Origin of the sequence: Pseudomonas soli (genome assembly GCF_021283165.2) — a bacterium.
Classification (GTDB): Bacteria; Pseudomonadota; Gammaproteobacteria; order Pseudomonadales; family Pseudomonadaceae; genus Aquipseudomonas; species Aquipseudomonas soli.
Genome location: NZ_CP128543.1, coordinates 1,747,373 through 1,805,043, shown reverse-complemented (window position 1 = coordinate 1,805,043; position 57,671 = coordinate 1,747,373). Strand labels below are relative to the sequence as shown.

The 57,671-nt window shown below is 60.4% G+C and carries 47 protein-coding genes and 3 pseudogenes (1 of these 50 cut by a window edge); 12 read left to right on the top strand and 38 right to left on the bottom strand.

What is annotated here, in order from left to right:
- Positions 1–76: 76 nt before the first annotated feature.
- Positions 77–379, bottom strand: coding sequence for a hypothetical protein (locus LU688_RS08405; RefSeq protein ID WP_143067531.1), 303 nt, complete (start codon positions 377–379; stop codon positions 77–79).
- 279 nt (positions 380–658) lie between these two features.
- Here LU688_RS08405 and LU688_RS08400 point away from each other — a divergent pair, with 279 nt between their 5' ends.
- The gene (locus tag LU688_RS08400) at positions 659–1,426 is read left to right on the top strand and encodes a metallophosphoesterase (RefSeq protein WP_232888242.1); all 768 of its coding nucleotides are present in this window, start codon (positions 659–661) and stop codon (positions 1,424–1,426) included.
- Between the two features lie 15 nt (positions 1,427–1,441).
- Here the strand turns inward: LU688_RS08400 and LU688_RS08395 are convergent, their stop codons facing one another.
- The 21 genes and pseudogenes from LU688_RS08395 to LU688_RS08300 all read right to left on the bottom strand — a co-directional run bounded on the left by LU688_RS08395 (position 1,442) and on the right by LU688_RS08300 (position 23,025).
- On the bottom strand, positions 1,442–3,436 hold the full coding sequence (locus tag LU688_RS08395) for a polysaccharide biosynthesis protein (RefSeq protein ID WP_094010699.1): 1,995 nt from the start codon (positions 3,434–3,436) through the stop codon (positions 1,442–1,444).
- A 54-nt stretch (positions 3,437–3,490) separates the two neighbouring features.
- Positions 3,491–4,513 (bottom strand): MraY family glycosyltransferase, encoded by a 1,023-nt coding sequence (locus LU688_RS08390; RefSeq protein WP_094010700.1) that lies wholly within the window; start codon positions 4,511–4,513, stop codon positions 3,491–3,493.
- Positions 4,513–5,478: a UDP-glucose 4-epimerase family protein gene (locus tag LU688_RS08385; RefSeq protein ID WP_094010701.1), complete on the bottom strand. Its 966-nt coding sequence runs from the start codon at positions 5,476–5,478 to the stop codon at positions 4,513–4,515. Before LU688_RS08385 ends, LU688_RS08390 begins: the two co-directional genes overlap by 1 nt.
- Positions 5,475–6,728 carry a glycosyltransferase family 4 protein gene (locus LU688_RS08380; RefSeq protein ID WP_160291226.1) on the bottom strand — a complete coding sequence of 418 codons (1,254 nt, stop codon included), beginning with the start codon at positions 6,726–6,728 and terminating at the stop codon, positions 5,475–5,477. The genes LU688_RS08385 and LU688_RS08380 overlap by 4 nt, the downstream gene beginning before the upstream one ends.
- Before the next feature lie 8 nt (positions 6,729–6,736).
- Positions 6,737–7,867, bottom strand: a complete 1,131-nt coding sequence (wecB, locus tag LU688_RS08375) for a non-hydrolyzing UDP-N-acetylglucosamine 2-epimerase (RefSeq protein ID WP_160291227.1) — start codon at positions 7,865–7,867, stop codon at positions 6,737–6,739.
- Positions 7,868–7,886: 19 nt separating this feature from the next.
- The gene (gene wbjC, locus LU688_RS08370) at positions 7,887–9,005 is read right to left on the bottom strand and encodes a UDP-2-acetamido-2,6-beta-L-arabino-hexul-4-ose reductase (RefSeq protein WP_094010704.1); all 1,119 of its coding nucleotides are present in this window, start codon (positions 9,003–9,005) and stop codon (positions 7,887–7,889) included.
- Positions 9,006–9,009: 4 nt separating this feature from the next.
- Complete coding sequence (locus tag LU688_RS08365) at positions 9,010–10,044, bottom strand: polysaccharide biosynthesis protein (RefSeq protein ID WP_094010705.1); 1,035 nt, start codon at positions 10,042–10,044, stop codon at positions 9,010–9,012.
- A gap of 52 nt (positions 10,045–10,096) precedes the next feature.
- A pseudogene (locus tag LU688_RS27915) lies at positions 10,097–10,261 on the bottom strand (DapH/DapD/GlmU-related protein); the annotation flags it as partial.
- Positions 10,262–10,345: 84 nt separating this feature from the next.
- Positions 10,346–10,549: pseudogene (locus tag LU688_RS27910) on the bottom strand (acyltransferase); the annotation flags it as partial.
- Positions 10,546–11,973: a hypothetical protein gene (locus LU688_RS08355; RefSeq protein ID WP_094010707.1), complete on the bottom strand. Its 1,428-nt coding sequence runs from the start codon at positions 11,971–11,973 to the stop codon at positions 10,546–10,548. The pseudogene LU688_RS27910 and the gene LU688_RS08355, both read right to left, overlap by 4 nt.
- Positions 11,974–12,055: 82 nt before the next feature.
- Positions 12,056–13,288 (bottom strand): lipopolysaccharide biosynthesis protein, encoded by a 1,233-nt coding sequence (locus LU688_RS08350; protein ID WP_094010708.1) that lies wholly within the window; start codon positions 13,286–13,288, stop codon positions 12,056–12,058.
- Positions 13,289–13,440: 152 nt separating this feature from the next.
- Positions 13,441–14,154, bottom strand: coding sequence for an acylneuraminate cytidylyltransferase family protein (locus LU688_RS08345; RefSeq protein ID WP_094010709.1), 714 nt, complete (start codon positions 14,152–14,154; stop codon positions 13,441–13,443).
- The gene (gene hisH / locus LU688_RS08340; RefSeq protein ID WP_094010710.1) at positions 14,154–14,801 is read right to left on the bottom strand and encodes an imidazole glycerol phosphate synthase subunit HisH; all 648 of its coding nucleotides are present in this window, start codon (positions 14,799–14,801) and stop codon (positions 14,154–14,156) included. The genes LU688_RS08345 and hisH overlap by 1 nt, the downstream gene beginning before the upstream one ends.
- Entirely contained in the window at positions 14,794–15,552 is a 759-nt protein-coding gene (gene hisF, locus LU688_RS08335; RefSeq protein ID WP_094010711.1) for an imidazole glycerol phosphate synthase subunit HisF, read from the bottom strand. The genes hisH and hisF overlap by 8 nt, the downstream gene beginning before the upstream one ends.
- Positions 15,552–16,865 (bottom strand): N-acetyl sugar amidotransferase, encoded by a 1,314-nt coding sequence (locus LU688_RS08330; RefSeq protein WP_094010712.1) that lies wholly within the window; start codon positions 16,863–16,865, stop codon positions 15,552–15,554. The genes hisF and LU688_RS08330 overlap by 1 nt, the downstream gene beginning before the upstream one ends.
- A gap of 26 nt (positions 16,866–16,891) precedes the next feature.
- Positions 16,892–17,947, bottom strand: a complete 1,056-nt coding sequence (locus LU688_RS08325; protein ID WP_094010713.1) for a nucleotidyltransferase family protein — start codon at positions 17,945–17,947, stop codon at positions 16,892–16,894.
- A gap of 14 nt (positions 17,948–17,961) precedes the next feature.
- Complete coding sequence (locus tag LU688_RS08320; protein ID WP_232888241.1) at positions 17,962–18,639, bottom strand: acetyltransferase; 678 nt, start codon at positions 18,637–18,639, stop codon at positions 17,962–17,964.
- Positions 18,636–19,721 (bottom strand): N-acetylneuraminate synthase, encoded by a 1,086-nt coding sequence (neuB, locus tag LU688_RS08315; RefSeq protein WP_094010715.1) that lies wholly within the window; start codon positions 19,719–19,721, stop codon positions 18,636–18,638. Before neuB ends, LU688_RS08320 begins: the two co-directional genes overlap by 4 nt.
- 3 nt (positions 19,722–19,724) lie before the next feature.
- The gene (neuC, locus tag LU688_RS08310; RefSeq protein WP_094010716.1) at positions 19,725–20,879 is read right to left on the bottom strand and encodes a UDP-N-acetylglucosamine 2-epimerase; all 1,155 of its coding nucleotides are present in this window, start codon (positions 20,877–20,879) and stop codon (positions 19,725–19,727) included.
- On the bottom strand, positions 20,876–22,036 hold the full coding sequence (locus tag LU688_RS08305; protein ID WP_094010717.1) for a LegC family aminotransferase: 1,161 nt from the start codon (positions 22,034–22,036) through the stop codon (positions 20,876–20,878). The genes neuC and LU688_RS08305 overlap by 4 nt, the downstream gene beginning before the upstream one ends.
- A gap of 8 nt (positions 22,037–22,044) precedes the next feature.
- The gene (locus LU688_RS08300; protein WP_094010760.1) at positions 22,045–23,025 is read right to left on the bottom strand and encodes an NAD-dependent 4,6-dehydratase LegB; all 981 of its coding nucleotides are present in this window, start codon (positions 23,023–23,025) and stop codon (positions 22,045–22,047) included.
- A gap of 737 nt (positions 23,026–23,762) precedes the next feature.
- On the opposite strand from LU688_RS08300, the gene LU688_RS08295 reads away from it, so the two are divergent.
- From LU688_RS08295 to LU688_RS08265, 7 genes are all read left to right on the top strand, one after another.
- On the top strand, positions 23,763–24,857 hold the full coding sequence (locus tag LU688_RS08295; RefSeq protein WP_094010718.1) for a nucleotidyltransferase family protein: 1,095 nt from the start codon (positions 23,763–23,765) through the stop codon (positions 24,855–24,857).
- Positions 24,858–24,914: 57 nt separating this feature from the next.
- Entirely contained in the window at positions 24,915–25,409 is a 495-nt protein-coding gene (locus tag LU688_RS08290; protein WP_143067532.1) for a hypothetical protein, read from the top strand.
- 127 nt (positions 25,410–25,536) lie between these two features.
- Entirely contained in the window at positions 25,537–27,096 is a 1,560-nt protein-coding gene (locus LU688_RS08285; protein WP_094010720.1) for a CDP-glycerol glycerophosphotransferase family protein, read from the top strand.
- Positions 27,093–27,944: an ABC transporter permease gene (locus LU688_RS08280; RefSeq protein WP_094010721.1), complete on the top strand. Its 852-nt coding sequence runs from the start codon at positions 27,093–27,095 to the stop codon at positions 27,942–27,944. The genes LU688_RS08285 and LU688_RS08280 overlap by 4 nt, the downstream gene beginning before the upstream one ends.
- The gene (locus LU688_RS08275; protein ID WP_094010722.1) at positions 27,941–29,335 is read left to right on the top strand and encodes an ABC transporter ATP-binding protein; all 1,395 of its coding nucleotides are present in this window, start codon (positions 27,941–27,943) and stop codon (positions 29,333–29,335) included. Before LU688_RS08280 ends, LU688_RS08275 begins: the two co-directional genes overlap by 4 nt.
- A complete protein-coding gene (locus LU688_RS08270) occupies positions 29,290–30,519 on the top strand; it encodes a hypothetical protein (protein ID WP_143067533.1) in 1,230 nt (409 codons plus the stop codon). Before LU688_RS08275 ends, LU688_RS08270 begins: the two co-directional genes overlap by 46 nt.
- A complete protein-coding gene (locus tag LU688_RS08265; RefSeq protein ID WP_094010724.1) occupies positions 30,516–32,204 on the top strand; it encodes a right-handed parallel beta-helix repeat-containing protein in 1,689 nt (562 codons plus the stop codon). Before LU688_RS08270 ends, LU688_RS08265 begins: the two co-directional genes overlap by 4 nt.
- Before the next feature lie 52 nt (positions 32,205–32,256).
- Here LU688_RS08265 and LU688_RS08260 read toward each other — a convergent pair whose 3' ends face one another.
- The 11 genes and pseudogenes from LU688_RS08260 to mtnA form a co-directional block, all read right to left on the bottom strand.
- On the bottom strand, positions 32,257–33,234 hold the full coding sequence (locus LU688_RS08260) for a glycosyltransferase family 2 protein (RefSeq protein ID WP_201754966.1): 978 nt from the start codon (positions 33,232–33,234) through the stop codon (positions 32,257–32,259).
- A 526-nt stretch (positions 33,235–33,760) separates the two neighbouring features.
- Positions 33,761–34,003, bottom strand: a complete 243-nt coding sequence (locus LU688_RS08255) for a lipopolysaccharide assembly protein LapA domain-containing protein (protein ID WP_094010726.1) — start codon at positions 34,001–34,003, stop codon at positions 33,761–33,763.
- Between the two features lie 35 nt (positions 34,004–34,038).
- Positions 34,039–34,317, bottom strand: a complete 279-nt coding sequence (ihfB, locus tag LU688_RS08250) for an integration host factor subunit beta (protein ID WP_094010727.1) — start codon at positions 34,315–34,317, stop codon at positions 34,039–34,041.
- A 316-nt stretch (positions 34,318–34,633) separates the two neighbouring features.
- Positions 34,634–35,851, bottom strand: a pseudogene (locus LU688_RS08245) (IS3 family transposase).
- Between the two features lie 110 nt (positions 35,852–35,961).
- A complete protein-coding gene (rpsA, locus tag LU688_RS08240; RefSeq protein WP_023630827.1) occupies positions 35,962–37,638 on the bottom strand; it encodes a 30S ribosomal protein S1 in 1,677 nt (558 codons plus the stop codon).
- Between the two features lie 123 nt (positions 37,639–37,761).
- On the bottom strand, positions 37,762–38,448 hold the full coding sequence (gene cmk / locus LU688_RS08235) for a (d)CMP kinase (RefSeq protein ID WP_023630826.1): 687 nt from the start codon (positions 38,446–38,448) through the stop codon (positions 37,762–37,764).
- Positions 38,445–40,685: a bifunctional prephenate dehydrogenase/3-phosphoshikimate 1-carboxyvinyltransferase gene (locus tag LU688_RS08230; RefSeq protein ID WP_232888240.1), complete on the bottom strand. Its 2,241-nt coding sequence runs from the start codon at positions 40,683–40,685 to the stop codon at positions 38,445–38,447. The genes cmk and LU688_RS08230 overlap by 4 nt, the downstream gene beginning before the upstream one ends.
- Before the next feature lie 95 nt (positions 40,686–40,780).
- Entirely contained in the window at positions 40,781–41,875 is a 1,095-nt protein-coding gene (pheA, locus tag LU688_RS08225; protein WP_094010729.1) for a prephenate dehydratase, read from the bottom strand.
- Positions 41,875–42,960 carry a 3-phosphoserine/phosphohydroxythreonine transaminase gene (gene serC, locus LU688_RS08220; protein ID WP_232888239.1) on the bottom strand — a complete coding sequence of 362 codons (1,086 nt, stop codon included), beginning with the start codon at positions 42,958–42,960 and terminating at the stop codon, positions 41,875–41,877. Before serC ends, pheA begins: the two co-directional genes overlap by 1 nt.
- Positions 42,961–43,117: 157 nt before the next feature.
- Positions 43,118–45,880, bottom strand: coding sequence for a DNA gyrase subunit A (gyrA, locus tag LU688_RS08215; RefSeq protein WP_094010730.1), 2,763 nt, complete (start codon positions 45,878–45,880; stop codon positions 43,118–43,120).
- Positions 45,881–46,128: 248 nt separating this feature from the next.
- Positions 46,129–47,205, bottom strand: a complete 1,077-nt coding sequence (gene mtnA, locus LU688_RS08210; protein WP_094010731.1) for an S-methyl-5-thioribose-1-phosphate isomerase — start codon at positions 47,203–47,205, stop codon at positions 46,129–46,131.
- 111 nt (positions 47,206–47,316) lie between these two features.
- On the opposite strand from mtnA, the gene LU688_RS08205 reads away from it, so the two are divergent.
- The 4 genes from LU688_RS08205 to LU688_RS08190 all read left to right on the top strand — a co-directional run bounded on the left by LU688_RS08205 (position 47,317) and on the right by LU688_RS08190 (position 50,935).
- On the top strand, positions 47,317–48,642 hold the full coding sequence (locus LU688_RS08205; RefSeq protein ID WP_038705631.1) for a TRZ/ATZ family hydrolase: 1,326 nt from the start codon (positions 47,317–47,319) through the stop codon (positions 48,640–48,642).
- A gap of 64 nt (positions 48,643–48,706) precedes the next feature.
- On the top strand, positions 48,707–49,405 hold the full coding sequence (gene ubiG / locus LU688_RS08200; protein ID WP_094010732.1) for a bifunctional 2-polyprenyl-6-hydroxyphenol methylase/3-demethylubiquinol 3-O-methyltransferase UbiG: 699 nt from the start codon (positions 48,707–48,709) through the stop codon (positions 49,403–49,405).
- A gap of 2 nt (positions 49,406–49,407) precedes the next feature.
- Positions 49,408–50,079, top strand: a complete 672-nt coding sequence (gene mupP, locus LU688_RS08195) for an N-acetylmuramic acid 6-phosphate phosphatase MupP (RefSeq protein ID WP_023630596.1) — start codon at positions 49,408–49,410, stop codon at positions 50,077–50,079.
- A gap of 115 nt (positions 50,080–50,194) precedes the next feature.
- Positions 50,195–50,935, top strand: a complete 741-nt coding sequence (locus LU688_RS08190; RefSeq protein WP_094010733.1) for a YciK family oxidoreductase — start codon at positions 50,195–50,197, stop codon at positions 50,933–50,935.
- A 79-nt stretch (positions 50,936–51,014) separates the two neighbouring features.
- Here the strand turns inward: LU688_RS08190 and LU688_RS08185 are convergent, their stop codons facing one another.
- From LU688_RS08185 to trhO, 5 genes are all read right to left on the bottom strand, one after another.
- Positions 51,015–51,800 carry an iron-containing redox enzyme family protein gene (locus LU688_RS08185; protein WP_023630598.1) on the bottom strand — a complete coding sequence of 262 codons (786 nt, stop codon included), beginning with the start codon at positions 51,798–51,800 and terminating at the stop codon, positions 51,015–51,017.
- 38 nt (positions 51,801–51,838) lie between these two features.
- On the bottom strand, positions 51,839–54,295 hold the full coding sequence (locus LU688_RS08180) for an EAL domain-containing protein (RefSeq protein WP_038705630.1): 2,457 nt from the start codon (positions 54,293–54,295) through the stop codon (positions 51,839–51,841).
- A 159-nt stretch (positions 54,296–54,454) separates the two neighbouring features.
- Complete coding sequence (locus LU688_RS08175) at positions 54,455–56,287, bottom strand: ABC transporter ATP-binding protein (protein WP_094010734.1); 1,833 nt, start codon at positions 56,285–56,287, stop codon at positions 54,455–54,457.
- Positions 56,280–56,912: a DsbA family protein gene (locus LU688_RS08170; protein ID WP_094010735.1), complete on the bottom strand. Its 633-nt coding sequence runs from the start codon at positions 56,910–56,912 to the stop codon at positions 56,280–56,282. Before LU688_RS08170 ends, LU688_RS08175 begins: the two co-directional genes overlap by 8 nt.
- Before the next feature lie 3 nt (positions 56,913–56,915).
- On the bottom strand, positions 56,916–57,671 hold the 3' portion of the coding sequence (trhO, locus tag LU688_RS08165) for an oxygen-dependent tRNA uridine(34) hydroxylase TrhO (protein ID WP_023631440.1). It continues 177 nt past the right edge of the window; the window shows 756 of its 933 coding nt (coding positions 178–933); the start codon falls outside the window, past its right edge; it ends in the stop codon at positions 56,916–56,918.

Below are 57,671 nucleotides of genomic sequence, written 5' to 3'. Positions count from 1 at the left end.
GATCCGGGGAGAACACCAACAAAAAACCCGACTTTCGCCGGGCTTCATGATGTTACAGCAAGTGTGGAATCAGGCGCTAGATCGCGAATTCCTGCATCGAACTGGCTACCGCACTGATGATATGCAGCAGTGCGTAGAGGCCGAACAACGCCGCGACAGCCATGGGCCATTCCATGCCGAGGCCGAAATAGGCGCCAGCAACGGCGACGAAGCAGTTGAAAATGTGCTTGCGCACGATGAAGAAATACAGGGCTCCCACCGGAACCGCCAACAACCAGGAAACGTCCCAGTAACTGGCAGCACCACCAACGATGCAGAAGAATTGGGTCAGCACCAATGTAGCGAGCACAGGGAGACGAGCGAATCTCACCTTGCTCATGAATTCGAAACCGTTCAAAACAACTGCCCCCATCCCCAGATGCACAAAATGTGCGCATGAAGTTACCCGACCGAGTGGCCGACCCCGGCAGGCAAGTACTTGAAGCACAGCATGATGGCACGGAGACTAGCAGATAGCCATAACAGTGGCATGAAAAAGCTTACAAATAGCCATCACGCTACACAAGACGTGTCTACCATCATGTGGCAGGTGCGATGTACCCATGATTTGTGTTAAAAGCTAAATCTTTATCCCTCTGACGCTCCCTGCGCCGCATCCATGTCCAATACCCCTTCCACGGCCTTCACGCTCGCCCCTGAACAGCCCGTTCCCGCTCCAACAGTGCTGCGCCTGCCTGCCAACCTGAACGGCAGGGACTTTGTCGTGGGCGACGTGCACGGGCATTTCGAGATACTTGGGGCCTTGCTTGAAAAGGTCGGATTCAATCCGGAAGTGGACCGAGTGCTGTGTACCGGCGACTTGGTGGATCGCGGTCCCTACTCCGATGCCGTGATCGATTGGCTGGCACAGAGCTGGTTATTTTCAGTGCGCGGTAACCATGAGCAGATGGTGCTGGATCACTTTGCCGGCACCGGGGATGCGCCACGTCATAGCCGCAACGGTGGCGACTGGTTCTATCGGCTGCCGGACGCTCGACAACGCCTGATTCATCAAGCCATCCAGCGCATGCCGGTTGCCCTGGAAATCGCCCTGCCGGGCGGGCAGCGTATCGGCGTGATCCACGCCGAATCACCGTACTGGGAAGAGAACATGAGCTGGGACGACGCCATGGCGCTATTGGAAACCCCCCAGCAACAAGGCCATGACCATGCGCTTAAACAGGCCGTCTACGCCAGGGGTCGCATAAATGGCATGCAGGATAAGCCCGTTGCTGGTGTTAAAACGCTGTACGTTGGCCACTCTACCGTAGCCGCGGTGTCTCGTCTGGGGAATGTCGTCTATGTCGATACGGGCTGCTCGTTCGCAGACGGGCACCTCACTGCAGTGGAACTGCCAGGTCAGAACATCCACGATACCCGGTCATGAGCTGGCGACGCGCTGTCACGACTCGGAATGATGATGTAGATAGATCCAGTCGACGATTCCGCCTTCCGGCATGTACCCGCTGACAGAACCTCGCAGCATGTCCCGTACCTGATCGTAATCATCTTCACCCAGGGCTCGCAGCAAGCTCGCCAGGAAAGTCTTGAGCGAGTCCCAGGCCAAGTGGTCCTCATTGGCCGCCAGGATCATCGGATGCAGGGTGTCTGCCACGTTGTCGCCGATCAGCAGTTCTTCGTACAATTTCTCGCCGTGGCGCAATCCGGTGAATTCAATGGCGATGTCACCGCCGGGATTATCGGCCGAGCGCACGCTTAGCCCGGACAGGTGGATCATCTTTTCCGCCAGTTCGGCAATCTTGACCGGCTCCCCCATATCCAGCACGAATACATCGCCGCCCTGCCCCATCGATCCCGCCTGAATCACCAACTGGGCAGCCTCGGGGATAGTCATGAAGTAGCGGGTGATATTGGGGTGGGTAACGGTGAGCGGCCCGCCAGCCTTGATCTGCTTGTGGAACAAGGGGATCACCGAGCCCGAGGACCCCAGCACGTTACCGAAGCGCACCATCGTGAAACGGGTCTTGTTGACCCTCGCGACGTTGTCCGGATCGTCGAAGAGGACCGGAGCAATCTCCTTGCTCAAGGCTTGCAGGATCATTTCCGCCAGGCGCTTGCTGCTACCCATGACATTGGTCGGTCGGACCGCCTTGTCCGTCGATACCAGCACGAAATTCGCAACCTGTGCGCTCAACGCCGCCTGGGCGGTGGCCAGCGTACCGATCACGTTGTTGTAGAGACCTTCGGCAATGTTGTGCTCGACCATGGGTACGTGCTTGTACGCGGCGGCATGGTAGACGGTGTCGATCTTCCAGCGGCTCATCAGGTGATGCATCTGTGCCTGGTTGCGTACCGAGCCGAGAACAGGCAGAAGCTGCGTACGCGGGGAGCTCAATGGCAGTTGCCGCTCCAGCTCCGACAGGATGCTGTAGAGATTGAACTCGCTGTGTTCGAACAGCAGCAGCAGCTCCGGCTTGAGCGCGAGAATCTGGCGGGACAGTTCCGATCCGATGGAGCCACCCGCACCGGTGATCATGACCCGCTGCCCGGTCACGCAGCGCTCGAGCAGCTCACTCTGGGCCGGTACCGAGTCACGTCCGAGCAGGTCGGCGATATCCACTTCCTGCAGGTCGTCCACTTTGACCCGACCACTGGCCAAGTCCATGAACCCCGGAATACTGCGCACATGCACCGCCAGGCTCTCGAGGTAGCCGAGGATTTCCCGGCGCCTTGAGCGGCTGGCGGAAGGAATGGCCAAGAGTACTTCCTCAGCACCCGTGAGGCCGATCATCCGGCGAATATGGCTTGGCTTGTACACTGGCAGGCCAGAGATCACCCGATTGGCGATACCCGGGTCATCGTCGATGAACGCCACGGGTACCATCACCCGACTCATTCGCAAGGCGGCGACCAGCTGGTTGCCCGCTGCGCCAGCGCCGTAGATGGCAACCTTGGGCAGGTCACTGGTGCGGGTCACGAATGGCATGGACAAACCCGCACCCGCCCAGTCGCCGAGGAAGTACTGGCGCACCGCGAGCCGCAACCCACCAACCATGACCAGCATCAACCACCAGTAATTGAAGATAATGGAACGGGGCACCAGTGTTTGATGATTGCTATACCAGTAGATCACGACGCCAAGCATCAAGGATGCCAGGCTGACCGCCTTGAAGATCGAAACCAGCGCATCGTTTCCGAGGAAACGCGTCACGGCGCGGTACATGCCGAACCAGGCAAAGATCGGCAGTGCCAGCGCGGGAGCGCAGACGAAAAGCCAGGCGTGATCGAATACCGGGCTCACGCCCACTTCGATTCCCAAGCGGACCACGAACGCCATCAATAGCGCGAACCAGACCAGGATCAAATCGGCGAAGACCTGCAAACCGCGCTTCTGCCTATGGGACAGGCTCAACAGCCATGACCTGAAGTTATCCATGATTTTCCTATACAGCAGATAGTTACCTGACAGAGGCATTGCCTCGATCACCGGCTATGCTCCGTTGCGCTCCAAGGCTCCTGCGCGGTAACGCACCGCCAGCACCAGCAGGGGCGCATACCCTATCAACAAGCCGACAACGCCATCCACGAGCCCGGCCACCACGCTCAAGGCCACGGGCAGCAGCCAGAACACGTTCAACGCCGCCACCGCCAGGGTCACGGGCAGATGCCGGCCATTCCGTCGCGAAGCGAACTGATAGGCATGACTGCGATGAGCCTCGTAGACCTTGTCCCCCCGCGCCAGCCGACGCAGGAGAGTGAAGGTGGCGTCGACGATGAATGTCCCCAGCAGGATCAGCCAGCCCCAGAACAGTACGGGCGACGCCCAGGCCGCCTGGATCGAGAAGATACCGAGGATGATGCCAAGGAAGCCACTCCCGGCATCTCCCATGAAGATCCGTGCCGGCGGGAAATTCCACACAAGGAACCCGGCGGTGGCTGCAGCCAGCATCAACGGCAGCACCATCAGCCCGGCGTGGCCCGCCACCGCATATAGCAGGCTGGCACCAAGGCAGGCCGTGATCGCCTCGACGCTGGCGATGCCGTCGATGCCATCCATGAAGTTGTACAGATTGAGAAGCCATACCAGATAGACTGCGGCCAGTAGCGCTCCCAACCAGCCAAGATCGACCTGCATGCCCCAGAACTGCAGCGGTGCCATGCCCCCCAGGCAGATCAGGGACCATGCGGCGGCGGCAAAATGGGACAGCAGGCGCCAGCGGGCAGCGATGTGCCCATGATCGTCCATGAAGCCGACGATGGCGATCAGCCCGCCTGCCCCCGCACAGGCAAGCAGGGTCGCGGTATCGGCGAAACCAGCGATCGCCAGCGAGAGCAAGGACACCAGGAAGGCCAGCACGATGGCTACGCCACCGCCTCTAGGCGTGGGGACCGAATGCGAACTTCGCGCATTGGGAATATCCATGATGCTCTTTTCCAGGGCATAGCGACGCAATACGCCGGTCATGCCAAAGGAGAGAATCAATACAATAGGACCAAACCAGAAAACGCTCATCAACGAGAACCATCCTGAAGCTGTCGCGCGGTGACCTTTAATGCCTCATCGACCGCAAGAGGGGGCGTCCAGTCGAGCAGATCGAGGGTCTTGTCGATATCGACCTGCAACGAACCACACAGGCGCTCGGCCACGCCGCGCTTACCCAGCAGTGAAGCACCCAGGCGCAGGCACGCGACGGGGACCGGCAATAACCGCGAGGGCTTGCCCAAGGCAGCAGCCATGCGCCGCAACAGCGCAGAAGTGGAAAGATCCTCTCCATCGCTCACCAGGAATACCTCGCCAGCAGCAGCAGGGTGCAACCGGCAGGTGGCGATGAGATCGACCAAGTTGTCCAGCGCCACCAGACTGCGACGGTTGTCGATCAGGCCCAGGGGCAGGGGCAGCCCTCTATTCACCCAGCGCATCATGGCACGGAAGTTGGCCTTGACCCCCGGGCCATAGACCAGCACCGGCCGGATGATCACGATCTCTAGACCACTCTCGCGCCCCAATGCAAGCAGGGCCTGCTCTGCCTCCAGCTTGGAGATGCCATAGGGATCCCGGGGGGCCGGCACATCATCCGCACAATAGGGCCCGCGGTTGCTGGTACTTTCGCCATTGACCTTGATCGAACTGATGAAAATGAAGCGCTTGACCCCCGCCGCGACGGCTGCATGCGCCAGCGCCAGCGTGCCGTCGACGTTGACACGGCGGAACGCGGCCAGCGGATCCGCCTCGCGATCATTCATCACGTGCACCCGGGCCGCGGCATGTATAAGCACCTCACGCCCGGCGAGCCCGGCCTGCCAGTCACTGTCGTCCGTCAGGCTGGCGAAGACGAAGCGGTCAGCCCGCGGGTCCGTTACGGTGCCCCCGTCGCGCACGGCAGCCGTCACCGCAACGCCATCATCAAGCAGGCGGCGCAGCAATGCCTGGCCGACGAAGCCGCTGGCTCCGGTCAAAAAAACCGTTCCGGCCGTCATTGCGTGCGCCTGCGCAGCGTGGCAACCCGGAACAACTCCTCCAGACGGGAAAGCAGCGCCGGCTTGGAGTAATTGGCCTGGTAGTAGTCCTTACCTGCCATGCCCATCGCTTGCCGTTGCTCAGTCGAGCTTTGCGCCAGGGTCCGGGTGATCTCGGCCAGTCCCCGCCAGTCGCCGGACGCACAGGCCAGGCCCGCGCCGGACTCGTTGATCACTCGAGCCGCTTCGCCATTGATCATTGCCAGCACCGGTCGCCCGGATGCGAGATAGGCCTGGACCTTGCCTGGAATGGTCTTTTCGAAAACGCTGTTAGTCTTCAGCGAAACCAGTAGTGCATCAGCACACGCGAACAGCCCGGGCATGGCTTCCAGCGGGTGACGGCCAAGCAGATGGACGTTATTCAACGAACGCAGTTTCACCTGTTCGGCGAGCCAGCCACTGACCCTACCGTCACCCACGATCACCCAGCGCACGGAAACCTGTCCACGGAGCATCTCCACGGCATCGAGGATCGCCGGAAAATCTTGCGCTTCGCCCAGATTGCCGGCGAACACCACGGTGAAGGTGGAAGGATCGCTGTCGATCAGTGCCTTGGTGTCAGGCAGCGCGTTGGAAAACTCGTCTTCCGCCCAACTGGGGAAATACACCAGGCGCTCGCTGGCGATGCTGCGGGTGCAATTCTCCCTGACACTTTCGAAAAAGCCGTGGGACTGCAGCAGCAGGTAGTCGGCTCGGTTGTAGATCCAGGACACCAACTTGCCCACGACACCCAGCACCTTCGGGTTGCGCACCACATTCACGGCACGCAGGGTTTCCGGCCACAGGTCCAGGATCCAGATGAACACCGGCGTCTTCTTCAAGCGGCCGATGACGATGGCCGGTATCGCGGCCATGATCGGGGAAACCGCGAAGACGAAGATCGCATCGAACTCACGCCCGCGCACCTTCCAGGAACCGATGACGGAGGCGCTGGTAAAGAACGACAGGTAATTCAGGAATAGGCGGAAACCCCGCTTGCCACGGGAAATCATTGGCACGCGAATGATTTTCGCGCCGGCATAGCGCCGGAATTTTTCTGGCTCCCGGGCGTAAGCTCCGAAGACCTTACCTTCCGGGTAGTTCGGCAGGCCGGTGAGAACGGTGACGTCGTGCCCCTTCGCGGAAAAATCGCTGACCAGATCATTGATCCGCATGTTTTCGGGCCAGAAGTACTGGGTTACCACCAGAATACGCAACTTGTTGTCATCCATGGCGCGACTCAATACCGCTTCCATACGACCCGGTTCACATAGTCGGTATAGCTATGTAGGATCCGGACTACTTTTTCGGAAACATTCGGCATGCTGTAATCCGCGACCAGACGTAGGTCACGTTGCTCGCCGCGGGCCTGGCCAGCTAGGATCTCCAGCCCCTGGAGCACCCGCTCCAGCTCGACGCCCACCATCATGACCACCGCTTCCTCCATGCCCTCCGGACGCTCGTGCGCCTCGCGAAGGTTCAGTGCGGGGAAGTTCAGGATGGAGGCTTCCTCGCTGATGGTGCCACTGTCGGACAAAACCGCGTAAGCCTCGAGTTGCAGCTTGTTGTAGTCCTTGAAGCCCAGCGGCTTGAGCAGCCTCACATTGGGATGGAACTCGACCGCCAGGGCATCGATGCGTTTCTGTGTGCGCGGGTGAGTGGACACCACGATCGGCATGGCATAGCGCTCGGCGACGCCATTGAGCATGGCGACCAGCTTGAGGAAGTTCTGCTCGGAGTCGATGTTCTCTTCGCGATGGACGCTGACCACCATGAAACCGCCAGCGCTCAAGCCCAGGCGCTCGAGAACGTCCGAGGCGGCGATGCCTTCGCGATAGTGCCCGAGCACCTCGAACATCGGACTGCCGGTCTTGATTATACGGTCCGCAGGCAGCCCCTCGGCCAGCAGGTAATCCCTGGCGATGGCGCTGTAAGTGAGGTTGATGTCTGCGGTGTGGTCGACAATGCGCCGGTTGATTTCCTCGGGAACACGCATGTCGAAGCAACGATTCCCCGCCTCCATGTGGAAACTCGGGATCTTGCGGCGCTTGGCCGGGATGACGGCCATGCAACTGTTGGTGTCACCGAGGATCAGCAAGGCTTCCGGACGCACGACCTCGAGGACCTTGTCCACGGCGATGATCACGTTGCCGATGGTTTCGACGCCATTGTTGCCGGCTGCATTCAGGAAGTGGTCCGGCTTGCGGATGCCCAGGTCCTGAAAGAAGATTTCATTCAGCTCGTAATCGTAGTTCTGCCCAGTATGCACCAGGACATGGTCGCAGTGACGGTCCAGGGCGTGGATGACGCGCGACAGGCGGATGATCTCCGGGCGAGTGCCGACGACCGTAACCACTTTCAACTTTTTCATGACTATCTCTTAGCCCCTCTCATTCGCCGGAGGAGCGTACGGGCATGGCGTAGGTATCGGGATTCTGGCGGTCGAACACTTCGTTGGCCCACAGCATCACGATCAATTCGTCGTCACCGATGTTGGTCACATCATGGGTCCAGCCGGGAACCGTCTCGACGATCACGGGCTTTTCCCCATCGGTATGTAATTCATAGGTTTCGCCACTCTGTATGTGGCGGAAGCCGAAGCGGGCGCTGCCGCGGATCACCAGGAACTTTTCGGTCTTGGTGTGATGGTAGTGCCCGCCCCGGGTGACCCCGGGCTTCGCGGTGAAATAGGCGAACTGGCCTGAGTCCCGGGTTTTGAGCATCTCCACGAAGGTTCCACGCGGGTCGGAATAACCTGGCAGCTCGTAGCTGAAGGCTTGCGCGGGCAAGTAGCTGAGATAAGTGGAGTGAAGCGCGCGCGCCAGGCCCGTGCCCACCGCCTCCGTGGTCAGGGTCGAGCGGCTGTCGCGGAAGGCCTCCAGCAGTTCCGCCACCTGACCTACGGTGGTGGAGTACACAGGCTTGACCTCATCTGCCAGGTCGTCAGGCAACACGCCATCCATCAGGCCGATGAAGTGCCTGACCACATCGTCGATGTAGACCAGGTTCACCACGGCGTTCACATCATGGATCTGAATGGGCAGGCCATTGGCAATGTTGTGGCAAAAAGTGGCGACCATCGAGTTGTAGTTCGGGCGCGCCCACTTGCCGAAGACGTTGGGCAGACGGAATACATGTACTGCCCCGCCCTGACGGGCTGCCAGGTCGGCGAGGGCCTGCTCGGCCGAACGCTTGCTGCGGCCATAGGGATTGTCGGCAAGCGCCTGGATCGACGAGCTGTAGACAACCGGAATACGCCTGCCCGAGGCCAGGATCGCGTCACACAGTCGCGAGGTGAAGTCGGCATTGCCCGTGGCGAACTCGGCGGTGTCGTCCGGCCGGTTGACGCCGGCCAGATGGAAAATGAAGTCAGCCGCTGCAACCTGGGCCAACAACGCCTGCGGCACGCACCGGTCGTGACAGATCATATGGACGTCGTTGCGTGCGTGCAGGTGGCTTTGTAGGTTGCGGCCGATGAACCCATTGCCGCCGGTGATCAACACGTTCAAGCGATCACTCCTCGGGCGAAGCGTGTTCACCACGCTGGATCGCACGAATGAACTCCAGTTTCATCAACAGCGCCTCCATGCCGGCGACGTCGAGGCGCTGGGTATTGTGTGAGTTGTAATCTTCCGCCTGGCTGATACGCTCCTCGCCATGTTCGACGAACTTGCTGTAGTTCAGGTCGCGCAGGTCCGGAGGAATACGGTAATAACCGCCACGGTCCTCGGCACACGCCATCTCCTCGCGACTGAGCAATGCCTCGAACAGCTTCTCGCCGTGGCGGGTACCGATGACATTGATCGGGTGGTCGGGTTTGCCGAGTAGTCCGGTCAGGGCCTTGGCCAGGGTATGGACCGTCGCCGCAGGCGCCTTCTGCACGAACAGGTCGCCATTGCTGCCGTGCTCGAACGCATAGAGCACCAGGTCGACGGCGTCGGACAAGGTCATCATGAAACGGGTCATGCCCGGATCGGTAATGGAAAGCGGCAGGCCCTGGCGAAGTTGTTCGACGAACAATGGGATGACCGAGCCACGGGACGCCATGACGTTGCCATAGCGGGTTCCGCAAATGACCGTGCCCGCTTCTTCGAGGCCACGGGACTTGGCAACCATGACCTTTTCCATCATGGCCTTGGAGATACCCATGGCATTGATCGGATAGACCGCCTTGTCGGTACTCAGGCAGACCACGCGACGAACACCGTTCTGGATCGCGGCCTCGAGCACGTTCTCGGTACCGATGATGTTGGTCTTGACCGCCTCCATGGGATGGAACTCGCAGGAGGGGACCTGTTTCAACGCCGCCGCGTGAAAGATGTAGTCAACTCCACGGGTCGCGCCAAGAACACTCTGGTAGTCGCGAACATCACCGATATAAAACTTTAACTTGCTGCTGGAATAACGCTTGCGCAAATCATCCTGTTTTTTTTCATCACGGCTGAAAATACGGATTTCCGCAATATCGGTATGCAAGAAACGCTTGAGAACGGCATTGCCAAACGAGCCGGTTCCTCCCGTAATCAGAAGTTTCTTCGACTTAAACACCTTGAGTCTTCCTCACCAACATCGCTGAATGCAGGGTTTGCCCAGCTTGGTCAAAACGCCATTTTATGTGCCGAGCAGGGTTGCCAGCAACAACGGAAAAATTTTCTACATCACGAGTGACCACCGATCCGGCCGCAACGATCGCGCCATCGCCGATCGTCACACCATTGAGAATGATCGCCCCATGCCCGATCCACACGTCGCGCCCGATCACCGTTTGCTTCCAGGCTTCGCGACCGCCATCACGCATTGTCACGCCGGGGGTGGCGTAGGCGTGGTCGCCACCGACGATGGCGACATTATTGGCCAGCATGGTGAAACTGCCGATCACGATATCGCCATCGAGATAACTGCGGGCGCCGATATAACACCAGTCGCCAATACTCACCCGCCGAGGGAGGACAAAAAGTCCCCGCCCCAGGCGTACATGCTTGCCCACACGTCTGAATCGATAAAACAGCGCTAACTGGAAGCAGGTCAGCAGGCGCACCAGAAGTCGTCTCATGACTGCGACACCCCTCTTCGCTCATGGCATTTGGCGGCGTCATACCACCTGGCAGGGTCGAACAAGGGCTGGACTCGGGATTCGAGGTCTTCGAGCCTGAAACGCTCCAGATCACTACCAAAGTAGATTTCCGGGAAGAAAGACCGCTCATCGCAGACCAGTACCGGGCCGTAGCCCTGGACGTCATACCAGGCCGTCGAATTGACCGTGACGAAAATCGGCCGATATCCCGCGAGCATCTCCCAGGTCCTGGCCAGTGTCGCCCGCCCCGGACGCTCGACCTGCTCGTCCTTGCTGTTGGGGTGCACCTTGACGAACAACGGCACCGCACAATCCACGCTCAGTCGTTCCAGGCTTTCGCGGATGCTGTTCAGCGCCTGCGCTTCGGCCAGGCAATGAAAATCGGCGAAGTTCTGGTCGATCAGGACGATGGAGGGGGGAAGCTCACGCACTTCATCAACAGTTCCCAGGCCCAGCCGTGTGTTCTTGCCCGCACGGACCTGAGGATGCAGCGAGGGGTAGCGCAGGCGATAGAAGTCCGCCTGGGCAAAGTTCACACCGCGAAACTCGCTGTAGGCAACATAAGGAGCATACAACCCGACGCCATGGGCAGTATTGACCACGCTCACGCCTTGGGCGAGCAGTGTCTCGTACAGCGCCACAGCGGCGATCTCGAACTCGTCGCTGGTATATACCCGTTCGACGCCCTGGGCCAGCAACTCGTTGGCATATCGCTGGTAGGCTTGAACCTCGGCGGCGACCACCAGGCGCGCCGAGGGCTGCCGCGAAAGCAGCATGCGCAGCACCTTCGGCGCGCCATAGGGCAACCCGGACAAGGTTACATCCAGCCCCCGTCGCCGACAGTCGCGCAAGAAACGCCACTGACGCAGGACGCCATAAGGGAACGGGTAGAGTCGCACCCGGGAGTCGGTCATCTCCTGCCCGTACATCGACGCGGTAACGTCGACCCAGCCGCGAACCATCGACGCCGAGACGCCGGAAGCCCTGTCGAAGAGCCGGAACAGTCTGTGCAGGACAGCCTTGAACACGATGAACAGCACAGTTGCACGAGTGATGTAGCTCGCTCGCCAAGGCCCCTGGGACACACGCTCTTGAGACTGCTGGGGAACGAAAGCCTGCAATACTTCGATGCCATCCTCATGGACGGCAACACGCTTGCAAGTGTCCGCTTCCGTCTGCAGGAAGTACGCGAGCGCCGCGAGGTTCCTGACGCGCGAGGACTTCAATGCGTAAAGGTTGACCAGCGCCTTGTGCTCGATCGGCGACAGCGCTTCGCGCGCCGCCATGAATTCGCAAACGGCGTAGAAATGCTCGACCTGGAAGATACTCAGCGAATAACGTGAGCGCAGCTCATCAAGCGAAAAGCGCCGGCCGTCCTTTAGGAGGACGTACTCCATGCTCATGGTTTTACCTCTCGACTGCCCTACGCTGCTGCCCGGGCTCATGGCAGGTGGCAATCCCGGGAATGAATGGAAGCGCCCCTTGTCAGACTCGTGTCCTTGCCATTTCGGTCAGGAGCGTCAATCCGAACAACAGGCCAAAGGACAGGGAAACGATCCAGGCCGAAGCGATCGCACCATGGACCGGAAGCAGCGTGACGTTCAGGAGCACGCTGGTAACCGCCACTCCCAGCGTAATCAGCGCCAGTCGACCGGTGCTGCCATGGAACAACGTGAAACAACTCACGATGCGATACATGCCATTGAAAAACATGGCCAGGAACAGCCAGGGCGCATACAGGATGGCCTGCTGGTATGAATGACGGGCGATGATATCGGCAAAGACCCTGAATGACAAATAACCCACCCCGCAAAGCACTGCCAATCCCATGGCGTAGAGCGCCACCAACCGGCCGATCTGCGGCCTTAGCCGGTCATCTTGACGCCCCAGCGCGGCATACAGCCAAGGCGTGAAGGCCTGGACGAAACCACTGGATGCAATGTTGATCACCTGGGCCACCTGGAATGCCAGGGCGTAGTAGCCTGCGACGGCAACGCCACTGAACGCGGTGATAAGGAACCGATCCAGCATTGCCATGCCCCAGCCGGCCAACTGGTACGGGACCAACGGCAAGCCGTAGGCAAGCGAACGACGCAGATAATCCTTGTCGATGCGGCAGGTCAGGTACCCCTTGCGACGCAGAATCAACAACGACAGCAAGCCGCTGCCGCAGAACACCAGCGCCTGGCCGGTCACGGCGCTCTGCCAGCCCATGTCAACCCAATGGATCAGACCGATCGGTACCCCTAGTTGCGCCACGCAGAACACTAGGAAGAACCTGGCATAGTCGAGCGCGGCATCCTCCGACTGCCAGGTGATCAGGAGAAACTGCTGCAGTGCCTGGCCGAGCGCCCCCAGCAAAGCAACCACCAGCAACCCGGGTGACTCCAGCCAGGCGTAAAGCGCCAGCCCCGCACCGGCGGCCAACAGAATCAGCGCACAACCGACGAGCACCACCACCCAGACGATCGTCGACAGGAATACGGGACGCAAATGCGACGGTGCGGTGAAGAAGTCTCGCTGGAAAGATGCAGTGAGCCCAAGCCCGAGCACCTGAGTGGCGAGGGCGACCATCGCGATGAAGAGCGTCAGAACACCAAGTGACTCACCGGCGAGGATGTAGGCGCAATACAACACCAGAAGCAACTGCGCTCCCGAGCCCACGCCATTGGCCGCCGCATAGATGATCGCCTTGCCCCCTACCCCTCTCAAACTCATATATCGTGCTCACCTGGCATATCGCCCAACTGCTGGATGTAGGCATGCCCCGTCACTCCTGAGCGCCTTTTTTCCGCATAAAAATGCCAGCGGCCACCTCTCACAACGCTAGAGGCAGCCCACTGGCTTGCTGTCATCGCAAATCAGATCACTCAGTCAATTTCACCGCCTTCAGGTAGGGACCGCCGCTCCAGCGCATTGAGCGCCATGTCCCAGTCGTCGGGCGTATCGATATCCAGGGATTCGAACGCATCCGTGATCACCATTGGCACGACTCCGGGCATCACGAAACGCCTGGTCTCACGCAGTAGCGCCGGCGAGATCAGGTAGATCGAACCATCCAGCGTGTAGGCCGGCGGCAGATCCTGCGAACGCCGAGTGAGGAAATCCCAACCTAGGAACGGCTCCAGCGAGTCGCCGCTCAGGCGGAAACACCATGCAGGATGGGCGGCGGCGGCGCATACACTGACCACCGGCCGCGAGGGCTGGGCCTGGAACAGTTCCAGCGCCTTGCGGATCGACTGTCGTGTGCGAAACGGCGATGTTGGCTGTAACAGCATCACACCATCCACTTCACCATGCACCGTCTCGTAGCTGTCCAAGGCATGCAATACCACGTCCACACTGCTGGCCGTGTCGGTGGCCAGTTGCTCGGGGCGCAAGCCCGGAACGCTGGCACCATGGATGCGAGCGACCTCGGCGATCGCCTCATCGTCGGTCGAGACCACGATATCCAGCAAGACATCGCTGGCACGCGCCTCCTCGATCGTCCAGGCAATCAGCGGCCTGCCGCCCAGCACCTTGATGTTCTTGCCCGGCAGGCGCTTGGATCCCCCCCTGGCCGGAACCACAGCAAGAATCTTCATCACAATGCAACGAACCTACGCAGGATCGACAGGCCGGCCTCGCCACTTTTCTCTGGGTGGAATTGCGCCCCCCAGATATTGTCCCGCTGGATGACGGCGGAAATGGCGATATCGCCGTAGCGGCAATCGGCAACACGGTGCTGGGCCGCGTCCGGCACCACCATGTAAGAGTGCACGAAGTACATGGCACTGCGTCCGGGCACGAGGCCTTCGAGCAAGCTACCGGCCCACGACTCGCGCTCGGCGCCAAGGCACAGTTCAGACCAACCGATGTGCGGCACCTTGAGGCTTGCACCCGTGCCATCCTGATTTGGAATGGCCTGCACCCGCCCCGGAATCAACCCAAGCCCCTTGCTTTGGCCAAACTCGTCGCTGCTGTCAAGCAGCAACTGCATGCCCAGACAGATGCCGAACAGCGGCTTGCCACTGGCGGCGTAGTCCCTGATCGCACAATCCATGCCCCGCGCGGCCAGCGCCTGCATGGCGTCACGGAAGGCACCAACGCCCGGAAGCAGTAACTTGTCGACGCCGCTCAGTTCTTCAGGGTCCGAGACCAGCCTGACTTCTGCGCCACAGTGCTCCAGCGCGCGCTGCACGCTGAACAGATTACCCCTGCCGTAATCAACTACCGTTACCACTTCACTCATAGACTCGCACCCGAATTCCCGCCGCCGAAACGTCCTCGCGCACCTGCGCGATGCTAGACCGTTTGTAGTGCAGCAAGTCAGCCATGGCGATGGCATCCGCGCCGCTGTGAATCGCATCGACCGCGTGCTGGGAACTGCCCATGCCACCGCTAGCGATGACCGGGATACCGACCGACGCGCTCACCGCCTTTACCAGGTCGAGGTCATAGCCCTTGCGGGTGCCTTCCTGGTCGACCGAGGTCAGCAGAATCTCGCCAGCCCCCAACGAAGCGGCTTCCTGAGCCCATTCGATCACATCGCGCCCGGTGAACTCCCGGCCGTTATCGGTGAAGACTTCCCATCCGCCAGGCTTGCGCTTGGCTTCGATGGAAAGAACCATGCACTGGCTGCCAAAGGCGTTGGCGATTTCACTGATCAGTTCCGGACGGCGCGCGGCAGCGGTATTGACCGCCACCTTGTCGGCGCCACGGCGCAGCAGTTCGCGCACGTCATCCACGGAACGCACGCCACCCCCGACTGTCATCGGCACAAAGACGTTGCGGGCGGTCTGCTCGACTAAGTCGCCCAGGCTGTTGCGACCATACAGGCTCGCAACACAATCCATGTAGATCAGCTCGTCGATACCCTGCTCGTAGTAACGCTGGGCGTGCTCGCCAGGAGAGCCGATGATACGCAGGCCCTCCAGGTGAATGCCCTTGATCAGGTTTTTGCCCTTGACATCCAGGCGGGCAATGAGTCGAACGTTGCTCATCAACGGGTTCCCTGTGGGTTCCAAGGGGTGTAGCGCAGCTTCCACTCACCATCGACGACGTGCCACAGGTGCGGCGAACGGAAGCGGTCGCAGGTTTCCAGGAACTCTTCGCGAGTCATGCTGATGTAGTCCAGGAACTCTTTCTCATAACGCGACGGATACTCGCCCTCGTAACGCTGCATCAGCGCGACGGCTTCTTCCTTGTCGATATGGTGGTTACGGATTTCCTGAGCCGAATCCATCATTGTGCGGCCGACGCCGAACTTGATCCAGCGAGTGAAGTAGAAGAACCCGTCGACCTTGTCATCAAGGCTGTTGTATTTGGAATAGGTACCTTCGGTACGTACCGGGTTGGCCTCGAAACCGGTGTTTTCCACCGCGTAGTAGTAAGCCTCCTGCGGAACCCACTTCTTGTAGTAACCGAGGTACTTGAAGTCGATGCCCTTGCGCTCGAGAACATCAGGCGGCATCGGAAGGTAGCCAGCCAGGTCGACCAGCGGCACGCCTTCATCCATGTAAGCGCCGATTTCCTTGCCCCCCAGCAGCACGTCGCGAACGTCGCGACCGCCCAGGTAGTCGAGGGTGAAACCTTCGCTCTCGGCAGCCTGACTGGCAGATGCATAGCTGGAAGTCTTGTGGGAGATCTTCTCGCCATACTCGCCCGGCATTTCCCCGTAGAAGATCAGCGGGATGTTGAATTGCGCGGCCATCTTCGCGACGAAGGTTTTCTGACCAAGGATGAACGGCTGGAATGGGTGGAGCAGGTTGATCGTCGCGTTGCGGGTGAGCAGGCGGTGGATCTTGCCGTTCGGGGTATACAGGAAGTTGTCGAAACCACCGACGTGCAACCAATTCTGGAAGTTCTTCCAGCCGATGTCGGTATACAGGTGCGGCGACCAGGTTACGGTCAGCGGGTTCATGCCGTACTTGTACTTGAGCAAGTGTGACTGCATGGCGCTGTCCTTGCCACCACTGCCACCGACGATGCAGTCATAGGTGCCATCGTTCTTGCGATAACGGTTGCACAGCTCGACCAGTTCGCGCTCCCGCTCGTCCCAGTCGATCTCGGCTTCGTTGCGCTTGAGTTCGTTAAAATTACATGCGTGACAAACACCATGCTCGTCGAAGCTCATCGTGGTCTTCTTCGAATCCTTGCCATGCGCATACTCGTTGCTCGACATGGGCTGCTGATTCGACATGTTGCACTTGACGCAGAATTTTACGTCACGTGGCAGGCCGTAGAAGACTTCCAGTTCTTCTGTGGGCTTGGCGAATCTCGACAGATCTACCGATGCGCTAGGGGTAATTTTCAAAACAAGTCTCCATCCAGAGTTCGAAGTCAAACAAGATACTTACTACGGGCCAGGTGCAGGTCGTCGGGGCGACCGACATCCAGCCAGGGCTCATGCATAGGAAAAGCGATTGTGCTTTCACCCCTTTGTTGCAAACGCTCGAACAGTGTCGGCATGTCGCACTGCCCCCCCACCTCGAACACATCCAGCGATCGAGGATCGAGTACATAGATGCCGGCGTTTACGTGGGTCTTGTGAACGGGCTTCTCTTCGAAGCCCACGATATTGATGCCATCCGTACGAATGACGCCAAACGGATTCTGCCACTCGTACAGGCGCACAGCCATAGTCGCCATGGCCTCATGTCGCAAGTGGAAATCAAGCAATTCGCCATATCGGATGTCGCTGAGCACATCGCCATTGGTGACGACGAAGGGAACATCCGGCCGAGGATCGATCAGGCTGATGGCACCTGCGGTGCCAAGCGGGGAGTCCTCGCGCAGGTAGGTGATATTGACGCCCAGCTTGCTGCCATCACCGAAATACTCTTCGATCATGTGACCGAGGTAGTGGATTGACAAGATGAATTTGGAAAAGCCATCCAGCTTCGCCCGCTCGATGATCAACTCCAGGATGGGTTTGCCCCCTACCGGCAACAGCGGCTTGGGACACTCCTCGGTGTAGGGACGCAAGCGCTTGCCCAGGCCCCCGGCCATGACCACCATGGCATTGGGGCGTTCGCTGGGCGCCAGGATTTCGTCCCATAGGTGCAGGCCGATCACCTTGCGCTCGGTATCCACGACCGGTAACTGGTGAATCTTGTTGGCCCGCATCAAATGGAGCACCACCTCACGGGACATTTCCGGTGGCACGACCAACGGATTCAGGGACATCACCTGCTCCACCGGACTGTTCATGTCGAGCCCGCGCAACAAGCCTCGACGAACGTCGCCATCAGTGACACTACCCTGCAACGAACCATCCGGCCCAACTACCATGACGATCTGCAAACCCAGTGCATCCAGGTTTCCAATGACTTGCTGGAGGGTTGCACCCAGCGGGAGCAGTGCCTTGCGCCAAACTTTCTGATCCAGTGGTTTCATAGTTCGCTCGTCCATCAAAGGAATCGGGATGGCTGAATTCGTGCTGGCGAGCCGATGATCAGATGCCCGCCAGGCAAGTCCCTGACGACGGTCGCACCCGCTCCGACCACCGCCTTTTCACCAAGCATCAGGCCCTGCACAACCGTTGCACCGGCACCGACGAATGCGCCGGAAGCCACGTTGACCCCCCCACATAGCACGGCCCCCGGAGCCACATGTACACACATGCCGATAATGCAGTCATGATCGACACTGGCTCGGCTGTTGATCACCGAATTGGCACCAATCTCGACACCAGGCTGCACAACCGCACCGGCCATTATCTGGACACCTTCATCCAGTTTCACGTCGGGCGCCACCCATGCAGACGGATGGACAAGCGCGGGAAAACGAAAACCTCGCGCCCTCAACGCATGGAAGATATCGGCACGACGCGACGAACCTACCACCTGGCCCACGCCATTGACCAGACCGACCGTCGCGGGATCCAGGTGATCGAGCGCTTCGTCTCCACCCAATACCGGGATGCCCTGCCAGTCCGCGACCTTGCCCGCCAACTGCGGGTCGGACACGCCGAGGACCTCGAGACCCAGCGAGCGAAGTAGCGCCAGCAGCACCTTGCCATGACCGCCCGCGCCCAGGAGGACAATAGGCAGCGGCTGGCTCACTGACGTCATTGGCTGGTCACTCATTCCAGGACTTCACCTGCCTGATAGGCACGGTTCGCACAGGTGCCGACCCGCTCCCAGAGCGTTGTCGCAGCCAGGCCACGACCGGTCCGGGCGGTCCCGAGGTCCTGCCTTTCGAGGCGTTCGCCAGCGGCGACATCACGCAGCACGATGACTTGCTGGCGTGCCGCGGTACGGGTATCCCACTCACTGAGCTGCGGCGCCTTGGCAGCCAGCCCGAGCGCCTGTTGCAGGGCACGGATCTGCTCGACCATCTGGCGCAATTCGTCCGGCTCCAGCGAAGCCTTGTGGTCCGGCCCCGGCATATTACGGTCCAGGGTGAAGTGCTTCTCGATGACCCGGGCCCCGCGAGCCACTGCTGCCAGCGGAATCAGCAGGCCTTCGGTATGGTCCGAATAACCCACCTCGAGACCAAAGGCATTGCGCAGGGTATCCATTGCCCGAAGGTTGACCTCCTCCATGGGCGTCGGATATTGCGAGGTGCAATGCAGCAGGGTGACATGCCCCTGCAACCGCGCCCTTGCAGCAGCATCGCCCCAGCAACGCCAGACCTCGGCCATGCTGGCCGGCTCCTGCACGTCGGCGAGCGCATGCGCGACGATCGCCAGGCCCTGCTCAACTTCGCTGAGCGTTGCCATGCCAGTCGACAGCACCAGTGGCTTGCCGGTCCTGGCGAAACGCCAGAGCAGCGGGCCATTGGTCAACTCACCTGACGGCACCTTGAAAAAGGGCATGCCAAGGTCGCAAAGGAAATCGAGGCTATCGACATCGAACGCGGTGCTGATGAACTGGATGCCGCGCGCCTTGGCGTGGTCCTGCAAGTCCTTGTGCCAGGCACGTGGAAGCTCGAGCTTCTGCAGCATCGCCAGCTGGCTCTCGGACGCATCGGTGGTATTTTTCTGGTAGCCCGCCTTCGGCGCTGTCGCCGAAGCCAGCTTGCGCGCATCGAAAGTCTGAAACTTGACGGCGTCGGCGCCGGCCTGGGCGGCCTTGTCTACCAGCTCGAAGGCCAGCTCGCGCTCACCGTTATGGTTGACGCCCGCTTCCGCAATGATGAAAACCGAATCCTGATGTTCTCGATTCATGTATCAGTCCAGATCGTAAAATGATTTGTGCCCGGACAGGTCGCAGGTCTCGAGGACACGAGCAATCGATGCAGCAGCATCGCCCTGTCCGTAGGGGTTCACGACATCCCGACAAACGTCGGCGAACGCCGGACTCAAGACCTTCTCGATTGCCTGGGTGATGCCCTGCCTGGTCGGCTCGCAATCGAGCACCGACTCCGCACTCAGCCGCCCCGCCTGGCGAGCACCGATGTTGACTGTCGGCACACCGAATGCAGGCACCTCGATGATGCCACTTGAGGAGTTGCCGATCACCGCTGCCGCCCGGGGCACCACGCTCAGGTAGCGTCGAAAGCCCAGCGACGGAATGGCCAGCACCCGCTGCGGGTGCGCCGCGGCATAAGCCTCCAGCCGGGGGATAATCGCCCTACCGCCGTTGTCGGCATTCGGGTAGGTGATGACCACGGCATGCTCGGGAAACGCATCGAGCGCCTGCAGCAAGGCCTCGAAGCTCGCTTCGGGATCTTCCTCCAACAGAGTCACCGGGTGATAGGTAACCATGAAGAAGGGCCTGGACAGATCGAACGAAAGGCTTTGCTGCAACTCTACCAGGCTCATCCGCTCGGTTCGCTTGAGATGATCGAGGCCGACCGCCCCCACGTTGAACACGCGGGATGGGTGCTCGCCCATCTGGATGACCCGTCGGCGATACGGCTCGGCCGCCACGAAGTGCAGGTAGGCCATCTTGCTGATCGCATGGCGGATGGCATCGTCGTAGGCACCTTCGCTCAGCTCCCCGCCATGCAGGTGAACCAGGGGAATGCGCATGACCAACGCCACCTGTGCGATGCTCAAGGCTTCGAAGCGGTCGCCCAGCACCACCAGCAGGTCCGGGCGCAGGCGATCCAGTGCATCGGCGAAACCCAGGGTGCCAAGCCCCATGGATTTCGCCGTACCTACATCGGTGTTGGAGGATAACAGCATCTCCACCTTGGCATCGATAGAGATACCATCGGCTTCGATCTGTCGCCATGTTTCACCGAACTCAGGAGAAAAATGCATGCAACCCGCAATGAGCTGGAGCTCCAGATCATCGCTGGCCTGGATCTCCCGAATCAGCCAGTAAAGCAATCCGTACTCGGCGCGAGTACCGGTAAATATCGCGACCCGACGCTTCATGCCGTCTCCTGGACGGGTACGCTGCTGGGCAGATTGACGACACGCGCCTCGAGCCACTCGGCGTTTGCCAGGTCGCCTCGCGGGCACCCGGTATAGGCTGGCAGGCGATTCATCAGAGCCCAGATCGGCCGGGTCATGACACCCGCCTCATTGGTCCCCTTCAACAGCGCATCACGCTGTGCGAGATCTTGGCAGACCACGGCATTCAGCCAGTAGTTGGAACGGCAACCCTCAGGCTCCACGACGAACTGCAGACCGGCCTCGTTGCCCTCCAGCTCGGCACGGTAAGCCTCCGCCAGAACCCGCTTGGCGGCGAGGAAACCATCCAACTGCTCGAGCTGGGCACACCCCAGGGCCGCATTGATGTTGGGCAAGCGATAGTTGTAGCCAACCTCGTCATGCACGTACTCATAAGGATGCGCACGCTTGGCCGTGGTGGTCAGGTGCTTGGCCCGACTCCCCATCGTCTCGTCGCGGGCGAGGATCATTCCGCCGCCGCCCGTGGTGATGACCTTGTTGCCGTTGAAGCTCAAGGTACCCAGCTCGCCGAAGGTGCCGGTATGCTGACCCCGGTAGTAGCTGCCCAGCGATTCCGCGGCATCCTCGACCAGCACCAGCCCCCACCTCTCGCACACTCGAACAAGGTCAACCAGCGCTACCGGGTGACCAAAGGTATGCATCGGCAGACAAGCCCGGATGATGCGACCGTCCTCGCGCAGGCGGCACAGACCGTCGTCACCGCGCTCCGCCACCTGCTCCAGCCATGCATCGAGCGCACGGGGGGACAGGCCCAGGGTCTCACGATCAACGTCGACGAACGCCGGTGTGGCACCACAGTAGGCGATGGCGTTGCAGGTGGCGACGAAGGTCAACGACTGAGTCACGACCAACTCGCCTGGCTTCACACCCGCCAGCAGTAGCGCAACGTGCAGCGCCGCAGTGCCGTTCACTGTGGCGACCGCACGGGAACACCCGGTATAGGCCTGCATGTCACGCTCAAAGCGATCGACGAAGGCGCCGACACTGGACACGAACGTCGACTCGATGGTGTCGACCACATACTGACGCTCATTGCCCGTGAACAGCGGCGCATGCAGAGGAATGAATTCGTCCGTGCGGTATTGCGCGCGAATGAATTTTACAAGTGAGTCGATCATTCGCGACCTCAAACGTTGTAGATAGCAGCTTTGTACTTGGCCAGGTTTTGCGGCTGAGTGAACCATTCGATGGTCTTTTGCAGACCGTCGCGAATGGAATACTCCGGCTTGAAGCCGGTCAGCGAGTTAATCTTGCTGTTGTCGCACCACAGGCGGAATACTTCGGATTTTTCCGGACGCACGCGCTGCTCATCGAAGAGGAACTCGACATCGCTGTTCATGAGTTCGCGGATCATCTTCAAGGTGTCGCCAACCGAGATCTCGAAGTTGGAACCGATATTCACCACTTCGCCAACCGCCTTGTCGCAACCTGCCAGTTCGAGGAAGCCGCGACAGGTATCCGCCACATAATTGAAGTCACGGGTCGGCGAGACATCGCCCAGTTTGATCTGGCGCTGACCGGAGGCGATCTGACTGATAATGGTCGGGATTACCGCGCGCGCAGACTGGCGTGGCCCGTAGGTGTTGAACGGACGGGCAGTGGTCAGCGGGAGGTCGAAGGCATTGAAGAAGCTCATTGCCATCGCATCGGCACCGATCTTCGAGGCGCTGTACGGAGACTGAGGCTGCAACGGGTGCTTTTCGTCGATCGGAACATATTGCGCGGTGCCATAGACTTCGCTAGTGGAAGTATGAATGACACGCTGGACGTTATTATCCAAGGCTGCCTGACAGATATTCAGGGTACCTTTTACATTGGTATCCACATAGCTATCAGGAGCAACGTAGGAATAGGGAATGGCAATCAGCGCAGCAAGGTGGAAGACCGTATCAACGCCCTTGGTAATGTGCTTGCAGTAATGCGGATCGCGCACATCTCCGTTAAGCACCTCGATATCGCTGAGGCAGTCCACATCCTCCAGCCAACCCCAATAGTTGAACGAGTTATATTGGGAAAGCGCCTTGACCTTATAACCTTGACGTACCAGCAACTCCGTCAGATGAGAACCAATGAAGCCATCGGCTCCTGTCACCAAAACCGTATTCATCTTCAACCCTTTAATTCGTTGCCAACGGGACCCGAGACACGGGCCACAGACCTTTGCGTTGGGAAGCCACGATGCCATGCCCCACCATTGCCACAATACTCGGCGAGCTCACAGAATCGCGACTGCAAGGCGCTAGCGAGCCGCTAGCCGCCTCGTCTCCGGACGGTACGGTGCTCCATGGTTGTCGGCCTTCGCCGAATCCACTCCTGCTACAGCGCCGGCATATGGGCAGGCAGCAATCGCCGACGGATCATAGCATGCCTCGTGCGCGAATGAGACTACACATTTCCTCGCCCCCATAATCGGCAACCTTGTCACGAAGTAGGTAGCGCACGGGTAGCCGACAATTCAATGCAGCATTCCTTTCCGACCAAAGGCAAAGGATATTTCCTACACCCCTAAAGCACAAAGCCTACAGAAATTCTCGACTAGAAACGATAATGCTCACCCCTGCAGGGACGATGACGCAAAACACATTGCACACGCAGGACAATCAAGATCACCCGATCAGCGCAACATCGACAAGATGGCAATTAGTCATCATCAGTCACGGCAAACGACCGACCCCGGACCTCTGGCGGACGCCTTGGGTATAGATCCTCCCGAGAAAATGATGGACAATCGCCGACCGCTTTCAGGCGCTTCAACCCGACACCCGCCGGCAAGTACTTTTTTCGGCCGTTACCCAGCAACGGACAGAATAACGCCCAGGCTCCGCTCAGATAGGAAATCACTTAATGACAAAGTGGACCAATACCATTGTTGCCTCCAACCATTCCCTTCGCGATGCAATTAGCCGGATCGACGCGGGCGGGTTGCAGATGGCGCTAGTGCTCGATGAGGAGCGGCGGCTGCTCGGCACCCTGAGCGATGGTGATGTGCGTCGGGCCATCTTGCAGAATGTCGATCTGGATACGCCTGTGCGCAACGTGGTCAACCAGTCCCCTGTCACCGCACACGTCTCCGCCTCACGCGCCGAGCAACTCGGCCTGATGCGACGCAAGACATTGAACCATCTGCCGCTACTGGATGACGAAAAGCGCGTGGTGGGGATGTCCACTCTCAATGACCTGGCCGGCATCACCGAGCGCCCCAACTGGGTCGTACTCATGGCAGGAGGGCTGGGTCAACGCCTGCGACCATTGACGGAAAACTGCCCGAAGCCGATGTTGACCATCGCCGGAAAACCGATTCTCGAATGCATTCTTGAAAATTTCATAGAACAAGGATTTAGACGGTTTTATATTTCGGTCAATTATTTGGCCGACATGGTCCGCGATCATTTCGGCGATGGCAGCAAATGGGGTGTACAAATTCGTTATCTTGCCGAAACCAAGCGCCTGGGCACTGCCGGAGCCCTGTCCCTGCTCCCGGAAAAGCCCGTGGATCCAGTGCTGGTGATGAACGGCGACCTGCTGACCCGCGCACGATTCGACTCGCTCCTCGAATACCACATCGAACATGATGCGCAAGCAACTATGACCGTTCGTGAGTATGACTTCCAGGTACCCTACGGCGTGGTGAAGATGAACGGCTCGAGCATCGCCGCACTGGATGAGAAGCCGGTGCACAGTTTCTATGTGAACGCGGGTATTTACGTCATCGCGCCAGGCGCGGTGGAACAGATTCCAAGCGACACCTATTACGACATGCCCAGCCTTTTCGAACACCTGATCGAGAAAGAGCATTCCACCGCAGCGTTCCCGCTGCGTGAATACTGGCTCGATATAGGACGACTGGAAGAGTTCGAACGTGCACAGCATGAGTGGCCTTCCCAGGGGCATCTCAACAAGCCGCACTTCACTCCCGCCGGCGCCCTGGAGTCGATCTGAGGCAGTTCTGCAGACAACCACGTGGTCCGAGCGAGGCAAAGCCAGCACGCCTCACACATGCACTTTCGCTGGAAACGCTTCAACCTCGTTGGTCAACAGTACTTTGACACCAAGCAAATCGAGATAGAAGGAAGCAATCCGATGGTAAACATTCTTCGTATAGCTGCAGTCTCCACCCTCACCTGCGCGCTGCTCAGCGGCTGTGACCAGTCCGCACCACCAGCACAGAACAACGCGATAGGCCGCCCTGCGGCCACGCAGAACACCACCGCTGAAGTCAAGTCCCAGGAAGCTCTCGGCCTGGCCCTGTCGTCGCCAGAAGCTGCCGCCCAGATTGCCGCCAAGTATCCTGAGGCCGTCGCCCAGGCGACCCTCAGGGCTTCCGAACAGGCACTGGCTGACTTCAAGGCCTCCCCCGAGTCCGCCAAGGTGAATCTGGCGGCTTATGCGCAACTGGCTACCGCTGCAGCCAGCGCAGCCCCTGATTCGAAGACGGTGCAAGACGCCGCAAGCAAGACCCGGGAATTCAAGGACAAAGCCGAGCGCATGTAACGCCACGCCCGTGATAGCCGGACGCCAGCGCTGACCTCATCGCTCGATGTCTTCAGCGCCGGCGCAATCGGGTTGGCGACCCGCAAACTCTCGATGGAGCAATGAATATGCAATATAGAGGTCAGGCATGACAGCTGGCAGCCCGTCGGGCAAAAGCATTCTCTTCGTTATAAACGAAGCAGGTGAGTTCGTTGAGCTCCGCCGTGTCGCACTCGCAGCAAAACAGGCGGGATATTCGATCAACTTTCTGTTTGCCAGCGCATCCTATGTGAACCTCAGACAGGATCGCGCCTTCTGTCGCCTCAACGGCTTCAATGATTTTTTCCCTGGACGCTCGCTGCGCCGCTCGCACCTCTCCAGGCAATACGCCAGCATCTCCCAGGACCTCGACAACGGTTACGCGCCTCACTCACTGAAAAATGCCACACGACCACGCATCAGCAAGCTGGCGATGTGGAGCGCACTCATCCTGTCTTCAATCAGCAGCCCGATCATCAGACTGAGCTCCAAGCTCAATGCGGCAGCGAATGCTCGCAAGGAGCGCCGCTCCAATCTGTTTCAGCCGTTCAACTACGCGCGCAATGTCTACAACAAGATCCGCCCCTCGCTGGTCGTGTTCGGCCAGGAATTCCCCGGATCGATCAATTCGTTGCTCACTCGCATGTGCAACAACGACAAAGTACCGACATTGATCATCCCCTTTGCCGTCGGCACCACCAAGGAAATGGTCGAAAGCCTCTCCGACAAGCCGGCCTACGACAGCGACCAGAACCTACTCAACCGAACGGCGGCAAAGCTGTTCCCGCACTGGGTGAACTACTACGCCGACAAGAAGCTGCTGCGCCTCCCTGGCGACAAGATCATTTTGCTCGAGGCATGCGGCCTGGCCCCGGAACACCCGTGGATCCCGAACAACAGCAAGGTCACCCGAATCGCGGTTGAAAGCCCGGAAATGCTGCGCTACTACCAACGCATGCAGTTCCCCGCATCGCAACTTAGCCTGACCGGCGCCGCGTACGACGACATTCTCTACAATGCACGCCACTCCGAAACAGCTCGCGACAAAGTGCTCCGTCGACTGCGCCTGGACAACAACAAGCCCTTGCTGGTGTGCGCTTGGCCGACGGACCAGTACGGTTCGCGCAATCTGCCCATGGAGTTCCCCAACTACAAGGCACTTTGCAACGCTTGGGCCAAGGCACTTGCCGTCGTGCACCGCTTCACGGACTTCAACGTCATCATTCGCCCTCACCCGGTCACCGACCCGGAGCTACTGATGGAAGTTCTGCGTCCTCACCGCCTCCATCATCGCGTGACCGATATCGACACCCTAGAACTTGTCCCGGCCTGCGACCTCTTCGTCGCCTGCGTGTCCTCGACACTGAGGTGGGCCACCGCCTGCGGCATCCCGGCCATCAACTACGACTGTTACGATTACGGTTACACCGACTTCGACAGCGCTGGCGGCCTGATCACGACCAACCGCTACAGCGCGTTCGTGCAGGCGATCGAGTCCATGACAGACAACAAGGAAGCCTACCAGGCTGCCCGCGCCCAGCAGCAGGCTTGCGCCAAGGAATGGGGACTTCAGGATGGTGACTCGATGAAGCGTATCATTACCCTGATCGGCGAACTGGCCCCCTCCTCCACGCCCCTCACCCCATCGACCCAAGACAACCGCCCATGAGTAAATCAGGAAAAAACCGGATCCCGCTCAAGGAGACGGTGGTCAGTAATAACAGCCAGTTCAATCTGCTCGGCCTGCTCAAGAATCTCTGGGAATTTCGCCTACTGCTCTGGGTGTTCTGCAAGCGCGATCTCAAGGGACGCTACACTCAGACAATCTTCGGCCTGGGCTGGGTCATACTGACACCGCTGATCACCGTAGGCGTATTCGTCATCGTCTTCGGTGTCATGGTGAAGGTCCCCACCGATGGCTTGCCCACCATCATGTTCTACCTGGTGGCGGTGATCCCCTGGTACGCCTTCATGAACGTGCTGAACCCCTCGGTCCAGATGATCGAAGGCAACGCAGGCCTGATCAGCAAGGTTTACTTCCCGCGGCTGCTGATCGGTGGCTCCTACGCTGTCGGCGCGGCGGTGGACTTCCTGATCGCCTATACCCTGCTCATCACCCCGTTCGCCATCGCCTACAATGTCTGGACGCCACAGCTGCTGTTGATCATGCCATTGCTGTTGCTCTGCACACTGATGACAGGCTTGGGGGTAGGCTTGATTCTAGCCCCCCTTAACGCGAAGTACCGTGACGTCAAGCATCTGGTACCCCTGGCCTTGCAATTGTTCTATTACTCGACGCCAGCCATCTACCCAGTTTCGGCAGTCCCGCCGTGGGCCAAGCCGTGGTACTCCGTCAATCCCCTGTCGCTGGTCATTTCCAGCTATCGAGACGCCATGCACGGACACTGGCCGTCGAGCAGCACCCTCTTCACGCTGATCACCATTGCCGTGGTGTGCTTCACCGCCGGCGTCCTGATTTTCCAGCATTTTGACAAGAACGTGGTGGACACCCTATGAGCTGGGCGATTCGTTGCGAAGAACTTTCCAAGCTCTACAAGATTGGAAAATCCAATGTCACCGCCGCTGAAATGGTCAATGAGCAAATCCGCTGGATGCTCGGCCGGCTGGCGCGCCCCCTGCGCAAGACTCAGTCAGCACTGCCGACACCGACGACCAACCACCACACGATTCTCGACGAACTGCAGACACAGGATGCGCCGGACAACCATTTCTGGTCCTTGAGGGATATCAACCTCGAGGTCGAACAAGGTGACCGCGTTGGAATCATAGGCCCGAACGGTTGCGGCAAGAGCACGCTTCTGAAAATCCTTTCACGGATTACCTCCCCCTCGTCGGGACTGTTCCGATTCAAGGGTCGGCTAGTCAGCCTTCTCGAGATTGGCACGGGCTTCCACGGGGACCTTTCCGGGCGGGAGAACATTTTCCTGAATGGCTCGATCATGGGCATGAAGCCCAAGGAAATCAGCCGTCGCCTCGAAGAAATCATCGAGTTCTCAGAGCTGGGCGAACTGATCGACACCCCGGTTAAACGCTATTCATCAGGCATGTACGTGCGTCTGGCGTTTTCTGTGGCAGCGCATCTCGAGTCCGAAATCCTGATCGTTGACGAAGTCCTGGCAGTAGGGGATGCCGCCTTTCAACGACGTTGCGCCGACAAGATGCTGCAGGTGGCCGACGAGGGGCGAACGCTGCTGTTCGTCAGTCATGACATGGACGCCGTGAACCGCATCTGCAACCGCGCAGTGCACATGTCGCACGGCAGGATTATCGAAGACAGCCGGATCACCCAGCCACAGCAAACCGCAGTGCACTCCGCAAGCGTATCTGACATCACACGCTCCTACATTCGCTCCGGCATCCGCCTGCAGCAAGAGATCGTATGGCCTGCCAACGATGCACCTGTATTCGACGATTGCGTGACATTGAATGCCGTGCGTCTAGTCGATGAACAGGGAACAGTCCGCAATGAGTTCGACGTCAAGGAAGACATCATTGTCGAAGTGGTATTCTCGGTCAAAGAAGAGAAATGGCCGATCAATGTTCATATCCATCTCAAGGACCTGGCAGGACACTACCTGCTAGTGTCGATGGACAATTCCAGGATCGACTGTGGCAAGCGCCGGCCAGGTCGATATGTCGAACGTTGCCGGATCGCCGCTCCCTTGTTGAACGCGGGAGACTTCAAGATCGACGTCGAACTGTGGCCGGGTGCAGAAGTCGATCATCGGATACTGCAGCCTTCCATTCTGAGCTTCACAGTCTCCGACGATAGCCACCCTTCTGGCGTTCGAGGCAACTGGCCAAACGCCTGGCCTGGCTGCCTGCTGCGCCCCGAACTGCAATGGGACGTTCAAACGCCAGCGCCGCAGCGCTCGTCTCTGCCATGAATCCCGACGGGGCATCTCCAGCGATCGTGACGGACCAGGAAGCCCTGGTCCTTGTATCATTCGCGCACCAGCTCGTGCATGCTATGTGTGCAGTGGAACTTGACCGAAAGCTAAACGGTTTTTCCACGACCGGCCGTGTAATAGTGGCCGTCTGGTCCTACCAGACGGCCCACCACCAGCAGAACTCTACGACCCGGGCACTGTTCGAATCAATCATTCGCGCGTACCCATTCGCCGAACTGTTGTTCTTCTCGCTGAAAGAGCGCAAGGGGCCGCTGTCTCCCTACCGCAGGATCATGCAGCGCAGCCTGTGGCTCAGGCAGCGGCTTGGCTCGATCAGGATTGCCCATCCAGACTTTTTCTATGCACACGATGCCAGCGCGGACCATACCGCGCAGGCATTCATGCAGGCGCTGCAAGAGACACGGAACATCTGCTACGGCGATGCGCCCGGATTCCTTTATCCAGGCCTGCGCCCGCCCCGACAATCCTTGACGCTCAGCCTGTCCAGCCTGAAAAACATGTTGTGGCAGAGCCGCATGAGCCAGGTTCATGATTGGTACAGTGCGACTCACGCCTATGCAGCCGTTGATTTCAACGAGCGCGAGAAAGATCAAGCGTTACCAGAGCTGACACCGATTCCCCCTGATCTCCTCATACAGCACATTACCCAGCTGAGAGAGGTCCTTCCAGCGATAGCCGACTTCGAACACGTCGTGCTGGCAAAACAGCGCAGGCCCTCCACGGTGCTGTTATTGAGCAACTTTTCCAAAAGCCGCCTTATGAGCCAGCGCAACGAAGTCTTGCTCTATCAGCGAATCTGCAATGAAAACATCACACCCGGAGCGCGCATACTCATAAAGAAACACCCCGGGACCACCCAGTGTTTCATGACGAGCCTTCTCCGCAGCCTAGATAACTTCCAAGTCGAGGTATTTCCCCAACACCTAGAAGACCTTCCCATCGAGTTATTCACGGAAATCAGCACGCACACGCTGGTTCTGTCTGTATCTTCGGCATCGGCGCTGTTCAGTCTGATGCCGGAAAGCAAGGTAATCCATGCTTTGAAACAGAAACATATCTGTAAGCTGTTTTACCCAACACAACAGAACTATATGCTCGCAGCCAACAATAAAATCCTGATCCATGCCAAAACTGTCCGTCCTCAAACCTTAAGTACATGATCACTAAAGACCGAACCAGATATCCGCTCGTTGCTTTTTTTGCCACGACCCTGACAGCCTTGTTGTCGACCGCTACGCAAGCGGCGCCGGCTTATCAGATCGACACCCTTCCGATCGATATCACCAAACCAGGCACTTACAAACTCAGCAAATCCCTCAGCGCAACTGGGAATGCGATTCAAATCCTGAGTGACGACGTCGAGATCGATCTCGCGGGATACAGCATCACTGGCCCGGCCGATGACAAAGTGGAGACACTGGGCATCTACTCGTTTGGAAATAACCACATCACCGTCAGAAATGGCTCGATCAACGGCTTCACTTACGGTATCTATGTTTCCGCTCTGGTCGACAGCCTGCAGTCGTCGGGCGATCTGAACAGTGGCAGACACCGAATCGAACAGATGAGGGTCCGCGGAAGCACCTTCAGAGGCATTCGCGTAGAAGGGAACAACTCGGTTGTTGCAGACAACCAGGTTGCCGACATTGGCGGCACCACGCTCATCCCCAATGCCTACAGCATCGGTATCGAAGCCTACGGACCGAATATAAAGATCCGGAATAACATAGTCGAGGAAGTCAGGGGCAGCGGTACCAGGGATATTGGCGAAGGGGTCGGCATCTCCCTCACCCACTTCAACGAGGACAGCATTATCGAAGGCAATGCCATCTACAATCGTGAAGCGGAACTGGAGCCCGGCCTCCAGGCCTGGGAGACGCGCTCACGCTCAACCTACGGAATCTGGGTTGGCGGAGACGGGGTGGACGGAATCGTTGTAAAAAACAATTTCGTGATGAACTACAGGATCGGCATCACCTTCAAGCGCAGTGAAGCAGGTGCTTTCGCCAATAATCACGTGACTCATGCGTTCATCCCGTACTACCTCCCTGCCAACGAAAAATTCGAGCGCGTCCAGGACCTTGGGGGAAACACATCCGACCAATCGCGCAGTACCTTGCTCTTCGGTCGTGCCACCCCGGGCCAGATCGAATTAGTCGAGCCACCGAAATCTACCTACCTGGCACCTCTGCATCGCTTGTCGAAACCGTACTTCCTCGCTGTGGCCAACCCCAGCAAAAATGATGATCGAATCGAAGCCAGGGGTCTGGCCAACATGGTCGACTACTGGCATCCAGACTTCGAGACCGGCACAGCTGAAGGCGTCCGGGTGGACCTTTCCCAAGGGAAAGCCAGCGGCTGCTGCGGTAACGATGAGCTGATCGGGATTCAAGGGGCACAAGGAACTCCCTACGATGACATTCTGATCGGCAATGACCAGGACAACTTGCTCGCGGGCGGGGAAGGAAATGACGTCCTGAAAGGAAAAGACGGCAATGACTATCTGTTCGGCGACGCCGGCAACGACCAGCTATTTGGTGATGCAGGCAATGATGTGTTGGATGGAGGAGCAGGTGATGATGATCTCTGGGGCGGCCCTGGCAGCGATATATTCGTATTCTGGGCGCAAACCGAGGTCGGAAATGACACGATTCACGACTTCGCGGGCATCAATAGCGACAAGGACAAGCTCGATATTGCCGGACGCTTCTTCAACTTCGAAGAAGTGATGAGCGTAACCCGGCAAGCAGGTAGGGATACCGTCATTCAGCTGAATGACAATGAGTCCATCACCTTGAAGAACTACAAGATGAAGGACCTCGCGACCGAAGACTTCATGTTCTGACAATACGAGAGGGATTAGGCAGGATGCCTTACCCCTTCGTTCCCGCCGTCATTCAGACCCGCCCCAACAGAGCTGCCAAGAACAAACCGGCATTACCAATGAAAGTCTGCCTGTAGACACCCGACTGCTTGAGTTTCAATAAACGAAAAAAAACCGAAGCACGTCGCGCCTCGGCAAATTGCCTAAGAATACTCTGATTTTCTGGAGTAAAGTTGTGACTGACAAGTTTCATAGCTTCGATATTCAAATCCATCCAGGACTTAAAGCGTCCCTTCAGCAACTGTCGTACCCGTTTCAGGTTGGGTAAAACCCCTGAATTGGAACCAACACAATTCTGCCCATGCTGCCGATACAGCACAGAAGGTTCTGAATCATATAATACCACGCCACCGCAGCCGGTAACTATCATATAGGCCCACCAGTCATGGGAAACGATCGTTGCGTTATTACCAGCTTCGCGCAGCAACTTCATCAATGCGTCGTTAAACACCATGGTATTTCCACCGGCAATATTTTGAACGAGTGCATTTCTGAAGCAGGCAGACCGTGAGTAAACGGGAGAGAAGCCTAGATGTTTTCCATCCTGGTCCACCAACTCGGTCCTTGCACAGTACAGTGCGGGCACACCTTCTGGGACTGAAGACAACCTGGTAACGGCCCGGGCGAGCTTCTCCGGGTGCCAGATATCATCCTGATCGCACCAGGCATAGTAGTCAGCCTTTATATCATCTCGACAACTAATCGACAGAAAATTCTGTGCAAAGCCTTGGCCCGGACCAGCGAAGCGATCAACGCGGCGGGAGCGAAATTCGTCGCCATATTTATCGAGCAACTCTTGCGTAGAATCTTTAGAACCGTCATCGGAAACATATACTCGGAAATTTCCATGACTCTGCGAGAAAATTGAGTCCAGCTGCTCCTTCAGGTAGCGTTCACCGTTATAACTGCATAAAAGCACTGCAACGCTACCTGCTTGCTGCTGATTGCTATTAACAAATTTCACGGTTGTAATTTTCGAATAGCTGTTCAAGATAGGTTGTCCTCCTCATTCGCCACCTCACACGTCAAAAATGCGAGACAAACCAGCTATTGTATATACTAAAATTCCATTTTAGCATTTCTTTTAAATTTCGCAGAGACTCAATGGCAATTAAAATCAAGGCAATATAGTGGCACTTATCCATGTCGAATTTGAGAAAGCCTCTTATTCAACTGTATTCGAAAATAATCCCATAAATCCTTTTCGCCATTAGAGAGCGCGCCTCATCTACCGGATCATCGGGTGGACGCACCCGCCTACTAACTTCTGACCCTAGCACACTCAATAAGTGCCTGCGTCGGCGAGACGATGCACCTTTAGCAGGATGGAAGGGCACGGGATACGGCAACGAGGGCCGCCTACGTGCCTCAATGATGCCTTCACAGTCCTGCCGGGATTCGAACTAAGATGATGCACCAAAAATGATCGTGACGACGGTAAGGAGATCAACCACCCGGTGCAGGGAGCTTCGATCAACCGGGTTCGGCAAGGGCAGTCGATGGGGCCAGCAAGTCGCTCAGCGGAGAGAGTCTCGACCGGGTGCCCTATTGCGCAGCCTGACGATTGCGCTCAACACCGGCCCAACCAGCAGACCCACGAACAACGCTATTAAAATCAGCAGAGCAACGGGAACCGAGGGCGAGGTCCAACCGAACAGAATCAAGGATACCGCTTGCTGGTTCTCCAGGAAGAAGAACAATACCAGCACTATGAGGGCTAGGATGAAGAAGGCCAATAAGGCGCGCCGTAGACTTCGCATTGCGTTTTCTCTATCGATTAGTGCTGGACATGGTCTTATTCGTTGACCCTGTCCCGCAACTCCTTACCGGGCTTGAAATGAGGAACGAACTTGCCGTCCAGGCTGACCGACTGACCGGTCTTGGGATTGCGGCCTACACGGGGCGCGCGATAGTGCAGGGAAAAGCTGCCAAAGCCACGGATCTCGATACGATCCCCGGTCGCCAGGCACTGCGACATCTGCTCAAGCATGGTCTTGATGGCCAGCTCGACGTCCTTGGACGAGAGCAGCCCCTGATGGGTGACAATACGTTCGATCAGCTCCGACTTCGTCATATTTTTCCCTTCGTTATCAAGCAGCTAGATCATTGCTTAATCAGTTTGTAGCACGCTCCGGCGGATTTGAACAGGGTGGTTCTTGACTAAACAAAAAAATTCAAGATAAGGCGCAGCACGGGCTATCCCCCCACACGAACGCGAGCGCACTGCGACGCAACTTTACAGGCGAGTGGTAAAGCCTACGGCCCACACATCGCCCACGAGCACAGAAATATCTACAAACCCTGTAGGAACAAGCTATTTTGGCTCCTCCAGGCAAATCACTGTCTAGTCCTGAAATAGGTTTACACCCGTTCAGGTAGGCCGACAGGCCTCAAAACGCCCGATGCACCGCATCGGGCGTTTTGTTTTTCAGGGCCATATGGGGCCGTTCTGTGTTGTAGATCTGCACTGCCTCATCAACCATCTTCCTCGCCTGCTCACGATCTTCAGGGCTCCTCGACAGCAGCTCCGTCTTGAGGATTCCGTTGATTCGCTCGGCCAGCGCGTTCTGGTAGCAGTCATACCCATCGGTCATGGAGCACTGAACGCCGTGCCGTTGATGCAGTGACTGGTATAGCGCCGAGCAGTATTGGATGTCTCGATCCGAATGGTGGACTAATGGCTGGCGATGACGTCGCTTCCGTAATGCCTGCTTGAAAGCTTGCGCCACCGACTCGGCATGCAGGCTTTCATGGACGTGGTGGCCAACGATTTTCCTAGCGTACGCATCCGTTACCAGGCTCAGATACAGCGGGCCGTTACGTGCGGGCAGATAAGTAATGTCGGCCACCCAGACGTGCTCTGGCCTTGTCGGTACGACTTGGCTTGGACCGGGCTTAAGTAAGCTGGGATGACGGTAAAAGCGATGAAAGCTCTGTGTTGTCTTGTGATACGCCCGCTTAGACAGTACTAGCAAGCGGCGCTCACCCAAGACCTGGAAAAGCCTGTCTCGGCCCACCTGGACTCGTCTGTCAGGTTGGCAATGCAGCAAATAGTGCAGCTGCGTGTCCCCAGACGAGACTGACGCATCCGGATTTGCTGTACGAACTCAATCACTCGATCCGTCTGGCGCTTTTTGTCATCAGCGGCCTGGTTGCGCTTGTAGTAAGCCTGTCGACTGATGCCTAGAAACTGACAAGCCCTGGCAATGCTCAGTCCTGCAACTTGACCTTGCGTGAGGACTTGCCGGATCGCTTCTTTACGACCGATACACCGTATTCATTTTTTAGAACATCAACGACCGTCTCAAAGAACTGAGCCTTCTGGCTCATCAGCTCAAGCTGCTGCTCAAGTTCTTTGATTCGCTGCTCTGGAGTGAGCGTTTTGGGGTCAGACATCGCGCAGCTCCTCTCGTCGCGGATCGAGGCCCCTGGCTCCAATCCTGCCGACCGTGCTTAAGCAACCATACCAGAACCGTAGATTTTCCTTGGATGCCGTACCGCTCCCGGGCCTGGGTGCAGGTCAGCTCGCCTTTTTCGATCTGATCGACTACTGCCAATTTAGAAGACAGCGAGTAATCACGCTGTGTGCGCTTTACACCTTGATCCATCTGACTCTCCGGAAATTCGGGATGGGAGGTGTAAACCTTATTCAGGACGGGACACACAGGCACAAAAAAGGGCGACCCGAGGGTCGCCCTTTTTACCGATCAAACAGAACTCAGTTCTGCTTGGCCATAGCTTCGCGCAGCAGCGCGGCCATGGTGGTGTCGGCAGCCGCTTCCGGAGCGTTTTTCAGGCTCTGGATGGCTTCGCGCTCTTCAGCATCGTCCTTCGACTTGATGGACAGGCTGATGACGCGGGACTTGCGGTCGACGCTGATGATCTTGGCTTCGATCTCTTCGCCTTCCTTCAGCACGTTACGAGCGTCTTCAACGCGGTCACGGCTGATTTCGGAAGCTTTCAGAGTAGCTTCGATGTCGTCGGCCAGGGTCACGATAGCGCCCTTGGCATCAACTTCCTTGACGATACCTTTGACGATAGCGCCCTTGTCGTTGATCGAAACGAAGTTGGAGAACGGATCGTCTTCCAGCTGCTTGATGCCCAGGGAGATGCGCTCGCGCTCTGGGTCAACCGACAGGATGACGGTTTCCAGCTCGTCGCCCTTCTTGAAGCGACGCACGGCTTCTTCGCCGGCTTCGTTCCAGGAGATGTCGGACAGGTGAACCAGACCGTCGATGCCGCCGTCCAGGCCGATGAAGATACCGAAGTCGGTGATCGACTTAATGGTACCGGTGATCTTGTCACCCTTGTTGAACTGGCCGGAGAAGTCTTCCCATGGGTTGGACTTGCACTGCTTGATGCCCAGGGAGATACGACGACGCTCTTCGTCGATGTCCAGAACCATGACTTCCACTTCGTCGCCAACCTGAACGACTTTCGACGGGTGGATGTTCTTGTTGGTCCAGTCCATTTCGGAAACGTGTACCAGACCTTCAACGCCTTCTTCCAGCTCAGCGAAGCAGCCGTAGTCGGTCAGGTTGGTAACGCGAGCAGTCACGCGGGTGCTCTCTGGGTAACGGGCTTTGATAGCAACCCATGGGTCTTCGCCCAGTTGCTTCAGGCCCAGCGAAACGCGGTTGCGCTCACGATCGTACTTCAGGACCTTGACGTCGATCTCGTCACCAACGTTGACGATCTCGGACGGGTGCTTGATACGCTTCCAGGCCATGTCGGTGATGTGCAGCAGACCATCGACGCCGCCCAGGTCAACGAACGCACCGTAGTCGGTGAGGTTCTTGACGATACCTTTGACCTGCTGGCCTTCCTGCAGCGATTCCAGCAGAGCTTCGCGCTCGGCGCTGTTTTCGGCCTCCAGGACGCTGCGACGGGAAACGACAACGTTGTTGCGCTTCTGGTCCAGCTTGATGACCTTGAATTCCAGCTCTTTGCCTTCGAGGTGGGTGGTGTCGCGCACTGGGCGGACATCAACCAGGGAGCCCGGCAGGAACGCACGGATGCCGTTAACGTCGACAGTGAAGCCGCCTTTAACCTTACCGTTGATAACGCCCTTGACCACTTCTTCGGCAGCGAAAGCAGCTTCCAGAACAATCCAGCACTCGGCGCGCTTGGCTTTTTCACGGGACAGCTTGGTTTCGCCGAAGCCGTCTTCGACCGCGTCCAGCGCAACGTGAACTTCGTCACCGACCTTGATGGTCAGTTCGCCGGTTTCGTTGTAGAACTGCTCGAGCGGGATGACACCCTCGGACTTCAGGCCAGCGTGTACGGTAACCCAGTCGCCGTCGATGTCGACAACGATACCGGTGATGATTGCACCCGGCTGAAGATTGAGGGTTTTCAGGCTTTCTTCAAAGAGTTCTGCAAAGCTTTCGCTCATTTTAATTCCTGTAGATTCGGGCGAAAAAGACGCCCATAGCCACATTCCAGACAATGTGGGTTTCGTTAAGTTAAGGAGCGCTGGCAGGACGTTGACTGGTGCCCCTGCCGGCCCTCCTCTCCATCAGGCCAGGTCGCGCAGGGCGAGCTCGCTTCTGATGCGTTGCAGCACCTGCTCGATGGACAACTCCGTGGAATCCAGCTGGATTGCATCGGCCGCCGGCTTGAGCGGGGCCACTGCACGCTGGGTGTCGCGCTCATCACGCGCACGGATCTCATCTAGCAGACTCGACAGACTAACATCTTCGCCCTTGCCCTTCAACTGCAGGTAACGGCGACGGGCACGCTCCTCGGCACTGGCGGTAAGGAACACCTTCAACGGCGCGTCCGGGAATACCACAGTGCCCATGTCGCGACCGTCGGCAATCAGCCCGGGGGCTTCACGGAAAGCACGCTGGCGCTGCAGCAGCGCCTCGCGCACCGCCGGCAGCGAGGCGACCATCGAGGCCCCGGCACCGACTGTCTCGGTGCGAATGGCATTGCTGACATCCTCACCCTCGAGAATGATCTGCTGCAGCTTGCCCGGCTCCGCCGCAACGAACTGCACGTCCAGATGCGCGGCCAGCGCCTTGAGCAGCTCTTCGTTGGTCAGGTCGACGCCATGGTTAGTGGCGTTGAACGCCAGCAGGCGGTACAGGGCACCGGAATCGAGCAGGCGCCAGCCCAGCTCGCGGGCCAGCAGGCCCGCCACGGTACCCTTGCCCGAGCCGCTCGGCCCGTCGATGGTGATGACCGGTGCTTGCAAATTCACGACTTGCCCTCTTCGGCGACGCGGATGCCGACTTCCTTGCACAGCGCCAGGAAGTTGGGGAACGACGTGGCGACGTTGGCGCAGTCATGGATCACGAGCGGCGCGCTGGCGCGCAGCGAGGCGATGCTGAAGGCCATGGCGATGCGATGGTCGCCGTGGCCGTGCACTTCGCCGCCGCCGATCTGGCCGCCATCGATGATGATGCCGTCCGGGGTCGGCTCACACTTCACGCCCAGGGCGATCAGGCCGTCAGCCATCACCTGGATGCGGTCCGACTCCTTGACCCGCAGCTCTTCGGCGCCACGCAGCACGGTACGCCCTTCGGCGCAGGCGGCAGCGACGAACAGCACCGGGAACTCGTCGATGGCCAGCGGCACCAGCTCTTGCGGGATGTCGATGCCCTTGAGCTTGGCGCCACGCACGCGCAGGTCGGCCACCGGCTCGCCGCCGACTTCACGCTGGTTTTCCAAGGTGATGTCGCCGCCCATCAGGCGCAGGATGTCGATAACGCCGGTGCGGGTCGGGTTGATGCCAACGTGTTCCAGGACCAGTTCGGAACCCTCGGCGATGGACGCCGCCACCAGAAAGAACGCCGAGGAGGAAATATCCGCCGGCACTTCGATGCGGGTGGCCTTGAGTTTGCCACCGGACTGCAGGGAGGCCACTGGACCGTTCGACTCGACCGCGTAGCCGAAGCCGCGCAGCATGCGCTCGGTGTGGTCACGGGTAGGCGCAGGCTCGGTGACGGTGGTGGTGCCTTCGGCGTACAGGCCGGCCAGCAGCAGGCAGGACTTGACCTGGGCACTGGCCATCGGCAGCGTGTAGTTCAGCGCCTTGAGCTTGTGCCCACCGCGGATGGTCAACGGCGGACGACCTTCAGGGCCGGTCTCGACCACAGCACCCATTTCACGCAGCGGATTGGCCACGCGATTCATCGGGCGCTTGGACAGCGAGGCGTCGCCGGTCATGGTGGTGTCGAACGACTGCGCTGCCAGCAGGCCGGACAGCAGGCGCATCGAGGTGCCGGAGTTACCCACGTACAGCGGGCCGGGCGGCGGCTTCAGGCCATGCAGGCCAACACCGTGAATGGTCACGCGACCATGGTGCGGCCCTTCGATGACCACGCCCATGTCGCGGAAGGCCTGCAAGGTCGCCAGGGCGTCTTCACCCTCGAGGAAACCTTCGACCTCGGTCGTGCCCTCGGCCAGCGAGCCGAGCATGATCGAGCGGTGGGAAATCGATTTGTCGCCAGGTACGCGGATCCGTCCGGACACGCGGCCACCCGGTTGGGCCAGGAAAATCAGATCGTTGGCGTTCATAGCGTCCACATAGGCCCGACGGGCAAGGATTTTACTGAAATGCTCGCGGGCAACCCGGGCGCGGGTGAACACGCCCAGCAGTTGGTGCCCGTCCCCAGCATCGACCGCGTCGCGCAGAGCGTCGAGGTCGCTGCGAAATGTATCGAGAGTGCGCAGGACCGCCTCGCGGTTGGCGAGGAAGATGTCATGCCACATGATTGGGTCGCTGCCGGCGATTCTCGTGAAATCGCGGAAGCCTCCCGCAGCGTACCGGAAGATCTCCAGGTTTTCATTGCGCTTGGCCAGCGAGTCGACCAGGCCGAAGGCCAGCAGGTGCGGCAGGTGGCTGGTGGCGGCCAGCACTTCGTCATGGCGCTCCACCGACATGTGCTCGACATCGGCATCCAGCGCTCGCCAGAGGCGATCAACCAGGGCGAGCGCGCCCGGCTCGGTTTCCGCCAGCGGAGTGAGGATCACCTTGTGCCGACGGAACAACGCCGCATTGGAGGCCTCCACCCCACTCTGCTCGGACCCGGCGATCGGGTGCCCCGGCACGAATCGCGGCAGGCGCTCGGCAAACGCCTCGCGCGCGGCACGCACCACATTGCCCTTGGCACTGCCCACGTCGGTGATCACCGCATTACCCAGGTCGAGCTGGGCCAGGCGAGCCAGGACTTTCTCCATCGCCAGGATCGGCACAGCCAACTGGATGACGTCGGCGCCAACACAAGCGGCCGCAAGGTCTGCCTCGCAGCGATCGACCACGCCCAGCGCCACGGCTTGTTTGCGCGACTCGGCGTCGAGGTCGACGCCGACCACTTCGCGGCACAGGCCACTTTCGCGCAGGCCCTTGGCGAAGGAGCCTCCGATCAGACCGAGGCCGACCACGACCAGGCGACCGACAACCGGTGCGGATTTGTTTGTTACAGCATCAACCACGAGTGCAAACCCTGTTCAGAAATCAAGACAGCCTGTAAGTCCATCGCGGGACAAGCCCACTCCCACGAGACCCGCGATGAACCTTGAAACATACGTCAGAGCACCGCTTTCGGATAAGAGCCCAACACCTTCAGCGCCACAGCCTCCTGGCTGATCTGCTCCAGCACCGCCTTGATCAGCGGATCACGGTGATGGCCGACAAAGTCGATGAAGAACACGTAGGTCCACTTGCCGCTGCGCGACGGACGGGTCTCGATGCGCGTCAGGTCGATGCCGTTTTCGTGGAACGGCACCAGCAGCTCATGCAGAGCACCCGGTTTGTTGCTCATGGAGACGATGATCGAAGTCTTGTCATCGCCGGTCGGCGGCACTTCCTGGTTACCGATCATGAGGAAACGCGTGGAGTTGTCCGGGCGGTCCTCGATCTTTTCGGCCAGACGGGTCAAACCATACAAGTTGGCCGCCATGTCACCGGCAATCGCCGCCGAGTTCCACTCGCCCTTGACCCGCTTGGCCGCCTCGGCGTTGCTCGACACAGCCACGCGCTCGACGTTCGGGTAGTGGGCGTCCAGCCACTTGCGGCACTGGGCCAGCGACTGGGCGTGGGAGTAGATGCGGGTGATGCTGTCGGTCTTGGTGTTCTCGCCCACCAGCAGGTGATGGTGGATACGCAGCTCGACCTCGCCGCAGATCACCATGTCATGCTCGAGGAAGCTGTCCAGCGTGTGGCTGACGGCGCCCTCGGTGGAGTTCTCCACCGGCACCACGCCAAAATTGACCGCACCGGCCGCCACCTCGCGGAACACCTCGTCGATGGCCGCCATCGGGCGGCTCACCACGGCATGACCGAAGTGCTTCATGGCCGCCGCCTGGGTGAAGGTCCCCTCAGGACCGAGGTAGGCCACTTTCAGCGGCTCTTCGAGCGCCAGGCAGGAAGACATGATCTCGCGGAACAGCCGCGCCATCTCTTCGTTATCCAGCGGTCCCTGGTTACGCTGCATGACGCGCTTGAGTACCGCGGCCTCGCGCTCGGGACGGTAGAACACCGGTGCCTCGCCTTCCGGCAACGATGCAGTCTTGACCTTGGCCACTTCCTGGGCGCAACGGGCGCGTTCGCTGATCAGCTCGAGGATCTTCTCGTCGAGGCTGTCGATGCGCACGCGCAGGGCCTTGAGCTCCTGATCGGACATCAGCCGTGCTCCTTCTCGAATTCACCCATGTACTGCACCAGCGCCTCGACAGCCTCCAGGCCCAGGGCGTTGTAGATCGAGGCACGCATGCCACCGACCGAACGATGACCCTTGAGGTTGAGCAGGCCACGGGCATCGGCACCGGCCAGGAAGGCCTTGTCCAGACGTTCGTCGGCCAGACGGAACGGCACGTTCATCCACGAGCGGGCGTTGACGCTGATCGGGTTGGAGTAGAACTCGCTGGCATCGATGAAGCCGTAAAGGCGCTCTTTCTTGGCGCGGTTGCGCTGCTCCATTGCCTCGACGCCACCCTGCTCCTTGAGCCACTCGAACACCAGGCCCGAGAGGTACCAGGAATAGGTGGCCGGAGTGTTGTACATCGAGCCGTTGTCGGCCGACACCTTGTAGTCGAGCATGGTTGGGCAGCTGCTGCGAGCGCGACCCAGCAGGTCTTCGCGCACGATTACCACCACCAGGCCGCTCGGGCCGATGTTCTTCTGCGCGCCGGCATAAATCAGGCCGTACTGCGACACGTCGATCGGGCGCGACAGGATGTCCGAGGACATGTCGACCACCAGCGGGACGTCACCGGTTTCGGGCACCCAGTCGAACTGCAGGCCACCAATGGTCTCGTTGGACGCATAGTGAACATACGCGGCGTTGCGGGTCAGCTGCCACTCGTTCTGGCCCGGGATGGCCAGGTAGTCGTAGGGCTTGGCGCTGGCAGCAACGTTGACAGTGCCGAAGCGGCGCGCTTCCTCGATGGCCTTCTTCGACCAGATACCGGTCTCGACGTAGTCGGCGGTGCCGTTTTCTGGCAGCAGGTTCAGCGGAATCTCGGCGAACTGCTGGCTGGCGCCGCCCTGCAGGAACAGCACCTTGTAGTTGGAGGGGACGGACAGCAGGTCGCGCAGGTCCTGCTCGGCCTTTTCGGCGATGGCCACATAGTCGTCGCTGCGATGGCTCATTTCCATCACCGACAGACCCTTGCCGCGCCAGTCCAGCATCTCGGCCTGGGCGCGCTGCAGCACGGCATCAGGAAGCGCGGCAGGGCCTGCGCAGAAGTTAAAGGCTCGTTTGCTCACATCCACTCTCGCTCTGCCAAATAGAACAAAATCGTAATTCGCTGCCGACCAGTCAAGACTGTGTCGCCGGCACCGGGGCTGCCTTGCAGCGCCAATGCCCCACCTTCATCAGTCAAACGGGGCGACCTTGGTCGCCCCGCTCGGGTTGTTGCATCGATTATTCCTGAGGCGCCTCTTCGGTGCCGGCATCGTCGTCGCCCACCGCATCGAGCGGGGCGCCCTCCTCGTCCGTCTCGATCAGTTCATCGAGCTCTTCCTCGGAGGGTTCCTGGACGCGCTCAAGCCCCACCAGCGTCTCGTCGGTGGCCAGCTTGATCAGCGTGACACCCTGGGTGTTACGGCCCAGGCTGGACACCTCGCCGACCCGGGTACGCACCAGCGTGCCCTGGTCGGAGATCAGCATGATTTCCTCGCCTTCCTGCACCTGGATAGCGCCGATCAGCAGGCCATTGCGCCCCTTGGTGCCCATGGCGATCACGCCCTGGCCGCCACGGCCGCGACGCGGGAACTTGGACAGCGGGGTGCGCTTGCCAAAACCACGCTCGGAAGCGGTGAGGATCTGCGCGCCGGACTCCGGAATCAGCATGGAAATGATCTGCTGCCCCTTGCCCAGCTTCATGCCGCGCACGCCACGGGCGGTACGGCCCATCTCGCGCACCACGCTCTCGGCGAAGCGGATCACCTTGCCGGCGTCGGAGAACATCATGACTTCCTTGGCGCCATCGGTAATGGCGGCGGCGATCAGGGTGTCACCTTCCTTGAGCTTCAGGGCAATCAGGCCATTGGAACGCGGACGGGCGAACTGCACCAGCGGAGTCTTCTTGACGGTACCGGCAGCAGTGGCCATGAAGATGTAGGCGCCGGTCGCTTCGGCGACCCACTCAGGGGTGTCGCCGTCTTCCTCGTCGATCTCCTCGGCCTCCACCAGCTCGCCTTCGATCACGCTGTCGTCGCTGTCTTCCAGTTCTTCCTCTGGATCTGCGTGCTGCTGCAGCGCCTCCAGGTCGATCTGCAGCATGGCGGTGATGCGCTCACCCTCCTCCAGCGGCAGCAGGTTGACCAGTGGGCGGCCGCGGGCGGCGCGGGAGGCCTCGGGAATCTCGTAGGTCTTCTTCCAGTACACCTTGCCCTTGCTGGAGAACAGCAACAGGGTGGCATGGCTGTTGGCGACCAGCAGGTGCTCGATGTAGTCCTCGTCCTTGACGCCTGTGGCCGACTTGCCCTTGCCACCACGGCGCTGGGCCTGGTACGCGGACAATGGCTGGGTCTTGGCGTAGCCACCGTGGGAGATGGTCACCACACGCTCTTCTTCCGGGATCATGTCACCGTAGTTGAGGTCGTGGCTGGCATTGAGGATTTCGGTGCGACGGGCATCGCCGTACTCGGCGCGGATCGCTTCAAGCTCCTCGCGGATCACTTCCATCAGGCGCTCGGCGCTGCTGAGGATGCGAATCAGCTCGCCGATCTGCTCGAGGATCTCCTGGTACTCGGCCAGCAGCTTCTCGTGCTCCAGGCCGGTCAGGCGGTGCAGGCGCAGCTCCAGGATCGCCTGGGCCTGTTCCGGCGACAGGTAGTACTTGCCTTCGCGCAGGCCATATTGCTCCGGCAGGTCTTCCGGACGGCACGACTCGGCACCGGCACGCTCGACCATGACCTGCACCGCGCTGGACTCCCAGGCCGTGCTGATCAGTGCTTCCTTGGCTTCGGACGGCGTCGGCGAGGCCTTGATCAGGGCAATGACCGGGTCGATGTTGGACAGCGCGACCGCCTGGCCTTCAAGGATATGGCCACGCTCGCGGGCCTTGCGCAGCTCGAACACGGTGCGGCGGGTGACCACCTCGCGACGGTGGCGAACGAACGCCTCGAGCAGGTCCTTGAGGTTCAGCAGGCGCGGGCGACCGTCGATCAGGGCAACGATGTTGATGCCGAACACGCTCTGCAGCTGGGTCTGCTGGTAGAGGTTGTTGAGCACCACCTCCGGCACCTCGCCGCGGCGCAGCTCGATGACGATACGCATGCCGTCCTTGTCGGACTCGTCGCGCAGCTCGGTGATGCCTTCGATCTTCTTCTCTTTGACCAGCTCGGCGATCTTTTCGATCAGGCGCGCCTTGTTCAGCTGGTACGGCAGCTCGGTGACCACGATCTGCTGGCGGCCGCCGACCTTGTCGATGTCCTCGATCTCGGAGCGGGCACGCATATAGATGCGGCCACGGCCGGTGCGATAGGCCTCGATGATGCCCTGGCGACCATTGATCAGGCCCGCTGTCGGGAAGTCCGGCCCCGGGATGAACTGCATCAGTTCATCGACCGTGATGTCGGAGTTGTCGATCAGCGCCAGGCAGCCATCGATCACTTCGCCGAGGTTGTGCGGCGGAATGTTCGTCGCCATGCCCACGGCGATACCGCTGGAACCGTTGACCAGCAGGTTGGGGATCCTAGTCGGCATGACCGCCGGGATCTGCTCGGTACCGTCGTAGTTCGGCACCCAGTCGACAGTTTCTTTGTGCAGGTCGGCCAGTAGCTCATGGGCCAGCTTGGACATGCGCACTTCGGTGTATCGCATGGCCGCGGCGTTGTCGCCGTCCACCGAACCGAAGTTGCCCTGGCCATCGACCAGCAAATAGCGCAGCGAGAATGGCTGGGCCATGCGCACGATGGTGTCGTACACGGCGGTGTCGCCGTGCGGGTGGTACTTACCGATCACGTCACCGACCACACGGGCGGATTTCTTGTACGGCTTGTTCCAGTCGTTGCCCAGTTCGCTCATCGCATACAGAACGCGGCGATGCACGGGCTTCAAGCCGTCACGCGCATCGGGCAGCGCTCGCCCGACAATAACGCTCATCGCGTAGTCGAGGTAAGACTGTCTCAGTTCGTCTTCGATATTGACCGGGAGGATTTCTTTGGCCAGTTCGCCCATGAGAAGCCTGATTCCTTTTTCTGGTGAAACTTCGCCTGATCCCTCGAAGGACGAACGAAGCTCGCCGCCGCAGCGCAATTGGGGTGCGACGACTTACGACAAATCAATGAGTTGTGCCATGGATCTGCGCAATGAAGACCGCGGTAAAGAGCGGCCTTGGAAACTGCCGGATGGTATCACAAACGCTGCGCGCATGGGAGATATGGCAGGTTGCCGTACAGTACCATCCGCACGGATGGAAAAACGCCTCAATGGAGGCGTTTGCGGCACATCAACTGGGCAATTTTTGCGGTATCCGGGCGCTCGACCACGCCCTTCTCGGTGACGATCACGTCGATCAGGTCGGCCGGCGTGACATCGACCACCGGGTTATAGGCTTCGACATCAGCGGTTACCTGGATCCCGGACACCTCCAGCAGCTCTTCCTCGCCGCGCGTCTCCAGCGGGATATCGTCCCCGGTGGGCAGGTTCAGATCGATGCTGGTGCTAGGCGCCACCACCATGAAGCGCAGCCCGTGGTGCATGGCCGCCACCGCCATCTGGTAGGTGCCGATCTTCGCCGCCACATCGCCATTGGCGGCAATGCAGTCGGCGCCGACCACCACCCAGGTGATGCCCTTGACCTTCATCAGGTGCCCCGCCGCCGCGTCAGCGACCACAGTCACCGGCACACCGTCGGCGGCCAGCTCCCAGGCGGTCAGGCGCGAACCCTGCAGCCACGGCCGCGACTCGCAGGCATAGACCTGCTCGACCATGCCCTCCAGGGTGGCGGCGCGGATCACCCCCAGGGCAGTACCGAAGCCTCCAGTGGCCAACGCCCCGGCGTTGCCATGGGTAAGCAGGGCCTGCTCGCTGCCCTGGTGCCTGCGGATCTGCTCGACACCGAACTGGGCCATGGTCAGGTTGGCCTCGCGATCACTCTGGTGAATCGCCACCGCCTCGGCCTCCATCACCTTCAGCACGTCCTCATCCGGGCGCAGGCGCTGCAGACGCTCACGCATGCGGTTGAGCGCCCAGAACAGGTTGGCCGGAGTAGGTCGCGCCTCGCCGAGCATCATGAAGTCTTCTTCGAGGCTCTCTTCCCAGCTCTCGCCTTCCGCCAGGCGATGGCGCAGCGCGAGCACCAGGCCGTAGGCGGCGCAGATGCCGATCGCCGGAGCGCCACGCACGGCCATGTCGCTGATCGCCTCAGCCACCTCGGCCGCCTCGGTACAGGCCAGCCAGCACTGCTCAAGCGGCAGCAGGCGCTGGTCGAGCAGGTGCAGCACGCCGTCGCGCCACTCGATGCCCGTTACCGTCTCCGCCGCCATCAGTTGATCGCGCATCGCCTCTCCCCGTCGCCCTGGCATCAAAAGCCGGCGATTATAGCGAGCCTGCGTCGCGGACGCTCGGGTATACTGCGCGTTTAGCCGAACCGATCCAGGTATATATCGCGCATGCCCATCGCCACTCCCCTCCTCGACCTGCTGCTTGTGCCGGACTGGCTGGTCCCCGTCGAGCCGGCCGGTGTCGTGCTGGAGGGCCATGCGCTGGGCATCCGCGACGGTCAGATCGCCTGGCTCGGCCCACGCGAGCGGGCGCCACAAGCGCGGGAAGTGCGAACGCTGCCCGACTGCCTGCTGACGCCCGGGCTGATCAACGCCCACGGCCACGCTGCCATGACCCTGTTCCGCGGCTTGGCCGACGACCTGCCACTGATGACTTGGCTGCAGGAACACATCTGGCCCGCCGAGGGTCGCTGGGTGACCGAGGCCTTCGTAGCCGACGGCACCGACCTGGCCATTGCCGAACAGCTCAAGGGCGGCATCACCTGCTTCGCCGACATGTATTTCTATCCACGCGAGGCCTGCGACCGTGTGCACCGCAGCGGCATCCGCGCGCAGATCGCCGTGCCGCTGCTGGATTTCCCCATCCCCGGCGCACGCACCCCGGACGAGGCCCTGCACCTGGCCATCGAACTGTTCGGCGAGCTGCGCCACCACCCGCGCATCACCATTGCCCTGGGCCCGCACGCCCCCTACACGGTGAGCGACGAGAACCTGGAGAAGATCCGGGTAATCGCCGATCAGCTGGACGCACCGCTGCACATGCACATCCACGAGACCGCCAGCGAAGTCGAGCAAGCGCTCAAGGACAACGGCGAGCGGCCACTGGCGCGCCTTGCGCGCCTGGGCCTGCTGGGCCCGAACCTGCAAGCGGTGCACATGACCCAGATCAGCGACGAAGACCTGGCGCTGCTGGTAGAAAGCAACACCAGTGTGGTCCACTGCCCCGAATCCAACCTCAAGCTGGCCAGCGGTTTCTGCCCGGTGGAGCGCCTGTGGCAGGCCGGGGTGAACGTGGCCGTCGGCACCGATGGCGCCGCCAGCAACAATGACCTCGACCTGCTCGGTGAAACCCGCACCGCCGCGCTGCTGGCCAAGGCCGTCGCTGGCTCGGCCACCGCTCTGGACGCACACAGGGCGCTGCGCATGGCCACGCTCAATGGCGCCCGTGCCCTAGCCCTGGAAGCGATCACCGGCTCGCTCGAGGTGGGCAAGGCCGCCGACCTGACCGTCTTCGACCTGTCGGGGCTGGCGCAGCAACCGGTGCACGACCCGGTCTCGCAACTGATCTACGCCACCGGGCGCGACTGCGTGAAGGATGTCTGGGTCGCCGGACAGCAACTGGTCGAGGACCGCCGCCTGAGCCAAATGGACGAAGCCGCGCTGGCCGCCAACGCCCGCGCTTGGGGAGCCCGCATCGGTGGGCGCAACGAATGAATGGCCGGCAGTTGCGGCTGCCGCCCCGCGACACTATTTATCGAAGATTCAGAGGACTGTTCCCATGAGCAACGTCGACCACGCCGAAATCGCCAAGTTCGAAGCCCTGGCCCACCGCTGGTGGGACCGCGAGAGCGAGTTCAAGCCGCTGCACGACATCAACCCGCTGCGGGTCAACTGGATTGACGAGCGTGTCGGCCTGGCCGGCAAGAAGGTGCTGGACGTCGGCTGCGGCGGCGGCATCCTCAGCGAGGCAATGGCCCAGCGTGGCGCCACCGTCACCGGCATCGACATGGGCGAGGCACCGCTGGCGGTGGCCCAGTTGCACCAGCTGGAGTCGGGCGTTGCGGTGGAGTACCGGCAGATCACCGCCGAAGCCCTGGCCGAAGAGATGCCTAGCCAGTTCGACGTGGTCACCTGCCTGGAAATGCTCGAGCATGTGCCCGACCCTTCCTCGGTGATCCGTGCCTGCTACCGCATGGTCAAGCCCGGCGGCCAAGTGTTCTTCTCGACCATCAACCGCAACCCCAAGGCCTACCTGCTGGCCATTATCGGCGCAGAATACGTGCTGAAGATGCTGCCGCGCGGCACCCACGACTTCAAGAAGTTCATCCGCCCTTCCGAGCTGGGCGCCTGGAGCCGTGCCGCAGGCCTCGAGGTCAAGGACATCATCGGCCTGACCTACAACCCGCTGACCAAGCACTACAAGCTGTGCAACGACGTCGACGTCAACTACATGATCCAGACCCTGCGCGAGGAATGAGCATGCGCCTGCGAGCAGTACTCTTCGACATGGACGGCACCCTGCTGGACACGGCGCCGGACTTCATTGCCATCTGCCAGGCGATGCTCGCCGATCGCGGCTTGCCGGCCATTGACGACGCGCGTATCCGCGAGGTGATCTCCGGCGGCGCCCGCGCCATGGTCGCAGCAACCTTCGCCATGGACCCCGATACCGACGGCTTCGAGCCCCTGCGCCTGGAGTTCCTCGAGCGCTACCAGCGCGACTGCGCGGTGCACAGCAAGCTGTTCGACGGCATGCCGGAGCTGCTGGCCGACATCGAGAAAGGCAACCTGCTGTGGGGCGTGGTCACCAATAAACCGGTGCGCTTCGCCGAGCCGATCATGCAGCGACTCGGGCTGGCCGAGCGTTCGGCGCTGCTGATCTGCCCGGATCATGTGAAGAACAGCAAGCCCGACCCCGAGCCACTGATCCTGGCATGCAAGACGCTCGATCTGGATCCGGCCAGCGTCCTGTTCGTCGGCGACGACCTGCGTGATATCGAGTCCGGCCGTGATGCCGGCACCCGCACTGCGGCGGTGCGCTATGGCTATATACATCCAGAGGACAACCCCAACAACTGGGGTGCCGACGTGGTGGTGGACCACCCGCTGGAGCTGCGCAAGGTGATCGACAGCGCGCTGTGCGGCTGCTGATTTCAAGTCGCAAGCGTCAAGCTTCAAGCTTCAGGAAAGAGCAGCCCCAACACTGATCCGCTCTCTCTTGTCGCTTGCCGCTTACAGCTTGCAGCTCATATCCAAGGACAGACCTATGTTCGACTACACCGCCCGCCCCGACCTGCTCAAGGGCCGAATCATCCTGGTCACCGGCGCCGGCCGCGGCATCGGCGCCGCTGCCGCCAAGGCCTATGCCGCCCTGGGCGCCACGGTGCTGCTGCTGGGCAAGACCGAAGCCAACCTGAACGAGGTCTACGACCAGATCGAAGCCGCGGGCCACCCACAACCGGTGGTAATCCCGTTCAACCTGGAAACCGCCCTGCCCCACCAGTACGACGAACTGGCGGCGATGATCGAGGATCAGTTCGGCCGCCTCGACGGCCTGCTCAACAACGCCTCGATCATTGGCCCGCGCACGCCGCTGGAACAGCTGTCGGGCGACAATTTCATGCGCGTGATGCATATCAACGTCAACGCCACCTTCATGCTGACCAGCACCTTGCTGCCGCTGCTCAAGCTGTCTGAAGACGCCTCGGTGGTGTTCACTTCCAGCAGCGTCGGGCGCAAGGGCCGGGCGTACTGGGGCGCCTACGGGGTGTCGAAATTCGCCACCGAAGGATTGATGCAGACCCTGGCGGACGAGCTGGAAGGCGTCGCGCCGGTGCGCTCCAACAGCATCAACCCAGGCGCCACCCGCACAGCAATGCGCGCCCAGGCGTATCCGAGCGAGAACCCGCAGAACAACCCGCTGCCCGAGGACCTCATGCCGGTGTACCTGTACCTGATGGGGCCGGACAGCAAGGATGTGAACGGGCAGGCGCTGAACGCGCAGTAATCTTCAGGTAGCCGGGGCCGCCTTGCGGCCCTTTCGCCGCATCGACAAACCGCGGCGAAAGAACCAGCAAACGATGATTTCAGCCCGCCGCCAAGGCCGGGCGCAAACGCCCCTGCTGGCGCCCTTCGAGCTGCATGCAACGCTCCAGGAAAAGGAACATGCAGTCGTAGCTCTTGCAGATCGCCCGGCGCAGCTCGGTGCGCAACCCCAGGGTCGGGTTCTCGCCCGCCAGAGTGCAGATGATTTCCAGCGCTTCCCACGGGTGCGCGTCATCATACTGCGCATGCATCTTCAACCATTTCATGGCGCGCTTGCGGGTGTCTTCGGGGAAGCCCTGGGCGTAGGTATCTTCGGCGCAGACCACTGCCGACCATTCGCCGGTGGCACCTTCGATGGCGTAGTTGGTGGCCGCCATCGCGATGGCCAGCGACTCGGTGGCGCATACCCGCCAACACCAGTCGTTCAAGCCATTGAGCTCGGGCGGCACTTCCTGAGACTGCAATTCATGCAAGTGGATGCCATGGGCCTGGCACCAGTGCACCCAGTAGTCGGCATGATTGAGCTCGACGCGGATGTTGCGCATCAGCCAGCGGCGCGCCATGTCCTCCCCGGGGTGCCGGGCGTAACGGGTCTTGGTGAGGTTGTGGGCCATGTAGAGGGAGAACTGCTCGACCACCGGCCAGCCACCGATCAGGTACTGGCGGATGGTCGACTGCTTGAGCCGGCCATCGCGCAGGCGCTGGTAGAACTCATGCTCCACCACCCGACGCTTGCTTTCGCGGCAATCCTCGATCAGTTGTTGGGCCCACTGTGGATAACTGGCCGGATCCATCAATGGTCCGATCCTTACGAACGCGTCGATCACTGTCAGCTCCTTGATTCCCTGTGATTTCCGGGCGTTGTTCAGCGAAAGGTCCCCGGCGCCCGGTGCAGAAGGGGCCTCGCGGCAATCCGTTGGCGCTGCAGGCTGTCGCAGGTGAACACCTGCGGGCGTTCGATGAGATACCCCTGGGCGTAGTCCACGCCGATTTCCTGCAAAGCCTGCTCGATCAGTGGCGTTTCGACGAACTCAGCAATGGTCCGCTTGCCCATGACGTGGCCAATGTGATTGATCACTTCGACCATCGCCCGGTTGATCGGGTCATCAAGCATGTCCTTGACGAAACTTCCGTCGATCTTCAGGAAGTCTACAGGTAAATGCTTCAAATAGGCGAATGACGACATTCCGGCGCAGAAGTCGTCCAGCGAGAATTTGCAGCCCAATCCTTTCAATTCATTGATGAACCGGATTGCACTACCCAAATTGGCGATGGCGCTGGTTTCAGTAATTTCAAAACAGATCAACCGGGGCGGGATGTCGTACTCGCCAAACAGGCGCTGCAGGTACTCGAGGAATTTGTCGTCGCCAATGCTCGAGCCCGAGAGATTGATGGCGCACATGGCCAACGGCCCCTCCCGGCCCTCGTCCAGGCATTGGCGAATCACCTGGAACACGCTGCGTACCACCCAACGATCTAGTGCGGTCATCAGGCCATAGCGCTCGGCTGCGGGAATGAAGCTGTCGGGCAGGATGGTACGCCCGCTTTCATCGTGCAGGCGCAGGAGGATTTCGATATGCCCCAGCCCATCGTGGGGGTGCAGCGGAGCGATTTCCTGGGCGTATAGGCAGAAGCGATTCTCCTCCAGCGCTACGTGCAGGCGCTGGATCCAGGCCATTTCACCAAAGCGCATGGACAGCTCGCTGTCGTCGGCGTGATAGACCTGGACGCGATTGCGCCCTTTCTCCTTGGCCATGTAGCAAGCCATGTCCGCCGCGCGCAACGATGCCTCCAAGGTACTGGGCACCTGGGCGATATGCACCAGGCCGATGCTGACCGTGGTGACGAAGGGCCTACCCTTCCACACGAAATGCAGGCTCTGCACGGCCTGGCGCAATTGCTCGGCAATGCGCTCGGCCTGCTCCGGCGGGCAGTTCTCGAGCAGCACGCCGAATTCGTCCCCCCCCAGGCGCGCCAAGGTGTCACCTTCGCGAAGGCCCGACTGCAACACCGCGCAGATATGGCGCAGTAACTCGTCGCCGGCGGCATGCCCACACGTGTCATTGACCAGCTTGAACTGATCGAGGTCGAGGAACATCAATGAATGCCGGCCGGCCTGGCGCGCCAGGGCATTGAGCGCCTGCTCCAGGCGGTATTCGAACTCGCGGCGGTTGGCCAGACCGGTCAGCGCGTCGTGAGTGGCCTGCCAGGACAGGTTGGCGATGTACTGGCGCTCCTGGGTCATGTCGTGCAGTACCACGACGATGCCGCTGACCTGCCCTTCTGTAAGAATGGGCGAGCCCACCAGGTTGACCGACACCGTACTACCATCCAGGCGCTGGATCAGCCGGGCGTGCTCGGCGCCGCCCTTGAGGCTGCCGCTGAGCACCTGCTCGACCAGCGTCAGGCTGTCGCCTTCGGCATTCTCGTCGAGCAGGCTGAACAGCGCCGCCAGCGGCAGCCCCTGGGCCTGCATCGCCTGCCAGTGCGTCAGCTGTTCGGCAGCCGGGTTCATGTAGCTGATGCAACCATCGACATCGGCGGTGATCACCGCGTCGCCGATCGACTCCAGGGTGATCTGCGCCCGCTCCTTCTCCTCCTGCAACGCACTGGCGAATGCCTGGCGCTGGGCCAGCAGCTTGCTCGAGCGCCGCCAGGCCATGGCGATAAGGAACAGCGCGGTGGCCAGGTTGGTGAGCATCAGCACCTTGAGCAGCATCCGCGAACCTTCACCCAGGGCATCGCTGAATGCCTTGGCGGCGGGCGTCACGCCATCATTGATGGCCACGATCCGCGCCTTCCAGTTGGCTACCTGATGGGCATCGGCCTTGCCGCCGGCAAACCCCTCGCGCATCTGCTGGGCCAGCACGTCGAGCTGGCGCAGGTAGTCGTCACCGATGTCCCAGTAATCGATGGCGGTTTCCATATAGCTGATATGGCGAAAGTTGCGGTAGAACCAGATGATCCGGGCGACATCCTCGGGGTGATTGCCGCCTTGCAGCACGCCCTGGCGCGCCGCCTCCAGGTCCGGCTCGGGCCGATCCAGGGCCAGGCGCAGGTTGTGATCGCCCTGGGGCACCAGGATGGCCCGGCGATAGCGGGCATAGGTCAGCGGATCGCGATCATCGGCATAGAGGTTGAGGTAGTAGATGGCGTCCTTCTGCGCCTTGGACCACAGGCTCTCGCCCGCCACATAGGCGCGCACGGCGGACAATGCATAAAGACTCAGACTGCCAAGCAGTACCTGGAAAACCACAACGGCGACGAAGGGCCAGATGATGCCCAGCAGCCTTGGCGCTTCGAGAGTCCGATTTCCCTTCATGTAATCCCTGTCATGGCGGCAGATAAGGCACGAATCGACCTAGACAAGCACAGCGTAGGCCATTTGCCATGAAGGAGCGACAAGCTACAAGCGCCAAGCGACAAGAAAAAGTGCGCTGCCCCCAACTTGCCGCTTGCAGCTCGAACCTTGAGGCTGTTTTCAGGTTTGCTGCAGGTGGCCGTAGAGCTTGGCGTACAGGCCACCTTCGGCGATCAGCTGCTGGTGGTCGCCATCTTCGGCGACATGACCGCCATCGAACACCAGCACCCGGTCCGCCTGCTTCACCGCCGACAGGCGGTGGGCGATGATCAGCGTGGTGCGCCCGCTGAGGAAGCGCGCCAGGGCCAGGTGCAGGTTGTATTCGGTGGCTGCGTCCAGCGCGGAGGTGGCCTCGTCGAGGATGACCACCTTGGGTTCGGCCAACACCATGCGGGCGATCGCCAGCCGCTGGCGCTGGCCACCGGACAGACGCACGCCGGAACGCCCGACGATGCTGTCCAGGCCCTGGGGCAGCGCGGCGATGGTGGCGTCCAACTGGGCGATGCGCAGCGCCTGCCAGCAGGCGTCGTCGCTGCAGTCACGCCCCATGGTCAGGTTGGCGCGCACACTGTCGTTGAACAGTGACGGGTGCTGCAGCACCACCGCGACATTTTCGCGCAGGGTCTCCAGGCCGATTTCCTGCAGGCTGGCGCCTGCGAAGCGGATGGTCCCGGCCTGGGCGCTGTACAGCCCAAGTAGCAACTGCACCAGGGTACTCTTGCCGCCGCCACTGGCACCGACGATGGCGACCTTCTCGCCCGGGGCAATGGTCAGGTTGAGCTGGTCCAGCACCGGTTCGTCGGCATAGGCGAAGCGCAGGTCGCGCACCTCGATACCGACCGTGTCGCGCCCGGCAAACGGGTCGGCGGCCGCCGGGTACTGCGGCTCGTCGGCCCGCGCCAGCAGCTCGTTCAAGCGGCTCAGCGCACCGCCGGCGGCATAGTAGGCATATTGCAGGTTCAGCAACTGTTCCACCGGTCCGATCATGAACCACAGGTAGCTGAACACCGCCAGCATCTGGCCGATCGAAAGGTCGGAGAACAACACCGTGAGCATGGCAGCGGCACGGAAGATATCGATGCCGAACTGGAACAACAGGCCACTGGCGCGGCCGCTGGCGTCGCTCTTCCACTGCGAGGCCACCGCGTAGTCGCGCACCTCGCGGGCGCGCAGCCCCAGGCGGCCGAGGAAGTAGCCCTGGCGGTTGCCGGCGCGGATCTCCTGGATCGCGTCGAGGGTCTCGGTCAATGCCTGGGTGAACCGTGCGGTGCTGTCGTTCTCGAGCTTCTTCAGGTGCTTGACGCGCTTGCCCAACTGCACGGTGAAATAGATCACCAGCGGGTTGAACAGCAGGATCAGCAACGCCAGCTGCCAGTGCATCCAGATCAGGATGGCCGCGGTGCCGGTCAGGGTGAGCACGGCCACCAGGAAGCGGCTCAGGGTTTCACCGACGAACTTGTCCAGGGTGTCCAGATCAGTGACCAGGTGGGTGGTCACCGTGCCGCTGCCCAGGCTTTCGTATTCCTTGAGCGAAATGCGCTTGAGTCGCTCGATCAGACGGATGCGCAGGCGGTAGACGATATCCTTGGCCAGGCCGGCGAACAGCTTGGCCTGGACCACGTTGAACGCCAGCGCCGCCAAGCGCAGGCCGAGGGTGGCGCACAGCATCAGCCCAATGTAACCGGCGGCCACCTGCCAGCCCGCGGGCAGAAAATTGTTCATCCACTTCAGCGCTGCGTCGCCATGCCCCAGCAGCACTTCGTCCACCAGCAGCGGCAGCAGCAAGGGAATCGGTACGCTGCACAGGGCGGCGAGCACGGCCACCAGGTTGGCGGTCCACAGGGCTTGCTTGTGGTGCAGGGCCAGGCGGCGGATCTCCGCCCAGCTCAGGCGATCGGGCACAGCGGGGGACTTCCCTGGCACAGGGTCTGGCGACCCTGGCAGGTCAAGCACAGGCGGCCTGCTGCAGCCAGCGGCCGAGCAAGGGTTGCAGGCTGTCCAGCGGCTGGTAGCCATTGGTCAGCAGGGCCAGCTGGCCATTGCGCTCGGCCAGCAGCGTGGGGAAGCCAGCGATGCCCAGGTCCTGCACCCAGGCGAAATCGGCACTGGTGGCGACACGGGTGTCAGGAAGGGTGAAGCGCTGGGAGAACTGCTCGCGGTCGAAGCCGGCCTGCTCGGCCAGCTCCACCAGTTGCGGGGCGCGGGTGACATCCACGCCCTGCTGGTAGAACGATGCCTGGATCAGTTGCAGCAGGCGCCAGGCCTGCTTTTCGTCCAGCTCGCGTGCGGCCACCAGGGCGCGGCACGCCGGCTCCGTGTCATAGACGAAACCGTCGGGCATCGCGTCGTCGAAACAGAACGGCTGCCCGGTGGCGTCATGCACCGCCTGCCAATGCTCGAGGATGTACTTGCGGGTCGAGGCGTCCAGGGCGCTGCCACCGGTGCGCAGGCCGCCCGGCACCAGGCGGGTCCCTACACCCGCCTCACTGGCCTGGGCGATCAGCGCCTCGGCCACCGGGGCAAAGCCCCAGCACCAGGAGCACATCGGGTCCATCACATAGAGCAGGCGTGCGGACATGCATCAGGCCTCGGCTTTGTAGTTGAAACCGATCGGGTGCGGCTGGTTGCGCGCCTTGGCCAGCTCGATCTGCTTCTGGCGATCGATGGCGCTGCGCCGGGTCTTCTCGCTCAGGCTGTCCCAGCAATGTGGGCAGCTCACGCCTGGCGAATAGTGCTCCGACTCCCGGTCCTTCACGTCGATCGGGTGGCGGCAGGCATGGCACTGGTCGTACTCGCCCTCGGTCAGGTCGTGGCGCACCGTGACCCGGTTGTCGAAGACGAAGCAGTCGCCGTCCCAGAGGCTTTCTTCCTGGGGTACTTCCTCGAAGTATTTCAGGATGCCGCCCTTAAGATGATAGACCGCTTCGTAGCCCTCACCGAGCATGTAGCTGGAGGCCTTTTCGCAACGGATGCCACCGGTGCAGAACATGGCGACCTTCTTATGCTTGCTCGGGTCGAAGTGGGCCTTGATGTAGTCGGGGAACTCGCGGAAGGTCTCGGTCTTCGGGTCGATGGCGCCCTTGAAAGTGCCGATGGCCACTTCATAGTCATTGCGGGTGTCGATCAGCAGCACTTCCGGGTCGCTGATCAGGGCGTTCCAGTCTTTCGGGTCGACGTAGGTGCCGACCGCCTTGTTCGGATCCACGCCAGGCACGCCGAGGGTGACGATCTCTTTCTTGAGCTTGACCTTGGTGCGGTAGAACGGCTGCTCGTCGCAGTATGACTCTTTATGGTCGACGTCCACCAGGCGTGGGTCGTTGCGCAGCCAGGCCAGCAG

Coding starts and splice junctions, on each gene's coding strand:
- LU688_RS08405 (WP_143067531.1), bottom strand. CDS start 379: ATGAGCAAGGTGAGATTCGCTCGTCTCCCTGTGCTCGCTACATTGGTG.
- LU688_RS08400 (WP_232888242.1), top strand. CDS start 659: ATGTCCAATACCCCTTCCACGGCCTTCACGCTCGCCCCTGAACAGCCC.
- LU688_RS08395 (WP_094010699.1), bottom strand. CDS start 3,436: ATGGATAACTTCAGGTCATGGCTGTTGAGCCTGTCCCATAGGCAGAAG.
- LU688_RS08390 (WP_094010700.1), bottom strand. CDS start 4,513: ATGAGCGTTTTCTGGTTTGGTCCTATTGTATTGATTCTCTCCTTTGGC.
- LU688_RS08385 (WP_094010701.1), bottom strand. CDS start 5,478: ATGACGGCCGGAACGGTTTTTTTGACCGGAGCCAGCGGCTTCGTCGGC.
- LU688_RS08380 (WP_160291226.1), bottom strand. CDS start 6,728: ATGGATGACAACAAGTTGCGTATTCTGGTGGTAACCCAGTACTTCTGG.
- wecB (WP_160291227.1), bottom strand. CDS start 7,867: ATGAAAAAGTTGAAAGTGGTTACGGTCGTCGGCACTCGCCCGGAGATC.
- LU688_RS08355 (WP_094010707.1), bottom strand. CDS start 11,973: ATGAGCATGGAGTACGTCCTCCTAAAGGACGGCCGGCGCTTTTCGCTT.
- LU688_RS08350 (WP_094010708.1), bottom strand. CDS start 13,288: ATGAGTTTGAGAGGGGTAGGGGGCAAGGCGATCATCTATGCGGCGGCC.
- LU688_RS08345 (WP_094010709.1), bottom strand. CDS start 14,154: ATGAAGATTCTTGCTGTGGTTCCGGCCAGGGGGGGATCCAAGCGCCTG.
- hisH (WP_094010710.1), bottom strand. CDS start 14,801: ATGAGTGAAGTGGTAACGGTAGTTGATTACGGCAGGGGTAATCTGTTC.
- hisF (WP_094010711.1), bottom strand. CDS start 15,552: ATGAGCAACGTTCGACTCATTGCCCGCCTGGATGTCAAGGGCAAAAAC.
- LU688_RS08325 (WP_094010713.1), bottom strand. CDS start 17,947: ATGAAACCACTGGATCAGAAAGTTTGGCGCAAGGCACTGCTCCCGCTG.
- LU688_RS08320 (WP_232888241.1), bottom strand. CDS start 18,639: ATGAGTGACCAGCCAATGACGTCAGTGAGCCAGCCGCTGCCTATTGTC.
- neuB (WP_094010715.1), bottom strand. CDS start 19,721: ATGAATCGAGAACATCAGGATTCGGTTTTCATCATTGCGGAAGCGGGC.
- neuC (WP_094010716.1), bottom strand. CDS start 20,879: ATGAAGCGTCGGGTCGCGATATTTACCGGTACTCGCGCCGAGTACGGA.
- LU688_RS08305 (WP_094010717.1), bottom strand. CDS start 22,036: ATGATCGACTCACTTGTAAAATTCATTCGCGCGCAATACCGCACGGAC.
- LU688_RS08300 (WP_094010760.1), bottom strand. CDS start 23,025: ATGAATACGGTTTTGGTGACAGGAGCCGATGGCTTCATTGGTTCTCAT.
- LU688_RS08295 (WP_094010718.1), top strand. CDS start 23,763: ATGACAAAGTGGACCAATACCATTGTTGCCTCCAACCATTCCCTTCGC.
- LU688_RS08290 (WP_143067532.1), top strand. CDS start 24,915: ATGCACTTTCGCTGGAAACGCTTCAACCTCGTTGGTCAACAGTACTTT.
- LU688_RS08285 (WP_094010720.1), top strand. CDS start 25,537: ATGACAGCTGGCAGCCCGTCGGGCAAAAGCATTCTCTTCGTTATAAAC.
- LU688_RS08280 (WP_094010721.1), top strand. CDS start 27,093: ATGAGTAAATCAGGAAAAAACCGGATCCCGCTCAAGGAGACGGTGGTC.
- LU688_RS08275 (WP_094010722.1), top strand. CDS start 27,941: ATGAGCTGGGCGATTCGTTGCGAAGAACTTTCCAAGCTCTACAAGATT.
- LU688_RS08270 (WP_143067533.1), top strand. CDS start 29,290: ATGGGACGTTCAAACGCCAGCGCCGCAGCGCTCGTCTCTGCCATGAAT.
- LU688_RS08265 (WP_094010724.1), top strand. CDS start 30,516: ATGATCACTAAAGACCGAACCAGATATCCGCTCGTTGCTTTTTTTGCC.
- LU688_RS08255 (WP_094010726.1), bottom strand. CDS start 34,003: ATGCGAAGTCTACGGCGCGCCTTATTGGCCTTCTTCATCCTAGCCCTC.
- ihfB (WP_094010727.1), bottom strand. CDS start 34,317: ATGACGAAGTCGGAGCTGATCGAACGTATTGTCACCCATCAGGGGCTG.
- rpsA (WP_023630827.1), bottom strand. CDS start 37,638: ATGAGCGAAAGCTTTGCAGAACTCTTTGAAGAAAGCCTGAAAACCCTC.
- pheA (WP_094010729.1), bottom strand. CDS start 41,875: ATGTCCGATCAGGAGCTCAAGGCCCTGCGCGTGCGCATCGACAGCCTC.
- gyrA (WP_094010730.1), bottom strand. CDS start 45,880: ATGGGCGAACTGGCCAAAGAAATCCTCCCGGTCAATATCGAAGACGAA.
- mtnA (WP_094010731.1), bottom strand. CDS start 47,205: ATGCGCGATCAACTGATGGCGGCGGAGACGGTAACGGGCATCGAGTGG.
- LU688_RS08205 (WP_038705631.1), top strand. CDS start 47,317: ATGCCCATCGCCACTCCCCTCCTCGACCTGCTGCTTGTGCCGGACTGG.
- ubiG (WP_094010732.1), top strand. CDS start 48,707: ATGAGCAACGTCGACCACGCCGAAATCGCCAAGTTCGAAGCCCTGGCC.
- mupP (WP_023630596.1), top strand. CDS start 49,408: ATGCGCCTGCGAGCAGTACTCTTCGACATGGACGGCACCCTGCTGGAC.
- LU688_RS08190 (WP_094010733.1), top strand. CDS start 50,195: ATGTTCGACTACACCGCCCGCCCCGACCTGCTCAAGGGCCGAATCATC.
- LU688_RS08180 (WP_038705630.1), bottom strand. CDS start 54,295: ATGAAGGGAAATCGGACTCTCGAAGCGCCAAGGCTGCTGGGCATCATC.
- LU688_RS08170 (WP_094010735.1), bottom strand. CDS start 56,912: ATGTCCGCACGCCTGCTCTATGTGATGGACCCGATGTGCTCCTGGTGC.